General features: G+C 71.0%; 50 protein-coding genes and 1 pseudogene (2 of these 51 cut by a window edge). 37 read left to right on the forward strand and 14 right to left on the reverse strand.

Going from position 1 to position 57,671, the window contains the following annotated elements:
* From mltG to nusB, 9 genes are all read left to right on the forward strand, one after another.
* Nucleotides 1–666 carry the end of an endolytic transglycosylase MltG gene (gene mltG, locus OG520_RS33070; RefSeq protein WP_406015546.1) on the forward strand. The gene continues 1,032 nt to the left of window position 1, outside the view, so the window shows 666 of its 1,698 coding nt (coding positions 1,033–1,698); its start codon lies beyond the left edge, outside the window; its stop codon occupies nucleotides 664–666.
* Nucleotides 653–1,489, forward strand: coding sequence for a shikimate dehydrogenase (locus tag OG520_RS33075; RefSeq protein ID WP_406015547.1), 837 nt, complete (start codon nucleotides 653–655; stop codon nucleotides 1,487–1,489). Before mltG ends, OG520_RS33075 begins: the two co-directional genes overlap by 14 nt.
* 148 nt (nucleotides 1,490–1,637) lie before the next feature.
* Nucleotides 1,638–2,822, forward strand: a complete 1,185-nt coding sequence (gene aroC, locus OG520_RS33080) for a chorismate synthase (protein ID WP_266421959.1) — start codon at nucleotides 1,638–1,640, stop codon at nucleotides 2,820–2,822.
* Complete coding sequence (gene aroB, locus OG520_RS33085) at nucleotides 2,819–4,465, forward strand: 3-dehydroquinate synthase (protein ID WP_406015548.1); 1,647 nt, start codon at nucleotides 2,819–2,821, stop codon at nucleotides 4,463–4,465. Before aroC ends, aroB begins: the two co-directional genes overlap by 4 nt.
* The gene (gene aroQ, locus OG520_RS33090) at nucleotides 4,462–4,902 is read left to right on the forward strand and encodes a type II 3-dehydroquinate dehydratase (RefSeq protein WP_266421965.1); all 441 of its coding nucleotides are present in this window, start codon (nucleotides 4,462–4,464) and stop codon (nucleotides 4,900–4,902) included. Before aroB ends, aroQ begins: the two co-directional genes overlap by 4 nt.
* Nucleotides 4,903–5,029: 127 nt before the next feature.
* On the forward strand, nucleotides 5,030–5,851 hold the full coding sequence (locus OG520_RS33095) for a Pro-rich N-terminal domain-containing protein (RefSeq protein WP_406015549.1): 822 nt from the start codon (nucleotides 5,030–5,032) through the stop codon (nucleotides 5,849–5,851).
* Nucleotides 5,852–5,955: 104 nt separating this feature from the next.
* Nucleotides 5,956–7,062, forward strand: a complete 1,107-nt coding sequence (locus tag OG520_RS33100) for an aminopeptidase P family protein (RefSeq protein ID WP_266421970.1) — start codon at nucleotides 5,956–5,958, stop codon at nucleotides 7,060–7,062.
* A 50-nt stretch (nucleotides 7,063–7,112) separates the two neighbouring features.
* Entirely contained in the window at nucleotides 7,113–7,679 is a 567-nt protein-coding gene (gene efp, locus OG520_RS33105) for an elongation factor P (protein WP_266363161.1), read from the forward strand.
* Nucleotides 7,680–7,681: 2 nt separating this feature from the next.
* Nucleotides 7,682–8,113: a transcription antitermination factor NusB gene (gene nusB, locus OG520_RS33110; RefSeq protein WP_072484538.1), complete on the forward strand. Its 432-nt coding sequence runs from the start codon at nucleotides 7,682–7,684 to the stop codon at nucleotides 8,111–8,113.
* A 74-nt stretch (nucleotides 8,114–8,187) separates the two neighbouring features.
* Here the strand turns inward: nusB and OG520_RS33115 are convergent.
* Both OG520_RS33115 and bldD read right to left on the reverse strand, forming a co-directional pair.
* Nucleotides 8,188–9,365 (reverse strand): annotated as a pseudogene (locus tag OG520_RS33115) (IS30 family transposase).
* Between the two features lie 378 nt (nucleotides 9,366–9,743).
* Nucleotides 9,744–10,244, reverse strand: coding sequence for a transcriptional regulator BldD (gene bldD, locus OG520_RS33120; RefSeq protein ID WP_014044812.1), 501 nt, complete (start codon nucleotides 10,242–10,244; stop codon nucleotides 9,744–9,746).
* A gap of 221 nt (nucleotides 10,245–10,465) precedes the next feature.
* Between bldD and pyrR the strand changes: the two genes are divergently transcribed.
* The 14 genes from pyrR (at nucleotide 10,466) to OG520_RS33190 (ending at nucleotide 27,106) form a co-directional block, all read left to right on the forward strand.
* A complete protein-coding gene (gene pyrR / locus OG520_RS33125; RefSeq protein WP_266421978.1) occupies nucleotides 10,466–11,050 on the forward strand; it encodes a bifunctional pyr operon transcriptional regulator/uracil phosphoribosyltransferase PyrR in 585 nt (194 codons plus the stop codon).
* Nucleotides 11,051–11,144: 94 nt separating this feature from the next.
* Complete coding sequence (locus tag OG520_RS33130) at nucleotides 11,145–12,131, forward strand: aspartate carbamoyltransferase catalytic subunit (RefSeq protein WP_399332485.1); 987 nt, start codon at nucleotides 11,145–11,147, stop codon at nucleotides 12,129–12,131.
* A gap of 2 nt (nucleotides 12,132–12,133) precedes the next feature.
* Nucleotides 12,134–13,420 (forward strand): dihydroorotase, encoded by a 1,287-nt coding sequence (locus tag OG520_RS33135; protein WP_266421981.1) that lies wholly within the window; start codon nucleotides 12,134–12,136, stop codon nucleotides 13,418–13,420.
* Nucleotides 13,417–13,995 carry a hypothetical protein gene (locus tag OG520_RS33140; protein WP_406015550.1) on the forward strand — a complete coding sequence of 193 codons (579 nt, stop codon included), beginning with the start codon at nucleotides 13,417–13,419 and terminating at the stop codon, nucleotides 13,993–13,995. The genes OG520_RS33135 and OG520_RS33140 overlap by 4 nt, the downstream gene beginning before the upstream one ends.
* Entirely contained in the window at nucleotides 13,992–15,158 is a 1,167-nt protein-coding gene (carA, locus tag OG520_RS33145; RefSeq protein WP_399332347.1) for a glutamine-hydrolyzing carbamoyl-phosphate synthase small subunit, read from the forward strand. The genes OG520_RS33140 and carA overlap by 4 nt, the downstream gene beginning before the upstream one ends.
* Nucleotides 15,151–18,459 (forward strand): carbamoyl-phosphate synthase large subunit, encoded by a 3,309-nt coding sequence (carB, locus tag OG520_RS33150; RefSeq protein ID WP_406015551.1) that lies wholly within the window; start codon nucleotides 15,151–15,153, stop codon nucleotides 18,457–18,459. The genes carA and carB overlap by 8 nt, the downstream gene beginning before the upstream one ends.
* 56 nt (nucleotides 18,460–18,515) lie before the next feature.
* The gene (locus tag OG520_RS33155; RefSeq protein WP_406015552.1) at nucleotides 18,516–19,625 is read left to right on the forward strand and encodes a quinone-dependent dihydroorotate dehydrogenase; all 1,110 of its coding nucleotides are present in this window, start codon (nucleotides 18,516–18,518) and stop codon (nucleotides 19,623–19,625) included.
* A complete protein-coding gene (gene pyrF / locus OG520_RS33160) occupies nucleotides 19,622–20,461 on the forward strand; it encodes an orotidine-5'-phosphate decarboxylase (protein WP_266421996.1) in 840 nt (279 codons plus the stop codon). The genes OG520_RS33155 and pyrF overlap by 4 nt, the downstream gene beginning before the upstream one ends.
* A gap of 244 nt (nucleotides 20,462–20,705) precedes the next feature.
* Complete coding sequence (locus OG520_RS33165; protein WP_014157387.1) at nucleotides 20,706–21,029, forward strand: integration host factor; 324 nt, start codon at nucleotides 20,706–20,708, stop codon at nucleotides 21,027–21,029.
* A gap of 38 nt (nucleotides 21,030–21,067) precedes the next feature.
* Nucleotides 21,068–21,685 (forward strand): guanylate kinase, encoded by a 618-nt coding sequence (gene gmk / locus OG520_RS33170; RefSeq protein WP_399332340.1) that lies wholly within the window; start codon nucleotides 21,068–21,070, stop codon nucleotides 21,683–21,685.
* A gap of 107 nt (nucleotides 21,686–21,792) precedes the next feature.
* Nucleotides 21,793–22,065, forward strand: coding sequence for a DNA-directed RNA polymerase subunit omega (gene rpoZ / locus OG520_RS33175; RefSeq protein WP_003970369.1), 273 nt, complete (start codon nucleotides 21,793–21,795; stop codon nucleotides 22,063–22,065).
* Between the two features lie 132 nt (nucleotides 22,066–22,197).
* Complete coding sequence (gene coaBC, locus OG520_RS33180) at nucleotides 22,198–23,400, forward strand: bifunctional phosphopantothenoylcysteine decarboxylase/phosphopantothenate--cysteine ligase CoaBC (RefSeq protein WP_406015553.1); 1,203 nt, start codon at nucleotides 22,198–22,200, stop codon at nucleotides 23,398–23,400.
* Between the two features lie 242 nt (nucleotides 23,401–23,642).
* Nucleotides 23,643–24,851 (forward strand): methionine adenosyltransferase, encoded by a 1,209-nt coding sequence (metK, locus tag OG520_RS33185; protein WP_266422003.1) that lies wholly within the window; start codon nucleotides 23,643–23,645, stop codon nucleotides 24,849–24,851.
* Nucleotides 24,852–24,961: 110 nt separating this feature from the next.
* Complete coding sequence (locus OG520_RS33190; protein WP_406015554.1) at nucleotides 24,962–27,106, forward strand: primosomal protein N'; 2,145 nt, start codon at nucleotides 24,962–24,964, stop codon at nucleotides 27,104–27,106.
* A gap of 63 nt (nucleotides 27,107–27,169) precedes the next feature.
* Here OG520_RS33190 and OG520_RS33195 read toward each other — a convergent pair whose 3' ends face one another.
* Nucleotides 27,170–27,718, reverse strand: coding sequence for a hypothetical protein (locus tag OG520_RS33195; RefSeq protein WP_266422009.1), 549 nt, complete (start codon nucleotides 27,716–27,718; stop codon nucleotides 27,170–27,172).
* Between the two features lie 229 nt (nucleotides 27,719–27,947).
* Here OG520_RS33195 and fmt point away from each other — a divergent pair, with 229 nt between their 5' ends.
* The 4 genes from fmt (at nucleotide 27,948) to OG520_RS33215 (ending at nucleotide 32,431) form a co-directional block, all read left to right on the forward strand.
* The gene (fmt, locus tag OG520_RS33200) at nucleotides 27,948–28,880 is read left to right on the forward strand and encodes a methionyl-tRNA formyltransferase (RefSeq protein WP_399332334.1); all 933 of its coding nucleotides are present in this window, start codon (nucleotides 27,948–27,950) and stop codon (nucleotides 28,878–28,880) included.
* A gap of 73 nt (nucleotides 28,881–28,953) precedes the next feature.
* Nucleotides 28,954–30,387, forward strand: a complete 1,434-nt coding sequence (locus tag OG520_RS33205; protein WP_399332332.1) for an RsmB/NOP family class I SAM-dependent RNA methyltransferase — start codon at nucleotides 28,954–28,956, stop codon at nucleotides 30,385–30,387.
* A gap of 191 nt (nucleotides 30,388–30,578) precedes the next feature.
* Nucleotides 30,579–31,262 (forward strand): ribulose-phosphate 3-epimerase, encoded by a 684-nt coding sequence (rpe, locus tag OG520_RS33210; RefSeq protein WP_266422017.1) that lies wholly within the window; start codon nucleotides 30,579–30,581, stop codon nucleotides 31,260–31,262.
* 152 nt (nucleotides 31,263–31,414) lie between these two features.
* A complete protein-coding gene (locus OG520_RS33215; protein ID WP_093541023.1) occupies nucleotides 31,415–32,431 on the forward strand; it encodes a sugar-binding transcriptional regulator in 1,017 nt (338 codons plus the stop codon).
* Nucleotides 32,432–32,527: 96 nt separating this feature from the next.
* On the opposite strand, the gene OG520_RS33220 is transcribed toward OG520_RS33215, so the two are convergent.
* A complete protein-coding gene (locus OG520_RS33220) occupies nucleotides 32,528–33,550 on the reverse strand; it encodes a terpene cyclase (RefSeq protein ID WP_406015555.1) in 1,023 nt (340 codons plus the stop codon).
* A gap of 307 nt (nucleotides 33,551–33,857) precedes the next feature.
* Between OG520_RS33220 and OG520_RS33225 the strand changes: the two genes are divergently transcribed.
* From OG520_RS33225 to OG520_RS33245, 5 genes are all read left to right on the forward strand, one after another.
* Entirely contained in the window at nucleotides 33,858–35,324 is a 1,467-nt protein-coding gene (locus OG520_RS33225; protein WP_266422022.1) for a GuaB1 family IMP dehydrogenase-related protein, read from the forward strand.
* Between the two features lie 198 nt (nucleotides 35,325–35,522).
* Nucleotides 35,523–36,980 (forward strand): aldehyde dehydrogenase family protein, encoded by a 1,458-nt coding sequence (locus tag OG520_RS33230; RefSeq protein ID WP_266422024.1) that lies wholly within the window; start codon nucleotides 35,523–35,525, stop codon nucleotides 36,978–36,980.
* Nucleotides 36,981–37,090: 110 nt separating this feature from the next.
* Entirely contained in the window at nucleotides 37,091–37,546 is a 456-nt protein-coding gene (locus OG520_RS33235) for an Lrp/AsnC family transcriptional regulator (RefSeq protein WP_189543760.1), read from the forward strand.
* A 208-nt stretch (nucleotides 37,547–37,754) separates the two neighbouring features.
* Nucleotides 37,755–38,552: a carbon-nitrogen hydrolase family protein gene (locus OG520_RS33240; protein ID WP_399332325.1), complete on the forward strand. Its 798-nt coding sequence runs from the start codon at nucleotides 37,755–37,757 to the stop codon at nucleotides 38,550–38,552.
* A gap of 49 nt (nucleotides 38,553–38,601) precedes the next feature.
* Nucleotides 38,602–40,293 carry a flavin monoamine oxidase family protein gene (locus OG520_RS33245; protein WP_406015556.1) on the forward strand — a complete coding sequence of 564 codons (1,692 nt, stop codon included), beginning with the start codon at nucleotides 38,602–38,604 and terminating at the stop codon, nucleotides 40,291–40,293.
* 18 nt (nucleotides 40,294–40,311) lie between these two features.
* Here the strand turns inward: OG520_RS33245 and OG520_RS33250 are convergent, their stop codons facing one another.
* The 10 genes from OG520_RS33250 to OG520_RS33295 all read right to left on the reverse strand — a co-directional run bounded on the left by OG520_RS33250 (nucleotide 40,312) and on the right by OG520_RS33295 (nucleotide 52,510).
* The gene (locus OG520_RS33250; RefSeq protein WP_406015557.1) at nucleotides 40,312–41,166 is read right to left on the reverse strand and encodes a fumarylacetoacetate hydrolase family protein; all 855 of its coding nucleotides are present in this window, start codon (nucleotides 41,164–41,166) and stop codon (nucleotides 40,312–40,314) included.
* A 291-nt stretch (nucleotides 41,167–41,457) separates the two neighbouring features.
* Complete coding sequence (locus tag OG520_RS33255) at nucleotides 41,458–42,480, reverse strand: hydroxyacid dehydrogenase (RefSeq protein ID WP_406015558.1); 1,023 nt, start codon at nucleotides 42,478–42,480, stop codon at nucleotides 41,458–41,460.
* Entirely contained in the window at nucleotides 42,464–43,519 is a 1,056-nt protein-coding gene (locus tag OG520_RS33260; protein ID WP_406015559.1) for a dihydrodipicolinate synthase family protein, read from the reverse strand. The genes OG520_RS33255 and OG520_RS33260 overlap by 17 nt, the downstream gene beginning before the upstream one ends.
* A gap of 8 nt (nucleotides 43,520–43,527) precedes the next feature.
* Nucleotides 43,528–44,556: an NAD-dependent epimerase/dehydratase family protein gene (locus tag OG520_RS33265; protein WP_406015560.1), complete on the reverse strand. Its 1,029-nt coding sequence runs from the start codon at nucleotides 44,554–44,556 to the stop codon at nucleotides 43,528–43,530.
* 6 nt (nucleotides 44,557–44,562) lie between these two features.
* Nucleotides 44,563–45,510 carry a carbohydrate ABC transporter permease gene (locus tag OG520_RS33270; protein WP_389974122.1) on the reverse strand — a complete coding sequence of 316 codons (948 nt, stop codon included), beginning with the start codon at nucleotides 45,508–45,510 and terminating at the stop codon, nucleotides 44,563–44,565.
* Between the two features lie 2 nt (nucleotides 45,511–45,512).
* Nucleotides 45,513–46,418, reverse strand: a complete 906-nt coding sequence (locus OG520_RS33275; RefSeq protein ID WP_329817652.1) for a sugar ABC transporter permease — start codon at nucleotides 46,416–46,418, stop codon at nucleotides 45,513–45,515.
* 169 nt (nucleotides 46,419–46,587) lie between these two features.
* Nucleotides 46,588–47,844, reverse strand: coding sequence for an extracellular solute-binding protein (locus OG520_RS33280; protein ID WP_406015561.1), 1,257 nt, complete (start codon nucleotides 47,842–47,844; stop codon nucleotides 46,588–46,590).
* Between the two features lie 83 nt (nucleotides 47,845–47,927).
* Nucleotides 47,928–49,184 carry a Gfo/Idh/MocA family protein gene (locus tag OG520_RS33285; RefSeq protein ID WP_406015562.1) on the reverse strand — a complete coding sequence of 419 codons (1,257 nt, stop codon included), beginning with the start codon at nucleotides 49,182–49,184 and terminating at the stop codon, nucleotides 47,928–47,930.
* 112 nt (nucleotides 49,185–49,296) lie between these two features.
* Complete coding sequence (locus OG520_RS33290) at nucleotides 49,297–51,444, reverse strand: peptidase C14 (RefSeq protein WP_406015563.1); 2,148 nt, start codon at nucleotides 51,442–51,444, stop codon at nucleotides 49,297–49,299.
* Between the two features lie 208 nt (nucleotides 51,445–51,652).
* Nucleotides 51,653–52,510: an IclR family transcriptional regulator gene (locus OG520_RS33295; RefSeq protein ID WP_399338085.1), complete on the reverse strand. Its 858-nt coding sequence runs from the start codon at nucleotides 52,508–52,510 to the stop codon at nucleotides 51,653–51,655.
* A 303-nt stretch (nucleotides 52,511–52,813) separates the two neighbouring features.
* Here OG520_RS33295 and OG520_RS33300 point away from each other — a divergent pair, with 303 nt between their 5' ends.
* The 5 genes from OG520_RS33300 to OG520_RS33320 form a co-directional block, all read left to right on the forward strand.
* Nucleotides 52,814–54,184 (forward strand): aspartate aminotransferase family protein, encoded by a 1,371-nt coding sequence (locus OG520_RS33300; protein WP_406015564.1) that lies wholly within the window; start codon nucleotides 52,814–52,816, stop codon nucleotides 54,182–54,184.
* A complete protein-coding gene (locus OG520_RS33305) occupies nucleotides 54,184–55,371 on the forward strand; it encodes a mandelate racemase/muconate lactonizing enzyme family protein (RefSeq protein WP_266422063.1) in 1,188 nt (395 codons plus the stop codon). Before OG520_RS33300 ends, OG520_RS33305 begins: the two co-directional genes overlap by 1 nt.
* A complete protein-coding gene (locus OG520_RS33310; protein WP_385326752.1) occupies nucleotides 55,368–56,213 on the forward strand; it encodes an amidohydrolase family protein in 846 nt (281 codons plus the stop codon). Before OG520_RS33305 ends, OG520_RS33310 begins: the two co-directional genes overlap by 4 nt.
* A gap of 197 nt (nucleotides 56,214–56,410) precedes the next feature.
* Nucleotides 56,411–57,250, forward strand: a complete 840-nt coding sequence (locus OG520_RS33315; RefSeq protein WP_399338090.1) for an SDR family NAD(P)-dependent oxidoreductase — start codon at nucleotides 56,411–56,413, stop codon at nucleotides 57,248–57,250.
* Nucleotides 57,251–57,314: 64 nt separating this feature from the next.
* A protein-coding gene (locus OG520_RS33320) for a peptidase C14 (protein WP_406015565.1) crosses the window boundary here: on the forward strand, nucleotides 57,315–57,671 show its beginning. 1,803 nt of this gene lie beyond the right edge of the window; only the first 357 of its 2,160 coding nucleotides appear in the window; its start codon is at nucleotides 57,315–57,317; its stop codon lies off the right edge, out of view.

The following is a 57,671-nucleotide window of genomic DNA, read 5'->3' on the forward strand; positions in this document are numbered from 1 at the left end:
CTGGGCCTCAAAAAGGGAACGACCAAGGAAATCGCCACGTCCAAGAGGTCCGAGCTCGGTCTGCCCGGCTGGGCGGTCAACGGCAAGGACGTCAAGGACCCGCTGGAGGGGTTCCTCTACCCGGCCGCCTATCCGGTCACCAAGGAAACCAAGCCGGAGACCCTTCTCAAGAAGATGGTCTCCCGTGCCAACGAGGAATACGACAAGCTCGACCTCGAGGGAACGGCCAAGAAGTACAAGCTGGACGGCCCGTGGCAGGTGCTCACCGTCGCCAGCCTGGTCCAGGCGGAAGGCCTCACGCACGACGACTTCCGCAAGATGGCCGAAGTCGCCTACAACCGCTTGAAGCCCGACAACATCGCCACGAACCGCAAGCTCGAATTCGACTCCGCGTTCAATTACCTCAAGAATCAGAGCAAGATCAAGATCGGGTCGAACGAGATCCGGACCAACCCGGACCCGTACAACACCTATTACCACCCGGGCCTTCCGCCGGGTCCGATCAGCAATCCGGGCGACGAAGCCCTGCGGGCCACGCTCAATCCCACCAGCGACGGGTGGATGTTCTTCATCTCGCTCGACGGCAAGAAGACCCAGTTCACCAAGACGGCCGCGGAGCACGAGAAGCTCAACGACAAGTTCAAGGAACAGCATGGCCTCCAATGACGGGCGCCACCGGGCGGCCGTTCTCGGTTCGCCCATCGCGCACTCGCTCTCCCCGGTGCTGCACCGGGCCGCGTACGCCGAACTCGGCCTCACCCACTGGACGTACGACCGGTTCGAGGTCGACGAGGCAGCGCTGCCCGGCTTCGTCGAGGGGCTCGACTCCACCTGGGCCGGGCTCTCGCTGACCATGCCGCTCAAGCGGGCGATCATTCCGCTGCTGGACTCCATCAGTGAGACCGCGTCGTCGGTGGAGGCCGTCAACACGGTCGTGCTCACCGAGGACGGCCGGCGGACCGGTGACAACACCGACATCCCCGGGATGATCGCCGCGCTGCGTGAACGCGGGGTGGAGAAGACCGAGTCCGCCGCCGTCCTCGGTGCCGGGGCGACCGCGTCATCGGCGCTCGCCGCGCTGTCCGGGATCTGCGCCGGGCCGGTCACGGCGTATGTCCGCAGCCGGGAACGGGGCCAGGAGATGCGTGGCTGGGGCGAACGCCTCGGCGTGGACGTCCGGATCGCCGACTGGGCGGAGGCCGAGCAGGCGCTGAGCGCCCCGCTGGTCGTCGCCACCACCCCGGCCGGTGCCACGGACGCCCTGGCCACTGCCGTACCGGAGCGACCCGGCACCCTCTTCGATGTGCTGTATGAGCCCTGGCCCACCCGGCTTGCCGCCGCGTGGACGGCCCGAAGCGGCGCAGTCGTCGGAGGTCTCGACCTTCTGGTGCACCAGGCCGTCCTCCAGGTCGAGCAGATGACGGGCCGTGCGCCCGCGCCGCTCGCAGCCATGCGGCGGGCCGGGGAAGCGGCGCTCGCCGCCCGCTGAAACCCTCGCGCCCGCCGGTGCGATCCGTCCGTCTGCTGGACCGGCGACCGGTTCGGGCTCCCGGTCGTGGGAGGATCGAAGGCGGCGGGCCAGGGCCGCGCACCCGGTCGCGCCGTTGCAGTTCCAGGCGCGAGCATGAGGAGCACCGTTGAGCAGGTTGCGCTGGCTGACCGCGGGGGAGTCGCACGGCCCCGCACTCGTGGCGACGCTGGAGGGTCTTCCCGCCGGCGTCCCGATCACCACGGAGATGGTGGCGGACGCACTCGCCCGGCGGCGGCTCGGATATGGCCGCGGTGCGCGGATGAAGTTCGAGAAGGACGAGGTCACCTTCCTCGGCGGGGTGCGCCATGGTCTCACCATGGGCTCCCCGGTCGCCGTGATGGTGGGCAACACCGAGTGGCCCAAGTGGGAGCAGGTCATGTCGGCCGACCCGGTCGACCCCGACGAGCTGGCCGCGCTGGCCCGCAACGCCCCGCTGACCCGCCCGAGGCCCGGCCACGCCGACCTCGCGGGCATGCAGAAGTACGGCTTCGACGAGGCCCGGCCGATCCTGGAGCGCGCCAGCGCCCGGGAGACGGCGGCCCGCGTCGCGCTCGGCGCCGTCGCGCGGTCGTACCTCAAGGAGACCGCCGGCATCGAGATCGTCAGCCATGTCGTCGAGCTGGCCGCGGCCAAGGCGCCCTACGGCGTCTACCCGACGCCCGCCGACGTCGAGCGCCTCGACGCCGACCCGGTGCGCTGCCTGGACGCCGACGCGAGCAAGGCGATGGTCGCGGAGATCGACCAGGCCCACAAGGACGGCGACACCCTCGGCGGCGTCGTCGAGGTACTGGCGTACGGGGTGCCCGTCGGCCTCGGCTCGCACGTCCACTGGGACCGCCGGCTCGACGCCCGGCTCGCCGCGGCCCTGATGGGCATCCAGGCCATCAAGGGGGTCGAGGTCGGCGACGGCTTCGACCTGGCCCGGGTCCCCGGCTCCAAGGCGCACGACGAGATCCTGGTCACCGAGGACGGCATCAAGCGCGCCTCCGGCCGTTCCGGCGGCACCGAGGGCGGTCTGACCACCGGCGAGCTGCTGCGGGTCCGTGCCGCGATGAAGCCCATCGCCACCGTGCCGCGCGCGCTCGCCACCGTGGACGTGGTCACCGGCGAACCCGCCAAGGCCCACCACCAGCGCTCCGATGTCTGTGCCGTTCCGGCCGCCGGCATCGTGGCCGAGGCGATGGTCGCCCTGGTCCTGGCCGACGCCGTCGCGGAGAAGTTCGGCGGCGACAGTGTCCCCGAGACCCACCGCAATGTGCAGTCGTACCTCGACCACCTCCAGATCCGATGAGCGGCCCGCTGATCGTCCTCGTCGGCCCGATGGGCGTCGGCAAGTCCACGGTCGGTGAGCTGCTCGCCGACCGGCTCGGCACCACCTACCGGGACACCGACGCGGACGTCGTGGCCACGGCCGGCAAGCCGATCCCGGAGATCTTCTACGACGAGGGCGAGGAGCACTTCCGCGAGCTGGAGCGGCGCGCGGTGCACACCGCTGTCGCCGAGCACACGGGCGTCCTCTCCCTCGGCGGCGGCGCCGTGCTCGACGACACGACCCGCGCCCTGCTCGCCGGACGCCCCGTCGTCTATCTCTCGATGGACGTCGAGGAGGCGGTCAGGCGGGTCGGCCTGAACGCCGCCCGCCCGCTCCTCGCGGTCAACCCGCGCCGGCAGTGGCGTGAGCTGATGGACGCCCGCCGCCACCTGTACACCGAGGTGGCCCGGGTGACCGTCGCCACCGACGAGCGCACCCCCGAAGAGGTCGCCCAGGCGATCCTCGACGCACTGGAATTGCCGGAGCGCACGGGCGAAACCGTCACCTCCGGCCGGGAGAACACACGTATGTCCGAGCAGGGCCCCACCCGTATCCCGATCGCCGGCAGCGCGGGCACCGACCCGTACGAGGTGCTGGTCGGCCGACAGCTGCTGGGCGAGCTGCCCGCGCTCATCGGCGACCGTGCCAAGCGCGTCGCGGTGCTGCACCCCGAGGCGCTCGCCGAGACCGGTGAGGCGGTCCGCCAGGACCTCGCCGGTCAGGGCTACGAGGTCATCGCGATCCAGCTGCCGAACGCCGAGGAGGCCAAGACCGTCGAGGTCGCGGCGTACTGCTGGAAGGCGCTCGGCCAGACCGGCTTCACCCGCACCGACGTGATCGTCGGCGTCGGCGGCGGAGCCACCACCGACGTGGCCGGATTCGTCGCGGCGAGCTGGCTGCGCGGGGTGCGCTGGATCGCCGTGCCGACGACCGTGCTCGGCATGGTCGACGCGGCCGTCGGCGGCAAGACCGGCATCAACACCGCCGAGGGCAAGAACCTCGTCGGCGCCTTCCACCCGCCGGCCGGGGTCCTCTGCGACCTCGCCGCACTGGACTCGCTGCCCGTGCACGACTACGTCAGCGGCATGGCCGAGGTCATCAAGGCCGGTTTCATCGCCGACCCGGCGATCCTCGACCTCGTCGAGGCGGACCCGGAAGGCGCCCGTACGCCCACCGGACCGCACACCGCCGAGCTGATCGAACGCGCCATCAGGGTCAAGGCCGAGGTCGTCTCCAGCGACCTGAAGGAATCCGGACTGCGCGAGATCCTCAACTACGGCCACACCCTGGCCCACGCCATCGAGAAGAACGAGCGCTACAAGTGGCGGCACGGCGCGGCCGTCTCGGTGGGCATGGTCTTCGCCGCCGAGCTGGGCCGGCTGGCCGGACGCCTCGACGACGCCACCGCCGACCGGCACCGCGCCGTCCTGGAGTCCGTCGGACTGCCGCTCACCTACCGCGGCGACCAGTGGCCCAAGCTGCTGGAGAACATGAAGGTCGACAAGAAGTCCCGCGGCGACCTGCTGCGCTTCATCGTCCTCGACGGCCTCGGCAAGCCCACCGTCCTGGAGGGCCCCGACCCGGCCGTGCTGCTCGCCGCCTATGGGGAGGTGTCGGCGTGACCCGCCGGGTGCTCGTCCTCAACGGCCCGAACCTCGGCCGGCTCGGCTCCCGCGAGCCGGACGTGTACGGTGCCACGTCCTACGCCGGACTCGTCGACGCCTGCCGGGCACTCGGCAAGGAACTCGGCTTCGACGTCGACGTCCGCGAGACCAACGACGAGGGCGAACTGATCCGCTGGCTCCACGAGGCTGCGGACGGTTCAATTCCGGTCGTTCTCAACCCGGGCGCCTTCACCCACTACTCGTACGGGATGCGGGACGCGGCGGCCCAGCGCACCGCCCCGCTGATCGAGGTGCACATCTCGAACCCGTACGCGCGGGAGGAATTCCGCCACAATTCCGTGGTCGCACCGGTCGCCACGGGGACCGTGGCCGGATTCGGCATCGGCTCCTACCGCCTCGCCCTGCGCGCCCTCGCGGACGAGCTGACCGACTGACGGACCGGATTCCCCGGCCGGCCGGGCACCGTGGCGCGTCCCCGACCGTTGTCCCAGCGGCGGCCGGGGACGGTACGGTTGCCGTTCCACCAGCGCCAGTTGCCTGCACGAGACGGAGTGGCACCGGATGCAGCACGCAGTGGGGGCCCCGCTGCCGCCGCCCCAGGGCCCCGGAAACGGACCTGTCGGCTGGACGCACCAGGCCCAGCACCCCGGCCACCCCGGTCCGCCGGGGCCGCCGCCCAGTGCCCCTCCCTCGCCCGGCGGGTGGAGCGGGCCGGCCCCGCACCATGCTCCGGGGCCTCCTCTCAGGGAGACCACGGGACACGTCCAGCTGCCGCCCGGCGGCCCCGTCCCGCTGCCCGCGCCGGCCGCCGAGCCCGGGACCGGCAGCGCGACCCTCGCCGTCCTCCTGATCGGCCCCGCGGGCGCCGGCAAGACCACCGTGGCCAAGCTCTGGGCCAGCCGCCGCCGGGTGCCCACCGCCCATGTCAGCCTCGACGACGTCCGCGAATGGGTCTGCTCCGGTTTCGCCGACCCGCAGGCCGGGTGGAACGACCACTCCGAGGCCCAGTACCGCCTCGCCCGCCGCACCTGCGGCTTCGCCGCCCGCAATTTCCTCGCCAACGGCATCTCCTGCATCCTCGACGACGCCGTCTTCCCCGACCGGCCGGTCGTCGGCCTCGGCGGCTGGAAGCGTCATGTCGGCCCCGGGCTCCTGCCCGTCGTCCTGCTGCCCGGCCTGGAGATCGTGCTGGAGCGCAACGCCGCCCGCAGCGGGAACCGCCGCCTCTCGGACGAGGAGGTCGCCCGGATCCACGGCAGGATGGCCGGCTGGTACGGCTCCGGACTGCCGATCATCGACAATTCGACGTACGACGTGGAGACCACCGCCCGCGTCCTGGACGACATACTCGCCCGCTCCATAGCCAGCCCCCCGGCCTGGTGAACCACCACCAGGCGGTGCTCCGGCCCGGCGACGGGACCGGCGGCCGCCCCCCGGTCGGATGCGCTGACCGAGCAGGCCCGCGCCACCGCTCGTAGGCTCGTGACATGTCAGAGGTGTACGCCGTCCGCCGCGGGCTGCTCCGCGACCGGTGCGCCGCCGTCGGATCCGCGGCAGCCCTGGTCTCCCGCCCCGCCAATGTCCGCTATCTCGCGGGCGGGGCGCCCCCGGGGGCCGTGCTGCTGCTCGGACCCGGTGGGGACGTCCTGCTCTCCCCCCGTGCCCCGAGCGGCGATCCCGCCGACGGGCGCACCGACGATCAGCTGCGGGTGTCCCTGCTGCCGGCCTCCGACGGCGATCCGGTGGTCGCCGCCGCCGATCTGGCCACTTCCTCGGGCGCGGAGTCCCTCGCCGTCGAGGAGCATCATCTGACGGTCTCCCGTCACCGGGCCATGGGCTCGGTGGCCCCGCGGCTCCGGCTGGCCGATCTCGGCGCCACCGTCGAACAGCTGCGGGTGGTCAAGGACGAGGAGGAGATCGCCTGTCTCCGGATCGCCGCCGAGATCACCGACCAGGCCCTGGGCGAACTCCTCGAATCCATCCTGGTGGGCCGCACCGAACGGCATCTCGCCCTGGAGCTGGAGCGCCGCCTGGTGGACCACGGCGCCGACGGCCCCGCCTTCGCCACCTCCGTCGCCACCGGCCCGAACTCCGGCCAGGGCCGCCACCGCCCCTCGGACCGCAGGGTCGAGGAAGGAGATTTTCTCTCCGTCTGCCTGGGCGCGAACTATCGCGGCTACCGCTGCGAGATCGGCCGTACATTCGTCATCGGGACGACGCCCGCCGACTGGCAGATCGAGCTCTACGACCTGGTTTTCGCCGCTCAGCGGGCCGGGCGCGAGGCCCTGGTGCCGGGCGCCGCCTACCGCGACGTGGACCGCGCGGCCCGGTATCTCCTGGACTCCGCGGGGCACGGCGGGGGCCTGGCACCCTGGACCGGGCACGGGGTGGGACTGGAAATCGACGAGGACCCGCAGTTGGCACCTGCGGCCATGGGTAAACTGGACGCTTGTGTGCCGGTCACCGTCGAACCGGGGGTCCACCTCCCGGGCCGGGGCGGGGTCCGGATCGATGACACGCTCGTCGTGCGCCCCGAGGCGGACGGCGGACCCGAGCTACTCACCATTACGACCAAGGAGCTGCTCGCGCTCTAGCGCGCATCCTCGGTCGTTCCACCAGCTTCAGTCCAGGAGATTCCGCAACCGTGGCTTCCACGAACGACCTCAAGAACGGCCTGGTGCTCAAGCTCGACGGAGGCCAGCTCTGGTCCGTCGTCGAGTTCCAGCACGTCAAGCCCGGCAAGGGCCCGGCCTTCGTGCGCACCAAGCTCAAGAACGTGCTCTCCGGCAAGGTCGTCGACAAGACGTTCAACGCCGGCGTGAAGGTCGAAACGGCCACCATCGACCGTCGCGACATGCAGTTCTCGTACATGGACGGCGAGTACTTCGTCTTCATGGACATGGACACCTACGACCAGCTCATGGTCGACCGCAAGGCCGTCGGCAACGCTGCCAACTTCCTGATCGAGGGCTTCACCGCCTCCGTCGCCCAGCACGAGGGCGAGGTGCTCTACGTCGAGCTGCCCGCCGCCGTCGAGCTGACCGTCAAGCACACCGACCCGGGCGTCCAGGGCGACCGCTCCACCGGTGGCACCAAGCCCGCCACGCTGGAGACCGACTACGAGATCGGCGTCCCGCTCTTCATCACCACGGGTGAGAAGATCAAGGTCGACACCCGCACGGGCGACTACCTCGGCCGGGTGAACAGCTAACCGTGGCTGCCCGGAACAAGGCCCGCAAGCGCGCCTTCCAGATCCTCTTCGAGGCCGACCAGCGCGGCGAGTCCGTGCAGACGGTCCTCGCGGACTGGGTGCGGCACTCGCGGGCCGACAACCGTCAGCCGCCGGTCACCGAGTACACGATGGAACTCGTCGAGGGGTACGCGCAGTACGCGGACCGGATCGACGACCTCATCGTGACCTACGCGGTGGACTGGGAGATCGACCGCATGCCGGTCGTCGACCGGAACATCCTGCGGCTCGGTGCGTACGAGCTGATCTGGGTGGACGGCACCCCGGACGCGGTGGTGATCGACGAGGCGGTCCAGCTCGCCAAGGAGTTCTCCACCGACGACTCCCCGTCCTTCGTGAACGGGCTGCTGGCCCGCTTCAAGGACCTCAAGCCGAACCTCCGCCGGGAGCAGTAGCCTCCGGCGGCGTTCAGCCAACGAAGGGCCCACGGTCGGGGCGGATTCTCGGGGTCCTCGCAACACCTGATGGCCTATGCGGTCGTCAGTAGATCACGCAGGCGCTCGGCTGGGGTTCTCCAGCCGAGCGTTTTGCGTGGTCGGCCGTTGAGTTGCTGAGCGACGTGTTCGAGGTCTGCGGCGCTGTGCACGGACAGGTCGGTGCTCTTGGGGAAGTACTGCCGCAGCAGACCGTTGGTGTTCTCGTTCGATCCGCGCTGCCAGGGGAGTGCGGATCGCAGAAGTAGACCGGTACTCCCGTGGCGACGGTGAACTGCTTGTGCGCGGCCATCTCGCAGCCCTGGTCCCAGGTCAGCGAGCCGCGCAGGTGCGCGGGCAGGGTCTGGATCAAGGGCACCAGCACGTCACGGACCTCCTCGGCGGTGTGTCCGCCGGGCAGATGCCCGAGCATGACGTAGCGGGTGGAACGCTCGACCAACGTCACGATCGCGCTCTCGCTGCGGGGGCCGACGATCAGATCGCCCTCCCAGTGGCCGGGCACCGCCCGGTCCTCGACCTCGGCAGGCCGCTCGGAGATCATCACCATCTCGTCGACGAACCGGCGAGTGCGCTGCTCCGGGCCACGGTGTGGCTTGCGGCGGGTGCGCCCGGTGCGCAGCGCGAGTGCGATCTCGCGCCGCAGCCCGCCACGGGCCTGGACATAGATCGCCTGGTAGACCGTCTCCGGACTCACCCGCATACCCTCGTCGTCGGGGAACTCCATGACCAGAGCGTGACAGATCTGCTCGGGTGACCACTGCTGCTGCAGTCTGCCCGCGACGTACTCGCGCAGCGGACCGTCGTGGGCGAGCTTGGACTGCTTGGGGCGTGCCCGGCTCTTCGCCCAGGCCCGCTGTGCCCGGTGGGGCTGATAGACGCCCTCGACGCAACGGGCATCGATCTCACGTTTGACGGTGGATGCCGGCCGGCCCGGTGCCCGTCCGATCGCCCGCAGTGAGCGGCCCTCACGACGCATGTCGGCGATCAACTCCCGCTCGGCCACCGTCAGGAACCGTGGGTGCAGCTCGGCTTCGACTGCCGCAAGAGAGGGCGCCGACGTGACGGCGACGGTGCTGGTCATGCCCGTTGTGTAGTCGATCCCTCGCCCATCGGGGTGCAGGCGCGCGTTGCCGATCTTCCGGATCCCGCGGTCCCAGTCCTTGGCTGTGCGCTCGTGGACCCCGACCTGCGCCGCGGCATCCCGTCGTCGCACCCCCGACGCGCGAAGCCGGTCGCACTCCGCCCGCCCCGGATGCCCACTGGTGCCCGTCTTCCCACGACCACGGACGCCGGCCTTCCGCGCCCAGCCCGCCGCCGTGTGTCGGCTCACCCCAACCGCCCGAGCAGCACCCGAGACACTCCCGTTCTCCCGGTCCAGCGCCTCGAAGAACCGCGCCTTCAACTCCTCAAAATCCACGATCCCCGCAACTCCCTGAAATCCAGGGTGTTGCGGGGATCGCTAGAACCCGCCCGGCCGACCGTGGGCCCTTCGGCGTGCGGCGGACTGTCGCGCACGAAAAAGCCGTGCCGACGCGGGCACCCGAAGGAGTGAACCCGCGCCGACACGGCGGTACGTTTCTTCAGTGGGGCGTCAGCCCTCTTCGTGGGCCACGGCGCGACGCGCGTCCGCGTCCAGCACACCCCAGCTGATCAGCTGCTCCGTGAGCACGGAAGGCGACTGGTCGTAGATCACGGCCAGTGTGCGCAGGTCGTCCTGGCGGATCGAGAGCACCTTGCCGTTGTAGTCACCGCGCTGGCTCTGGATCGTCGCCGCGTAGCGCTGCAGCGGACCGGCCTTCTCCGGCGGGACGTGGGCGAGACGCTCCAGGTCCAGGACCAGCTTCGGCGGCGGCTCGGCAGCCCCTCCGGGCGTCGTACCGGGCAGCAGCTCCTGCACCGGGACTCCGTAGAAGTCCGCGAGCTCAGCGAGGCGCTGCACGGTCACGGCACGGTCGCCGCGCTCGTACGAACCGACGACAACGGCCTTCCAGCGGCCCTGGGACTTCTCCTCCACGCCATGGAGGGAGAGGCCCTGCTGGGTGCGGATGGCACGGAGTTTGGCCCCGAGCTGTTTTGCGTATTCGCTGGACATAAGGCTCCCCGGACGCTGGGACATTTCGCGGCTCCGCCGCGTTGCTGGTAACTCACTGTGAGGTTACGCAGCGTTACTTGGATGCGTCAAGCCGAATGGTCCGGACCGGCACCACCCGGGGGTGCGATCAGGGGCCGACGCAAGCCCTGGTAACGTGGATGACGCAATTTCGACGTCCTTTAAGGTCCGTCCCGTGAGGCGGAGAAGGAGGTCCGTTTCTTATGGACGCACAGCACGAAGCCCCCGGCAATGCGGCACGCCCCGTTCTGGAGGCTCCCGACATCGCCCGGGTACTGACCCGGATCGCCCACGAGATCGTCGAACGCGCCAAGGGCGCCGACGACGTGGTGCTTCTCGGCATTCCGACGCGAGGCGTGTTCCTCGCCCGTCGGCTCGCCGAGAAACTCGAAGAGATCACCGGCGGGAAGATGCCGGTCGGCTCCCTCGACATCACCATGTACCGCGACGACCTGCGGCTGCGCCCGGCGCGCGCCCTGGCCCGCACCGAGATCCCCGGCGAGGGCATCGAGGGCCGCCTGGTCGTCCTCGTCGACGACGTCCTCTTCTCGGGACGCACCATCCGTGCCGCGCTCGACGCCCTGGGCGACATCGGCCGGCCCCGCGCGGTGCAGCTCGCGGTCCTCGTCGACCGCGGTCACCGCGAACTCCCGATCCGTGCCGACTACGTCGGCAAGAACCTCCCCACGTCGCTGCGGGAGACGGTCAAGGTCCAGCTCGCCGAGGAGGACGGCCGGGACGCCGTGCTGCTCGGTGTCGAGCGGACCGCCCCGGCGGGCGAGCAGTAGCCGTACCACACCCGTACGGCCCCGACGCGAGCCCGTACGGCCGCTTCCGCACGCCCGCATGCCTGAACCCTCCAGCCACCCGGAGAACACCCAGATGAAGCGCCACCTCATCTCGGCCGCCGATCTCACCCGCGACGACGCCGTCCTGATCCTCGACACCGCCGAGGAGATGGCCAGGGTCGCGGACCGGCCGATCAAGAAGCTCCCCACCCTGCGCGGCCGTACCGTCGTCAACCTCTTCTTCGAGGACTCGACGCGTACCCGCATCTCCTTCGAGGCCGCCGCCAAGCGCCTGTCCGCCGACGTCATCAACTTCTCCGCGAAGGGCTCGTCCGTCTCCAAGGGCGAGTCGCTCAAGGACACCGCGCTGACCCTGGAGGCGATGGGCGCCGACGCCGTCGTCATCCGGCACGGCGCCTCCGGCGCCCCGTACCGCCTCGCCACCTCCGGCTGGATCGACGGCGCCGTGGTCAACGCCGGTGACGGCACCCACGAGCACCCCACCCAGGCCCTCCTGGACGCCTTCACCATGCGCCGCAGGCTGGTCGGGGCCGATGCCGGGCTCGGCCGGGACCTGGAAGGACGACGGATCACGATCGTCGGCGACATCCTGCACAGCCGGGTCGCCCGCTCCAACGTCCACCTGCTGAAGACGCTCGGCGCCCACGTCACCCTCGTGGCCCCGCCGACCCTCGTCCCGGTCGGCGTCGAGCAGTGGCCCTGCGAGATCAGCTACGGCCTCGACGAGGTGCTGCCGAAGTCCGACGCGGTGATGATGCTGCGTGTGCAGCGTGAACGGATGAACGCCGCGTACTTCCCGACCGAGCGCGAGTACTCCCGCCGCTACGGCCTGGACGGCGACCGGATGGCGAAGATGCCCGGCCACGCCATCGTCATGCACCCCGGCCCGATGGTGCGCGGCATGGAGATCACCGCCGAGGTCGCCGACTCCGACCGGTGCACGGCCGTCGAGCAGGTCGCCAACGGCGTCTCGATCCGCATGGCCGTCCTGTACCTGTTGCTGGGCGGGTACGAATCCGCCGCCCCCGCCGCCCCGTCCCGTACCGAGGAGAACAAGTAACCATGAGCAAGATCCTTATCCGCGGCGCGAAGATCCTCGGCGGCGAACCCCAGGACGTCCTCATCGACGGCGAGACCATCGCCGCGGTCGGCACCGGCCTCGACGCCGGTGACGCGACCGTCGTCGAGGCCGAGGGCCGGATCCTGCTGCCCGGCCTGGTCGACCTCCACACCCACCTGCGCGAGCCCGGCCGCGAGGACTCCGAGACCGTCCTCACCGGGACGAAGGCGGCGGCCGTCGGCGGCTTCACCGCCGTCCACGCCATGGCCAACACCTTCCCGGTCGCCGACACCGCCGGTGTCGTGGAGCAGGTCTGGCGGCTCGGCAAGGAGTCCGGCTACTGCGACGTGCAGCCGATCGGCGCCGTCACGGTCGGCCTGGAAGGCAAGAAGCTCGCCGAGCTCGGCGCCATGCACGATTCGGCCGCCGGAGTGAAGGTCTTCTCCGACGACGGCAAGTGCGTCGACGACGCGGTGATCATGCGCCGCGCGCTGGAGTACGTGAAGGCCTTCGACGGCGTCGTCGCCCAGCACGCCCAGGAGCCCCGCCTCACCGAGGGCGCCCAGATGAACGAGGGCGTCGTCTCCGCCGAACTCGGTCTCGGCGGCTGGCCCGCCGTCGCCGAGGAGTCGATCATCGCCCGCGACGTCCTGCTCGCCGCCCACGTCGGCTCCCGGGTGCACATCTGCCACCTGTCGACCGCCGGTTCCGTCGAGATCGTCCGCTGGGCCAAGTCCAAGGGCTGGAGCGTCACCGCCGAGGTCACCCCGCACCACCTGCTCCTCACCGACGAGCTCGTACGGTCCTACGACCCGGTCTACAAGGTGAACCCGCCGCTGCGCACCGAGGCCGACGTCATGGCCCTGCGCGAGGCGCTGGCCGACGGCACCATCGACTGCGTCGCCACCGACCACGCCCCGCACCCGCACGAGGACAAGGACTGCGAGTGGGCCGCCGCCGCCATGGGCATGGTGGGCCTGGAGACCGCTCTGTCCGTGGTCCAGCAGACGATGGTCGACACCGGACTGATCGACTGGGCGGGGGTCGCCGACCGGATGTCGTTCCGCCCGGCCGCCATCGGCCGCCTCGACGGACACGGCCGGCCGGTCTCGGCGGGCGAACCCGCCAACCTCACCCTGGTCGATCCGGCTTACCGTGGTGTCGTGGACCCCGCGGGCTTCGCCTCCCGCAGCCGCAACACTCCGTACGAGGGGCGCGAGCTGCCGGGCCGAGTCACCCACACCTTCCTGCGGGGCCGTGCAACGGTCGTCGACGGGAAGCTCGCGTGACATCACTCATCCCCCTGTACCAGCTCGCTGCCGAGCAGAAGTCGGCCGAGGTGACCGACTGGTCCGCCCGGATCAGCTGGGTCGTCGGACTGCTCGTCCTGATCGCCTTCGTCTACTGGCTGATGCGCCAGGGATGGAAGTGGCGGGGCAGCCTCCAGTCCGACCTGCCGGAACTCGACTCCACCCCCGAAGGGTTCGCGGACGGCGAGAAGCTGCTCACGCTGACCGGCCGGTACCACGCCTCGACCACCGCCGGTCAGTGGCTCGACCGGATCGTCGCCCACGGCCTCGGCACCCGCAGCCGCGTCGAGCTCACCCTGACCGGTGAGGGCCTCGACGTCGTACGCCCCGGGGCGGCCGACTTCTTCGTGCCGGCCGCCGCACTGCGCGAGGCCCGGCTGGACAAGGGCATCGCCGGCAAGGTCCTCCCCGAGGGCGGCCTGCTGATCATCACCTGGGCGCACGGCGACAAGCTGATCGACTCCGGCTTCCGCTCCGACCGCTCGGCCGAGCACCCGGCCTGGGTCGAGGCCATCAACCAACTCACCAGCACTACGGAAGGCACCGCACGATGACGATCTCCACCCGGGGAGCCGCCAAGGCTCCCGCCGTACTCGTCCTGGAGGACGGCCGCGCCTTCCGCGGCCGCGCCTACGGGGCCGTGGGGGAGACCTTCGGCGAGGCGGTTTTCTCCACCGGCATGACCGGCTACCAGGAGACGCTGACCGACCCCTCGTACCACCGCCAGGTCGTCGTGATGACCGCCCCGCACGTCGGGAACACCGGGGTGAACGACGAGGACCCCGAGTCCGGACGGATCTGGGTCTCCGGTTACGTCGTCCGCGACCCCGCCCGGGTGCCCTCCAACTGGCGCTCCCGGCGCTCGCTGGACGAGGAGCTGGAACGCCAGGGCGTCGTCGGCATCAGCGGCATCGACACCCGCGCGCTCACCCGCCACCTGCGCGAGCGCGGCGCCATGCGCGTCGGCATCTTCTCCGGTCCTGCGCTGGACAGCGTCTCCGCCGCGGGAGTCGCCGACGAGGCCACGCTGCTGGCCCGCGTCCAGCAGGCCCCCGAGATGGTGGGCGCCGACCTCTCCGCCGAGGTCGCCACCAAGGAGACGTACGTCGTCCCCGCGATCGGCACCAAGAAGTTCACCGTCGCCGCGATCGACCTCGGCATCAAGGGCATGACCCCGCACCGGATGGCCGAGCGCGGCATCGAGGTGCACGTGCTGCCCGCCTCCGCCACCCTGGAGGAGGTGTACGCGGTCGAGCCCGACGGCGTGTTCTTCTCCAACGGCCCCGGCGACCCGGCCACCGCCGACCACCCGGTCTCCGTCATGCAGGGCGTCCTGGAGCGGAAGACCCCGCTCTTCGGCATCTGCTTCGGCAACCAGATCCTGGGCCGCGCCCTCGGCTTCGGTACCTACAAGCTGAAGTACGGCCACCGCGGCATCAACCAGCCCGTGCAGGACCGAACGACCGGCAAGGTCGAGGTCACCGCGCACAACCACGGCTTCGCCGTCGACGCCCCGCTCGACAAGGTGTCCGAGACGAAGTTCGGCCGCGCCGAGGTCTCCCACGTCTGCCTGAACGACCAGGTCGTCGAGGGGCTCCAGCTCCTCGACCAGCCGGCCTTCAGCGTCCAGTACCACCCCGAAGCAGCCGCGGGCCCGCACGACGCCGCGTACCTCTTCGACCGTTTCGTCTCCCTGATGGAGGGCCAGCGTGCCTAAGCGCTCCGATATCCAGTCCGTCCTGGTCATCGGCTCCGGCCCGATCGTCATCGGCCAGGCCGCCGAGTTCGACTACTCCGGAACCCAGGCCTGCCGCGTACTCAAGGCCGAGGGCCTGCGCGTCATCCTGGTGAACTCCAACCCGGCGACGATCATGACCGACCCGGAGATCGCCGACGCCACGTACGTCGAGCCGATCACCCCCGAGTTCGTCGAGAAGATCATCGCCAAGGAGCGCCCCGACGCGCTGCTCCCGACCCTGGGCGGCCAGACCGCGCTCAACACCGCGATCTCCATGCACGAGAACGGTGTCCTGGAGAAGTACGGTGTCGAGCTCATCGGCGCCAACGTCGAGGCCATCAACAAGGGCGAGGACCGCGACCTCTTCAAGGGCGTCGTCGAGGCCGTCAAGGCGAAGATCGGCTACGGCGAGTCCGCCCGCTCGGTCATCTGCCACTCCATGGACGACGTCATCAAGGGCGTCGACACCCTCGGCGGCTACCCCGTCGTCGTCCGCCCGTCCTTCACCATGGGCGGCGCCGGCTCCGGCTTCGCGCACGACGAGGACGAGCTGCGCCGGATCGCCGGACAGGGCCTCACGCTCTCGCCCACCACCGAGGTGCTCCTTGAGGAGTCCATCCTCGGCTGGAAGGAGTACGAGCTGGAGCTGATGCGCGACAAGAACGACAACGTCGTGGTCGTCTGCTCCATCGAGAACTTCGACCCGATGGGCGTCCACACGGGCGACTCGATCACCGTCGCCCCGGCGATGACGCTCACCGACCGCGAGTACCAGCGGCTGCGCGACATCGGCATCGCGATCATCCGCGAGGTCGGCGTCGACACCGGCGGCTGCAACATCCAGTTCGCCATCGACCCGGCCGACGGCAGGGTCATCGTGATCGAGATGAACCCGCGCGTCTCCCGCTCCTCGGCGCTCGCCTCGAAGGCCACCGGCTTCCCGATCGCCAAGATCGCCGCCAAGCTGGCCGTCGGCTACACGCTCGACGAGATCCCCAACGACATCACCGAGAAGACCCCGGCCTCCTTCGAGCCGACCCTCGACTACGTCGTCGTCAAGGCCCCTCGGTTCGCCTTCGAGAAGTTCCCCTCCGCCGACTCCACCCTCACCACCACCATGAAGTCGGTGGGCGAGGCCATGGCGATCGGCCGGAACTTCACCGAGGCGCTCCAGAAGGCGCTGCGCTCGCTGGAGAAGAAGGGCTCGCAGTTCTCCTTCACCGGTGAGCCCGGCGACAAGGCCGAGCTGCTGGCCGAGGCGGTCCGCCCGACCGACGGCCGGATCAACACCGTCATGCAGGCGATCCGGGCCGGTGCCACCCAGGAAGAGGTCTTCGACGCCACGAAGATCGACCCCTGGTTCGTCGACCAGCTCTTCCTGATCAAGGAGATCGCCGACGAGCTCGCCGCCGCCGACAAGCTCGGCCCCGAGCTGCTCGCCGAGGCCAAGCGGCACGGCTTCTCCGACGCGCAGATCGCCGACATCCGCAGCCTGCGCGAGGACGTCGTGCGCGAGGTGCGGCACGCGCTCGGTATCCGCCCGGTCTACAAGACGGTCGACACCTGCGCCGCCGAGTTCGCCGCGAAGACGCCGTACTTCTACTCCAGTTACGACGAGGAGAGCGAGGTCGCGACCCGCACCAGGCCCGCGGTGATCATCCTCGGCTCCGGCCCCAACCGCATCGGCCAGGGCATCGAGTTCGACTACTCCTGCGTCCACGCCTCCTTCGCGCTGAGCGACGCGGGCTACGAGACCGTGATGGTCAACTGCAACCCGGAGACCGTCTCCACCGACTACGACACCTCCGACCGCCTGTACTTCGAGCCGCTGACGCTCGAGGACGTGCTGGAGATCGTGCACGCGGAGACCCTGGCCGGTCCGGTCGCCGGCGTCATCGTCCAGCTCGGCGGCCAGACCCCGCTGGGCCTGTCGCAGGCGCTCAAGGACAACGGCGTGCCGGTCGTCGGCACGTCCCCGGAGGCCATCCACGCCGCCGAGGACCGCGGCGCCTTCGGCCGCGTCCTGGCCGAGGCCGGGCTCCCGGCCCCGAAGCACGGCACGGCCACCACCTTCGACGAGGCCAAGGCCATCGCCGACGAGATCGGCTACCCCGTCCTCGTACGCCCCAGCTACGTGCTCGGCGGCCGCGGCATGGAGATCGTGTACGACGAGACGCGGCTCTCCTCGTACATCGCCGAGTCCACCGAGATCAGCCCCACCCGGCCGGTCCTGGTCGACCGCTTCCTCGACGACGCGATCGAGATCGACGTCGACGCGCTCTACGACGGCACCGAGCTCTACCTCGGCGGCGTGATGGAGCACATCGAGGAAGCCGGCATCCACTCCGGCGACTCCGCCTGCGCGCTGCCCCCGATCACGCTCGGCGGCCACGACATCAAGCGGCTGCGGGCCTCCACCGAGGGCATCGCCAAGGGCGTCGGCGTACGCGGGCTGATCAACATCCAGTTCGCGCTCTCCGGCGACATCCTCTACGTCCTGGAGGCCAACCCGCGCGCCTCGCGCACCGTCCCCTTCACCTCGAAGGCGACCGCGGTCCCGCTCGCCAAGGCCGCCGCCCGCATCTCGCTGGGCGCGACCGTCGCCGAGCTGCGCGCGGAGGGCCTGCTCCCGGCGAACGGCGACGGCGGCACCCTCCCGATGGACGCGCCGATCTCCGTCAAGGAGGCCGTCATGCCGTGGTCGCGCTTCCGCGACATCCACGGCCGCGGCGTCGACACCGTCCTCGGCCCGGAGATGCGCTCCACCGGCGAGGTCATGGGCATCGACTCGGTCTTCGGCACGGCGTACGCCAAGTCGCAGGCCGGCGCCTACGGGCCGCTGCCCACCAAGGGCCGCGCCTTCATCTCGGTCGCCAACCGCGACAAGCGCTCGATGATCTTCCCGGCGCGCGAACTCGTCGCCCATGGCTTCGAGCTGCTCGCCACCTCCGGCACCGCCGAGGTCCTCAAGCGCAACGGCATCAACGCTCGCGTCGTGCGCAAGCAGTCCGAGGGCGTGGGCCCGCAGGGCGAGAGGACCATCGTCCAGCTGATCCACGACGGCGAGGTCGACCTCATCGTCAACACGCCGTACGGAACGGGCGGCCGCCTCGACGGCTACGAGATCCGCACCGCGGCCGTGGCCCGGTCGGTGCCGTGCCTGACGACGGTCCAGGCGCTCGCCGCCGCCGTCCAGGGCATCGACGCGCTCACCCACGGAGGCGTCGGCGTCAGGTCCCTCCAGGAACACGCGGAACATCTGACCGCGGCCCGCGACTAGCAGACCGGCAGGGGGACACCGGAAACGGTGTCCCCCTCTCTGTGAGGACACTCCCGATGTACAAGTTCTTCTTCCGGCTGGTCTTCAAGCGGATGGACCCGGAGCAGGCCCACCATCTGGCCTTCCGGTGGATCCGCCTCGCCGCCCGCATCCCCGTACTGCGCACCTTCGTCGCCGCCGTGCTTGCGCCCCGGTACAAGGAGCTGCGCACCGAGGCCCTCGGCCTGCGGATGCACGGCCCCTTCGGCCTCGCCGCCGGTTTCGACAAGAACGCCGTCGCGATCGACGGCATGTCGATGCTCGGCTTCGACCACATCGAGATCGGTACGGTCACCGGCGAGCCGCAGCCCGGCAACCCCAGGAAGCGCCTCTTCCGCCTCGTCGCGGACCGCGCGCTGATCAACCGCATGGGCTTCAACAACGAGGGCTCCGCGGCCGTTGCCGCGCGGCTGGCCGCCCGCAGGCCGGTCTTCCGGACCACGGTCGGCGTCAACATCGGCAAGACGAAGGTCGTGCCGGAGGCCGAAGCGGCCGGCGACTACGTGAAGTCCACCGAGCGCCTCGCCGCCCACGCCGACTACCTGGTCGTCAACGTCTCCTCGCCCAACACCCCGGGGCTGCGCAACCTCCAGGCCACCGAGGCGCTGCGGCCCCTGCTCGGCGCCGTGCGCGAGGCGGCCGACCGGACCGTCACCGGGCGGCGGGTCCCGCTGCTCGTCAAGATCGCGCCGGACCTCGCGGACGAGGACGTCGACGCAGTCGCCGATCTCGCGGTCGAGCTGGGTCTGGACGGCATCATCGCGACCAACACCACCATCGCCCGCGACAGCCTCGGCCTGAAGTCCGCGCCGTCCCTGACCGGGGAGACCGGCGGGCTCTCCGGAGCGCCCCTCAAGGCACGCTCCCTGGAGGTCCTGAGTCGCCTCTACGCGCGGGTGGGCGACCGGATCACCCTGGTCGGCGTCGGCGGCATCGAGAACGCCGAGGACGCCTGGCAGCGCATCCTCGCGGGCGCCACGCTCGTCCAGGGCTACAGCGCCTTCATCTACGAGGGGCCGTTCTACGCCCGCGCGATCCACAAGGGCCTGGCCGCACGCCTGGCCGCCTCCCCGTACCTCACCCTCGCCGAAGCCGTCGGCGCAGAAACCAGGAAGGCCACCGCATGAGCCCCGAACCGTTCGGCGCGCGCCTGCGCCGCGCCATGGACACCCGAGGGCCGCTGTGCGTCGGCATCGACCCGCACGCCTCGCTGCTCACCGCCTGGGGCCTGAACGACGACGTCGCCGGGCTCGAACGCTTCACGCGTACGGTCGTCGAGGCACTGGCCGACCGGGTCGCCGTGCTCAAGCCGCAGTCCGCGTTCTTCGAGCGCTTCGGCTCCCGCGGCATCGCCGTCCTGGAGAAGGCGGTCGAGGAGGCGCGGGCGGCCGGCACGCTGGTGCTGATGGACGCCAAGCGCGGGGACATCGGCTCCACCATGGGCGCCTACGCGGCGACCTACCTGGAGAAGGACTCGCCGCTGTTCTCGGACGCGGTCACCGTCTCGCCGTACCTCGGCTTCGGCTCGCTGCGCCCGGCGCTCGACGCGGCGGTCCTCTCCGGCGCGGGCGTCTTCGTGCTCGCCCTCACCTCCAACCCGGAGGGCGCCGAGGTGCAGCGAGCCACCGCCGCCGACGGCCGATCGCTGGCCCAGCTCATGCTCGACCACATGGCCGCCGAGAACGAGGGCATGACCCCGCTCGGCTCCGTCGGCGCGGTGGTCGGAGCCACGCTCGGGGACGCGGGGGCGAACCTGGCGATCAACGGCCCGCTGCTCGCTCCCGGGATCGGGGCGCAGGGCGCGACACCCGCGGACCTGCCCGGTGTGTTCGGCGCCTCGGTGGGCAATGTGGTGCCCAGCGTGAGCCGCGGCGTCCTGAGCCAGGGGCCGGACATGGCAGGGCTGCGGGAGGCCGCCGAGCGGCTCACGGACGAGATCCGGGCAGCCGTGGCGGGTAGGTGACTATGCCACGTAACGGGGTGTTGACTCTTTCCTGACCAAAAAACTCGGTAGTTATGCCTGAAATGTCCTGGTCGGCCAAGGCTGACCAGGACTTTTCGTTGGTTCTCGCTGACTCGGGCGGCCTTGGCCGCTAGTCTCCGTCGAGAGCCGACGTACACAAGTTGTCCGTCGCTCACCTGGTGGGGAGCGTTCAGCTTCCTCACCGGTCCGTATCCGACAGATCGACATCCGAGGTGACGTAGGCGTGGCTCTTCCGCCCCTTACCCCTGAACAGCGCGCAGCCGCGCTCGAAAAGGCCGCCGCGGCTCGCCGGGAGCGGGCCGAGGTCAAGAATCGACTCAAGCACTCCGGCGCCTCCCTCCACGAGGTCATCAAGCAGGGCCAGGAGAACGACGTCATCGGCAAGATGAAGGTCTCCGCCCTCCTGGAGTCCCTGCCGGGCGTGGGCAAGGTCCGCGCCAAGCAGATCATGGAGCGGCTCGGCATCTCCGAGAGCCGCCGGGTCCGGGGTCTCGGCTCCAACCAGATCGCATCCCTGGAGCGTGAGTTCGGCGGCAGCGCCGCCTGACGTTCTCAGGCACTCCTGAGAACCTGGATAATCGCTCCATGGCTGCAACATCCCGGGGGACGTCCCCCGTACCCCCGGACGTACGTCCGCGGCTGACCGTGCTCTCCGGCCCTTCCGGGGTCGGCAAGAGCACGGTCGTCGCTCATATGCGCAAGGTCCACCCCGAGGTCTGGCTCTCGGTGTCGGCGACGACCCGCAAGCCGCGCCCCGGCGAGCGCAACGGTGTCCACTACTTCTTCGTGGACAACGAGGAGTTCGACAAGCTGATCGCCAACGGCGAGCTGCTGGAGTGGGCCGAATTCGCGGGCAACCGCTACGGCACGCCCCGCCGCGCCGTGCTCGACCGCCTGGAGGCGGGCGAGCCGGTGCTGCTGGAGATCGATCTCCAGGGCGCCCGGCTGGTCCGGCAGTCGATGTCGGACGCGCAGCTGGTCTTCCTGGCCCCGCCGAGCTGGGACGAGCTGGTCCGCCGGCTCACCGGCCGCGGGACCGAGGCGCCCGAGGTGATCGAGCGCCGGCTCGCCGCCGCCAGGATCGAACTGGCCGCCGAGTCCGAGTTCGACACGACGCTGGTCAACACCTCCGTCGAGGATGTGGCCCGTGAGCTGCTAGCCTTGATGCTGGAGGCTTGCGGCCACCGTGCCGACAGCGACTGACGCACAAGTTTGACGCACAACGGCTGACGAAGTCGGCACGCACATCACCGCGGAACTCCGCACCGTCAAGGATCTCCTTGATCTTTACCCCCTTCGGAAGGCAGAGAGTGTCCTCTTCCATCACCACGCCCGAGGGCATCATCAACCCGCCGATTGATGAGCTCCTCGAGGCCACCGACTCGAAGTACAGCCTCGTGATCTACGCCGCCAAGCGCGCCCGTCAGATCAACGCGTACTACTCGCAGCTCGGCGAGGGTCTCCTGGAGTACGTCGGTCCGCTCGTCGACACCCACGTGCACGAGAAGCCGCTCTCGATCGCGCTCCGCGAGATCAACGCGGGCCTGCTTACCTCCGAGGCCATCGAGGGCCCCGCGCAGTAAGCAGGAATTGCACCTTCACCTCAGGCCCGGCGGCCACGGCTGCCGGGCCTGAGGTGTGTCCGGGGCGACAGCATCGGACCGGGTGCGGTGAGGCAGCATGGGGGTGTTCGTATCCGAGTGCGGGGAGACGCAGTGGACAAGCCGAAGGTCGTTCTGGGGGTCAGCGGGGGTATCGCCGCGTACAAGGCGTGCGAACTGCTGCGCCGGCTGACCGAGTCCGGTCATGACGTGCGCGTCGTGCCGACCGAGTCCTCGCTGCACTTCGTGGGCGCGGCCACCTGGTCGGCGCTCTCCGGCCACCCGGTGTCCACCGAGGTCTGGGACGATGTCCACGAGGTGCCGCACGTCAGGATCGGGCAGGGCGCCGATCTGGTGGTCGTCGCCCCCGCCACCGCCGACATGCTCGCCAGGGCGGCCCACGGTCTCGCCGACGACCTGCTCACCAACACGCTCCTCACCGCCCGCTGTCCGGTCGTCTTCGCGCCCGCCATGCACACCGAGATGTGGGAGCACCCCGCCACCCAGGAGAACGTCGCCACCCTGCGCCGCCGGGGCGCCGTCGTCATCGAGCCCGCCGTCGGCCGGCTCACCGGCGTCGACACCGGCAAGGGCCGGCTGCCCGATCCCGGGGAGATCTTCGAGGTCTGCCGCCGGGTGCTGGCCCGCGGGCCCGTCGAGGCCGACCTGGCCGGCCGCCACGTGGTCATCAGCGCGGGCGGTACGCGCGAGCCGCTGGACCCGGTGCGCTACCTCGGCAACCGCTCCTCCGGCAAGCAGGGCTACGCCCTGGCCCGTACCGCGGTCGCCCGCGGCGCCCGGGTCACCCTCATCGAGGCCAACACCGGCCTGCCCGACCCGGCCGGCGCCGACGTCCTGCACGCGGGGACCGCGGTGCAGCTCCGCGAGGCCGTGCTGAAGGCCGCCGCGGACGCCGACGTGGTCGTGATGGCGGCGGCGGTCGCCGACTTCCGCCCCGCCGAGTACGCCACGGGGAAGATCAAGAAGAAGGACGGCCAGGAGCCCGCGCCCCTCACGCTCGTCCGCAACCCCGACATCCTCGCCGAGGTGGCCGGCGAACGCGCCCGGCCGGAGCAGATCGTCGTCGGATTCGCCGCCGAGACCGACGACGTCCTCGCCAACGGCCGGGAGAAGCTCCGCCGCAAGGGCTGCGACCTCCTCGTCGTCAACGAGGTGGGGGAGCGCCGGACCTTCGGCTCCGAGGAGAACGAGGCGGTCGTGCTCGCGGCCGACGGCGGTGAGACCCAGGTGCCCCACGGGCCCAAGGAGGCACTCGCCGACACGGTCTGGGATCTCGTGTCGTCGCGCCTCGGATGAAATTCTTGTGTCATGCCGATGACCGGGCCGAAACCCTTGAAATATGGGCGTAAATGGCATGCTCCGAGGGCGATCGGCCCGCGTCGGCGGGCCGTGCCTCAGGTCACAGAACTCCCAAAGGGCGAGACATGTTGTCCGCCGAACGAAAGCGACGGATAAACTGGGGCCGGACCATGCCGGGCGCAGCTCCCGGCCGTCCGCCAAATGATCAGCCAGCAGCCGCTGCAACCCCAGGGAGCGATGTGTCCCGCCGTCTCTTCACCTCGGAGTCCGTCACCGAGGGTCACCCCGACAAGATCGCTGACCAGATCAGCGACACCATTCTCGACGCGCTGCTCCGCGAGGACCCCCGGTCCCGCGTCGCCGTCGAGACCTTGATCACCACCGGTCTGGTGCATGTTGCGGGTGAGGTCACGACCAAGGCCTACGCCGACATTCCGACCCTCGTACGCAACAAGGTCCTCGAGATCGGCTACGACTCCTCCAAGAAGGGCTTCGACGGCGCCTCCTGCGGTGTCTCGGTGTCCATCGGGGCGCAGTCTCCCGACATCGCGCAGGGTGTCGACACCGCGTACGAGAAGCGGGTCGAGGGCGATGAGGACGAGCTCGACAAGCAGGGCGCCGGCGACCAGGGCCTGATGTTCGGCTACGCCTGCGACGAGACGCCCGAGCTCATGCCGCTCCCGATCTACCTCGCGCACCGGCTCTCCCGCCGGCTCTCCGAGGTCCGCAAGAACGGGACCATCCCGTACCTGCGCCCCGACGGCAAGACCCAGGTCACCATCGAGTACGACGGCGACAAGGCCGTCCGTCTCGACACGGTCGTCGTCTCCTCGCAGCACGCCAGCGACATCGACCTCGACTCGCTGCTCGCGCCCGACATCCGCGAGTTCGTCGTCGAGCACGTGCTCGCGCAGCTGATCGAGGACGGCATCAAGCTGGACACCGACGGCTACCGGCTGCTGGTCAACCCGACCGGGCGCTTCGAGATCGGTGGCCCGATGGGCGACGCCGGTCTGACCGGCCGCAAGATCATCATCGACACCTACGGCGGCATGGCCCGCCACGGCGGCGGTGCCTTCTCGGGCAAGGACCCGTCGAAGGTCGACCGCTCGGCCGCGTACGCCATGCGCTGGGTCGCCAAGAACGTCGTCGCCGCGGGCCTCGCCGCCCGTTGCGAGGTGCAGGTCGCGTACGCCATCGGCAAGGCCGAGCCGGTCGGGCTCTTCGTCGAGACGTTCGGTACCGCCGCCGTCGACACCGAGAAGATCGAGCACGCCATCGGCGAGGTCTTCGACCTCCGCCCGGCCGCGATCATCCGCGACCTCGACCTGCTCCGCCCGATCTACGCCCAGACCGCGGCCTACGGCCACTTCGGCCGTGAGCTTCCCGACTTCACCTGGGAGCGCACCGACCGCGTGGACGCGCTGCGCGCGGCGGCCGGTCTGTAGGACCGCCGCCTTCCGTCTGTACGCCGGGGCCCGGACATCGCACGCGGTGTCCGGGCCCCGGTGCCCCCTCACCGGGGCCGCTGTCAGTGGTGTCTGGTAGGTATGTGGCTGTGAGCAGCGACAACGAGCGGTCCGCGGACCCCGGGGACGGGGCCCCGGAGCAGCTTGCGCTGATTCGGGAGACGGTGCGCAAGGCCAAGGTGCCGCGGGCCAAGCCGCGGACCTGGCGCGGCGCCGCGCTCGCCGGGGAGCTGCCCGTCGCCCGGGTGCTGGTCAACAAGGGCGTGCTCCACCTCGACCAGTACTTCGACTACGCGGTGCCCGAGGAGCTCGACGCCGAGGCACAGCCCGGCGTCCGGGTGCGGGTGCGCTTCGGGGCCGGGGGGCGCAATGTGCGCGGCGGCCGGCGCGAGGGCGGCGGGCTGATCGACGGCTTCCTCGTCGAGCGGCGCGCCGAATCGGACTACCCGGGCGCCCTCGCGGCGCTCGCCTACGTGGTATCGCCCGAACCGGTGCTGGGCCCGGAGCTGCTCGCGCTCGCGCGCGCCGTCGCCGACCGTTACGCGGGCAGCCTCGCCGATGTGCTCCAGCTCGCCGTGCCGCCCCGGAACGGCAGGGCCGAGTCCAGGCCCTCGCCCGAGCCCCTGCCGCCGCCGCCCGTGCCGTCGGCGGGGAGCTGGCAGCGGTACGCACAGGGGCCGGCGTTCCTGCGGGCGCTGGCCGAGGGCGGTGCGCCCCGGGCCGTCTGGACCGCGCTGCCGGGACCCCACTGGCCCGAGGAGATCGCCAGGGCCATGGCCGCGACCCTCGCGTCCGGGCGCGGCGCCCTCGTCGTCGTCCCCGACGGCCGGGCCGCGGGGCGGGTGGACGCCGCGCTCACCGAGCTGCTCGGCCCCGGGCGCCACGCGCTGCTGACCGCCGACTCCGGACCGGAGAAGCGATACCGGGAGTGGCTCGCCGTGCGGCGCGGCTCGGTGCGGGCCGTCGTCGGGACCAGAGCGGCGATGTTCGCGCCGGTCGCCGATCTCGGCCTGGTCGCCGTCTGGGACGACGGGGACGCCAGCCACAGCGACGACAACGCCCCCTTCCCGCACGTCCGCGAGGTGCTCGAACTACGGGCCGCACACGGCCGCTGCGCGTTCCTGCTCGGCGGTACGAACTGCACGGTGGAGGCCGCCCAGCTGGTGGAGAGCGGCTGGGCGCTGCCGCTGCGCGCGGACCGGGAGCAGCTGCGGATCGCGGCGCCCCTGGTGCGTACGGTCGGCGACGGGGAGCTGGCGCGGGACGGCGCCGCGAGGGCCGCGCGGCTGCCCAGCCTGGCCTGGCAGACGGTACGGGACGGGTTGCGCAGCGGCCCCGTCCTGGTCCAGGTGCCACGCCGCGGATACGCGCCGCGGCTGGCCTGCGAGCGCTGCCGCGAGCCCGCCCGGTGCCGGCACTGCGCGGGACCGCTCCAGGCCCCGGACCAGCGGGATCTCGACTGCGCCTGGTGCGGGCGGGCCGAGACCGCCTGGCACTGCGTCGCCTGCGGCTCCAACCGGCTGCGGGCCCGGATCGTCGGCGCCCGCCGGACGGCCGAGGAACTGGGCCGGGCGTTTCCCGCCGTGCCGGTGCGGACGTCCGGCCGCGACCACATCCTCGATTCGGTGCCGGACGTGCCCGCGCTGGTCGTCAGCACCCCCGGCGCCGAGCCCGTCGCCGAGGGCGGCTACGCGGCCGCGCTGCTGCTGGACGGCTGGGCGATGGTCGGCCGCCCCGATCTGCGGGCGGGCGAGGAGGCGCTGCGCCGCTGGACGGCCGCGGCCTCGCTGGTGCGCGGGCAGCCGGAGGGCGGCACGGTGGTGGTCGTCGCCGAGCCGACGCTGCGGCCCGTACAGGCCCTGGTGCGCTGGGACCCGGTCGGACACGCCCGCCGTGAGCTGGCGGAACGGGCCGAGCTCGGCTTCCCCCCGGTGTCCCGGATGGCCGCGGTGACCGGCACGCCGGAGGCGCTGGCCGCCTTCCTCGCGGCGGCCGAGCTGCCGCCGGAGGCCGAGGTGCTGGGCCCGGTCCCGGTGCCGGTCACCGGACCGGGCAGGCCCCGCAGACCCGGGGAAGCGCCGCCGGGGGAGTCCTGGGAGCGGGCGCTGCTCAGGGTGCCTCCGGGCAGCGGGGCGGCGCTGGCGGCCGCGTTGAAGGCCGCGCAGGCGGCACGGATGTCCCGGGGGAGCGGCGAGCAGGTCCGGATCAGGGTGGATCCGCCGGACATCGGGTGACCGGGAGCGGAGATGAGGCTGCCCCGCCGTGCGTCGGGCGCGGCGGGGCAGAGGGCGGGGTGGTCAGCCGTTGCGTGGGCCGGGGAAGGCGCCGGGGCGCAGGTCCTCGCGCAGCGACGGGCGGTCCGCCGACGGCTGCGGCGGCATGGAGCGTGCGGCGGGTACGGCGGGCAGCGCGGGCGCGTTGCCGGAGCCGGGCACGACCGGCAGGGGGCGCGGCACCCCGGCCTCCGTGCCGGTTTCGCCCGGCCCCGGCTGGCGGGCGTTGCGGCGTGCGCCGTAGCGGCGGTGCACGGCCTGCTTGGTGACCCCGAGCGCGGAGCCCACCGCGTCCCAGGAGAAACCCAGCGAGCGGTCGAAGTCGACTGCGGCGGTGACCAGGGTCTCGACGCTGTCGCGCAGTTCCTGGGCCAGCCTGACGGTGGGGGCCGGGGCCCTGCCGTAGACGACGAAGCCCGTGGACGGGCCGGAGCGGCGCGGACGGTAGACGTTGCCCAGTTGGGCGGTGAGCGTGCGCAGCGCGTCCACCTGCCGCCGGACCCGCTCGATGTCCCGCACCAACAGATGCAGACTGGCCCTCGCTTGGGCGTCGTGGGTTGCGTGGTCGGCCATGAAGAAGCCTCTCGAACCGGCGTTGAAAGGGATCGGGCCGCACCGTGGCGGCTCGCTTCGGTCAATCTCTCTTGACCAACGCCTCAGCTGTGGATCTGGTCACGCTTCAGGGGCGCGTGCGCCCTTCAAAGGGGCGCACGGCCATGCGTACGCCCCCCGGCCGCCCGGACCATAGAATTGTGCGTTGCTCGTCACCGCACGTTTCGGCCCGAGAGGCAGTCAGCCACCCATGAAGCTCGTCTTCGCAGGCACCCCCGAGGTAGCCGTACCCGCCCTGGACGCCCTGATCGCCTCCGACCGGCACGAGGTGGCCGCCGTGGTGACCCGGCCCGACGCCCCCGCCGGGCGGGGCCGCCGCCTGGTCGCCAGCCCCGTCGCCGAGCGCGCCGCGGAGGCCGGTATCGAGGTGCTGAAGCCCGCCCGGCCGCGCGACGAGGACTTTCTCGCCCGGCTCCGCGAGATCGCCCCGGACTGCTGCCCGGTCGTCGCCTACGGGGCGCTCCTTCCCAAGGAGGCGCTCGGCGTCCCCGCCCGAGGCTGGGTCAACCTCCACTTCTCGCTGCTGCCCGCCTGGCGCGGCGCGGCCCCCGTGCAGCACGCGGTCATGGCCGGGGACGAGGTGACCGGCGCGTCGACCTTCCTGATCGAGGAGGGGCTTGACTCCGGACCGGTGTACGGCGTCCTCACCGAGGAGGTGCGCCCCACCGACACCAGCGGTGACCTGCTCACCCGGCTGGCGTTCGCCGGCGCGGGGCTGCTCGCCGCGACGATGGACGGCATCGAGGACGGCACCCTGCACGCCGTGCCGCAGCCGGCGGAGGGCATCACCCTCGCACCGAAGATCACCGTCGAGGACGCCCAGGTGCAGTGGTCGGCACCCGCCCTGCGGGTCGACCGCGTGGTGCGGGGCTGCACGCCCGCTCCCGGCGCGTGGACGCTGTTCCGGGGGGAGCGCCTCAAGCTGATCCAGGCCGTGCCCGTCCTGGACCGCGCCGATCTGGCTCCCGGCGAGCTGTCGGCCGCCAAGAACAACGTGTACGTGGGCACCGGATCGCACGCGGTCGAGCTGCTCTGGGTCCAGCCGCAGGGCAAGAAGCCGATGCGGGCCGCGGACTGGGCCCGCGGGGTGCGGATCGTCCACGGCGAGCTGCTGGGGAGCTGAGTCCCGCCGGGGCCGGGGCGGCGACGTAGGCTGGCAGGGTTCGTCCTCTCACCATCAGCGGAGCACCTTTCACGTGAACGACCAGCAGCGTCGCCGTCCCGCCAAGCCGCATCGCCGCCCCAAGAAGGACCCGGTCCGGTTCCTCGCCTTCGAAGCCCTCAGGGCCGTCGACGAACGGGACGCGTACGCCAACCTCGTCCTGCCCCCGCTGCTGAAGAAGGCGCGCGCCAAGGGCGACTTCGACAACCGGGACGCGGCGCTGGCGACCGAGCTGGTCTACGGCACGCTGCGCCGCCAGGGGACGTACGACGCGATCGTCGCGGCCTGCATCGACCGGCCGCTGCGCGAGGTCGACCCGCCGGTCCTGGACGTGCTCAACATGGGCGTGCACCAGCTCCTCGGCACCCGTATCCCCACCCACGCGGCGGTCTCCGCCAGCGTGGAGCTGGCCCGGGTGGTGCTCGGCGAGGGGCGGGCCAAGTTCGTCAACGCCGTGCTGCGCAAGGTCACCGCGGACGACCTCGACGGCTGGGTGGCCCGGGTGGCCCCGTCGTACGAGGAGGACGCCGAGGACCACCTCGCGGTCGTGCACTCGCATCCGCGCTGGGTCGTCTCGGCCCTGTGGGACGCGCTGGGCGGCGGCCGGGCCGGGATCGAGGACCTCCTCGAAGCGGACAACGAGCGGCCCGAGGTCACCCTGGTCGCCCGCCCCGGCCGCTCCACCACCGACGAGCTGTTCACCGCCCTCGGCGAGGGGAACGGCCTGCCGGGCCGCTGGTCGCCGTACGCCGTGCGGATGGCGGAGGGCGGCGAGCCCGGCGCCCTGACCGCCGTCCAGGAGGGCCGCGCCGGGGTCCAGGACGAGGGCAGCCAGCTGGTGGCCGCCGCCCTCGCCAACGCGCCGGTGGAGGGCGGCGACACCCGCTGGCTCGACGGCTGCGCGGGACCCGGCGGCAAGGCCGCCCTGCTCGCCGCACTCGCCGCCGAACGGGGCGCCGCCCTGCTCGCCGCCGAGAAGCAGCCGCACCGGGCCCGTCTCGTCGAGCGCGCGCTGGCCGGCAACCCCGGCCCGTACCAGGTGATCACCGCCGACGGCACCCGCCCGCCGTGGCGGCACGGCAGCTTCGACCGGGTCCTGATGGACGTGCCGTGCTCGGGCCTCGGCGCCCTGCGCCGCCGCCCGGAGGCGCGCTGGCGGCGCCGCAAGGAGGACCTGGAGAACTTCGCGCCGCTCCAGCGCGGCCTGCTGCGCGAGGCGTTGAAGGCCGTACGGGTCGGCGGCATCGTCGGCTACGCGACCTGCTCGCCGCACCTCGCGGAGACCCGGGTCGTCGTCGACGACGTGCTCAAGGGACGGGGCGGTCAGCCCGTCGATGCCGAGTGGGTGGACGCCCGCCCGCTGATGCCGGGCGTGCCCGCGCTGGGCGACGGCCCCGACGTCCAGCTGTGGCCGCATCTGCACGGCACGGACGCGATGTACCTGGCCCTGCTGCGGCGTACCGCCTGAACCGGGCCGACGTGCCTCGGGGGCCCCGGCGGGTTCCGTGCACCGCCGACGCCGCCCGAAGCGCCCGCCACGGGCCGAAACGCCCGTATCGTGCGGCCGGAGCGCCCGGATCGAGCGAACTGTAATGATCCCGTGAGGCTTTGGCCCTCGCCGGGGCGGGGAAGTGGCGCGGAACATGGCAGGCTTGGGACATGGCCCAGATCAACCCCAGCATCCTGTCCGCCGACTTCGCCCGTCTCGCCGAGGAGGCGAAGGCGGTCGAAGGCGCCGACTGGCTCCACGTCGATGTGATGGACAACCACTTCGTGCCCAATCTGACCCTCGGCGTGCCGATCGTCGAATCGCTCAGCCGGGCCACGGACACCCCGCTGGACTGCCATCTGATGATCGCGGACCCGGACCGCTGGGCTCCCCAGTACGTCGAGGCCGGCGCCGGTTCCGTCACCTTCCACGCGGAGGCCGCGGCAGCCCCCGTACGGCTGGCGCGGGAGATCCGGGCCAAGGGCGCCCGCGCCTCCATGGCGCTCAAGCCCGCGACGCCCATCGAGCCGTACGAGGACCTGCTCCCCGAGCTCGACATGCTGCTGATCATGACGGTGGAGCCGGGCTTCGGCGGCCAGGCCTTCCTGGACATCATGCTGCCGAAGATCCGCCGCACCCGTGAGCTGATCTCCAAGCACGGCCTCGAACTGTGGCTCCAGGTCGACGGCGGCGTCTCCGCGTCCACCATCGAGCGGTGCGCCGAGGCCGGTGCGGATGTCTTCGTCGCGGGTTCGGCGGTGTACGGGGCGACGGACCCGGCCGAAGCGGTGCGGGCCCTGCGCGCCCAGGCCGACGGGGCCACCGCCTCGGCCGCCTGGGCGTGCGGCCACTGACACCGGCACCGACTCCCGCCGCCGATCGCGGGTCGGCCGGGCCAAGGGCAGATGAACTCGGTCCGACGGGACCGATCAGGGAACGCCGTATCTGACAGGATGAACGGCGTATCGAGAGTGTGAACAGCAGTGAGGAGATCGCGGTGTCTGCAATGTCGGCGGGCCGGTCCGCCCTGCGGATGGGGCCCGCGGAGCTGGTGCAGGCGGCGGCCATGGCCCGCCGCTTCTACCTCGAGGGAAAGTCGAAGATCCAGATCGCCGAGGAGTTCGGCGTCAGCCGCTTCAAGGTGGCCCGGGTCCTGGAGACGGCTCTTGAGCGCGACCTCGTACGGATCGAGATCCGCGTCCCCGCCGAGCTGGACGCCGAGCGCTCCGACGCGCTCCGGGCCCGCTACGGGCTGCGCCACGCGGTCGTCGTCGAATCCCCGGCCGAGGAGCAGGACGACGCACCGGACCCGGAGAACCTGGGCGAGGTCGCGGCCGATCTCCTCGGCGAACTGGTGAACGAGGGCGATGTGCTCGGTCTGGCCTGGGGCCGGTCCACCATCCACATGGCCGCGGCGCTCGACCGGCTGCCGCCGTGCACGGTCGTGCAGCTCACCGGGGTGTACGACGCGGGGACGGCCGAGCGCGGCTCCGTCGAGGCGGTCCGGCGGGCCGCCCAGGTGTCCGGCGGCGAGGCCCACCCCATCTACGCGCCGATGCTGCTGCCCGACCCGGCCACGGCCGCCGCGCTGCGCCACCAGACCGGTATCGCCCGCGCCTTCGACTACTTCGACAAGGTGACGGTCGCGGCGGTCTCCATCGGCTCCTGGGAGCCGGGCATCTCGACCGTCCACGACATGCTCAGCGACGAGGAGCGGGCGCACTACGCGTCGCTCGGCGTCGCGGCGGAGATGTCGGCGCACCTCTTCGACACCGAGGGGCGGCGGGTCGGCCGGGACCTGGGGGAGCGGTGCATCACGGTCGAGGCCGACCGGCTGCGCCGGATCCCCGAAGTGGTGGCGATCGCGGGCGGTCAGCGCAAGGCCGCGGCGATCGGGGCGGTGCTGAGGTCCGGGCTCGTCACCAGCCTGGTGACGGACACGGCGGCGGCCGACTATCTGCTGACCGAGTCGGCGGCGCCGCAGCGGCCGGCTCTGGAGCGGGCCGACCCGGACGGGGACTGAGCGGTCCGGGGGCGGCCGTCGCCGCCCCCGCGGACGGCGGCCACCGAACCGCCCGGACAGCGCGTGCGCCGTCCGGGCGGTTCGGCGGCCGCCGGTTCAGTCCCGTACCACGCCCAGGACCGTCGCCTCCAGGTACTCCTCCGGCTCCTCGTACTGACTCACGTCGGCCGGGTTGTAGCGCGGGGTCTGCCGCGACCAGTCGAGGTTGCCGCGCATCCAGCTCTGCATGCCCTCCAGATACGGCGTGAGCATCCAGGACAGCTGCGGGTACGCGGCCAGCAGCTCGGCCTCGGCGGTGAGGAAGCGCTCCGTCTCCGCCGCGATCTCCGCGCAGACGTGTTCGAGCGCCCGCCGCTCCCCGTAGCCGCGATGGTGCCGGACCAGATGGACGAGATTGTGGATCTCGCCGAGCACCTGTTCCTTCTCGTACGAGTACACGTCGTTGGCCCAGCACACGACATTGCACGAGGCTTCCAGCGCGGTGATGAACCGGGAGTCGTTGTGGATCGACTCGGGAGCCTCGATCCCGGCGACGATCTCTATCAGGTCCATGCAGACATGTATCGCACCGGTGTGGCGGCGCTTGGCGATGTACGTCTCCTCGGACGGCACCACACCGGCGGCCCGGTTCCCCGCCTCCCACGTGGTGGCCGTCGTGAGATACGTGGTGAGGTGCCAGCCGAACCGGGTGCGCCAGTGCGCGGCGGCGGTCGGCGTCGTCCGCTCCCACAGATCCGCCAGGGCGATCACGGCGGCAGGCAGCTGTCCCTCCGGCAGGGTGCCCGGGGTGTCGCCCTCGATCACGGCCCGCATCAGATCGACCACGTCCCGCACCCGCTCCGGGCTGCGGCCGAGATGGCCGTCGTCGAGCTGGTCGTCGACGAGAAACAGCCATACGAACCAGTCGGCGACGAGGTCGAGGTTCTTGCTGTCCGCGGTCGGGTACACCATGCCGACGAATGAGCCGAAGTCTGCCTGCGCGAAGCGGTCCCTGGCCGAATCACGATGCACCAGACCGGTGTTGCGCGTCCATTCGTCGAGGTGGACCCTGGTGTGCCCGACGTGCGGGTTGGTTCGCTGGGGGAACGGGCAGTAGATGTCCGGCAGTTCGCTCTCCACGGGTGGGTCGTGATCCTCTCCGGTCGTACGTGTGACGGAAGTTGTGACCCTTCCGGCTGTTCCTCCGGGGCGTAGACGAGACCCACGGGACCTGCGGCTTTGAAGCTACCCGACCCCTTGTCACCAGGTCCAGGGAAGATGATCGGGAATGATTCGAACGTCCTTCGGGTAGGGTCCGCGGGCAAGGCAGGTTCCACTTGCCCGGGACTCCCGCCCGGTTCCTTCGGAGGAACATACGAACGCGGGTGTCCTTTGCTGTGCCTTCGTGGAAGCGACCTGCTCCGTTACGTATGAAAAAATGAGCGTTATGCGTTTTCTTGAGCCCGGTACTGGTCGTTACACAGAGTCCCCCTCGGTCCCGTACGACCTCACGTACGACGACGTCTTCATGGTCCCGGGCCGTTCGGCAGTCGGTTCCCGCCAGGGTGTCGATCTCTCCTCGCCCGACGGCACCGGCACCACCATCCCGCTCGTCGTCGCGAACATGACGGCCATCGCGGGCCGCCGGATGGCCGAAACGATCGCCCGCCGCGGTGGGCTCGTCGTCATCCCGCAGGACATCCCGATCGAGGTCGTCACCGACGTCATCTCCTGGGTGAAGACGCGGCACCTGGTGCTCGACACGCCGATCGTGCTGGCCCCGGGCCAGACGGTCGCCGACGCCCTGTCGCTGCTGCCGAAGCGCGCGCACGGCGCGGGCGTCGTCGTCGACGAGGAGCAGCGGCCCCTCGGTGTCGTCACCGAGCACGACCTGACCGGCGTCGACCGCTTCACCCAGCTCTCCGAGGTCATGTCCAAGGACCTGGTGCTGCTCGACGCGGACATCGACCCGCGCGACGCGTTCAACAAGCTGGACGGTGCCAACCGCAAGCTCGCCCCCGCCGTCGACGCGGAGGGCCGGCTCGTCGGCATCCTCACCCGTAAGGCAGCCCTGCGCGCCACCCTGTACACCCCCGCCACCGACGCCGACGGCAGGCTGCGGATCGCCGCCGCCGTCGGGATCAACGGCGATGTCGCGGGCAAGGCCAAGCAGCTTCTCGACGCGGGCGTCGACACGCTCGTCGTGGACACCGCCCACGGCCACCAGGAGTCCATGATCAGCGCGGTCCGGGCCGTCCGCGCGCTCGACCCGCACGTCCCGATCGTCGCGGGCAACATCGTCGCCGCCGAGGGCGTGCGCGACCTCATCGAGGCCGGTGCGGACATCATCAAGGTCGGTGTCGGCCCCGGCGCCATGTGCACCACCCGGATGATGACCGGTGTGGGCCGGCCGCAGTTCTCCGCCGTTCTGGAGTGCGCCGCCGAGGCGAAGAAGTACGGCAAGCACGTCTGGGCGGACGGCGGCGTCCGGCACCCGCGCGATGTCGCCATGGCGCTCGCCGCGGGCGCGTCCAACGTGATGATCGGCTCCTGGTTCGCCGGAACGTACGAGTCGCCCGGCGACCTCCAGCAGTCCGCCGACGGCCGCTTCTACAAGGAGTCCTTCGGCATGGCGTCCGCGCGCGCCGTGAAGAACCGCACCTCGGACGAGTCCTCGTACGACCGGGCCCGCAAGGCGCTCTTCGAGGAGGGCATCTCCACCTCGCGGATGTTCCTCGACCCGGCCAGGCCCGGCGTCGAGGACCTGATCGACTCGATCATCGCGGGCGTCCGCTCCTCCTGCACCTACGCCGGCGCGGCCTCCCTGGCGGAGTTCGCCGAGAAGGCGGTCGTCGGGGTGCAGAGCGCCGCCGGTTACGCCGAGGGCAAGCCGCTGCACGCCAGCTGGAGTTGATCCCGAAGCACCGTAACGCCGGTGCCCCTCCGGGCCGTTCGGGCCCGGAGGGGCACCGGCGTTTTCGGGTGCTTTCACCGGATGGCGCGGATGTCCGGTTCCGGCCCCCGGTCGGCGCAGTGAGCCGCTTCAACCCCGGTGGAATGTAAGTAACATGAAACCCAATCAGCTGCCCGTTCCTCCGTGGTAAGGGATCTCATGTCCTTCTTCACCGACCTGGCTCATCAGTACATCGACGGAGAGTGGAGGCCGGGCAAGGGCTCCTGGGACATCATCGACTTCAATCCGTACAACGGCGAGAAGCTCGCCTCGATCACGGTCGCCACGGCCGACGAGGTGGACCAGGCCTACCGGTCCGCGCAGGACGCCCAGCGGGCCTGGGGCGACACCAACCCGTACGCCAGGCGGATGGTGCTGGAGCGGGCGCTGCGCATCGTCGAGGAGCGCGAGTCCGAGATCGGCGACGCGATCGTCGCGGAACTGGGCGGCACCCGGCTGAAGGCGGCCTTCGAGCTGCACCTTGCCAAGGAGTTCCTGCGGGAGTCGGTCCAGCTCGCACTGCGGCCCGCCGGGCAGATACTGCCTTCGCCGACCGAGGGCAAGGAGAACCGTGTCTACCGGGTGCCCGTCGGCGTCGTGGGCGTCATCAGCCCCTTCAACTTCCCGTTCCTGCTGTCGCTGAAGTCGGTCGCCCCCGCCCTGGCCCTCGGCAACGCGGTGGTGCTCAAGCCGCACCAGAACACCCCGGTCTGCGGCGGCACGCTGGTGGCGAAGGTGTTCGAGGAGGCCGGGCTGCCGGCCGGCCTGCTGAACGTCGTGGTCACCGACATCGCCGAGATCGGTGACGCGCTGCTGGAGCACCCCGTTCCGCAGGTCATCTCCTTCACCGGCTCGGACAAGGTGGGGCGGCACGTCGCCACGGTCTGCGCGGCGAACCTCAAGCGCGCCGTGCTCGAACTCGGCGGCAACAGCGCGCTGATCGTCCTAGACGACGCCGATCTGGACTACGCCGTGGACGCGGCCGTGTTCAGCCGGTACGTGCACCAGGGCCAGGTCTGCATGGCCGCCAACCGGATCCTGGTCGACCGGGCGGTGGAGAAGGAGTTCACCGAGAAGTTCGTCGCCAAGGTCGCCTCGCTGCCGGTCGGCGACCCGGCCGACCCGGAGACCGTGATCGGCCCGCTGATCAACTCCTCGCAGGCCGAGGCCATTTCCTCGCTCGTCGAGCAGACCGTGGCGGCCGGTGCGACGGCCCTGCTGCACGGCAGGGCCGACGGCAATCTGGTGAGCCCGTCCGTGCTGACCGGGCTGGCCGCCGATTCCCCCGTCCTGTCCCAGGAGATCTTCGGGCCGGTCGCGCTCCTCGTGCCGTTCGACGGCGAGGACGAGGCGGTGCGGATCGCCAACGACACCCCGTACGGCCTGAGCGGCGCGGTGCACACCGGTGACATCGAGCGCGGCGTACGGGTCGGGCAGCGCATCCACACCGGCATGATCCACATCAACGACGGCACGGTCCACGACGAGCCGATCGTCCCCTTCGGCGGCGAGAAGAGCTCCGGCCTCGGCCGGCTGAACGGCGACGCGATGGTCGAGGCCTTCACCAGCCAGAAGTGGATCTCGGTGCAGCACGGCCGCTCGCGGTTCCCGTTCTGACCGGTCACGCCCTGCGGTGAGCGCGCCCGACCGGGCGCGCCATGGTCTACTTCGGAGGCGGCCCGCGCCGCCCCCGACACCGGCCATCGCAGAGAAGTGACCCGCCCGAAGTGCGCCTGAACGACCTCGACGAACGCATCGTCCACGCCCTCGCCGAAGACGCCCGGCGCTCCTACGCCGACATCGGCGCGATGATCGGCCTGTCCGCGCCCGCCGTGAAACGCCGCGTGGACCGGCTGCGCGCCGAGGGCGCCATCACCGGCTTCACGGTCCGGGTGGACCCGGCGGCGCTGGGCTGGGAGACCGAGGGGTTCATCGAGATCTACTGCAGCCGCAACACCTCGCCGGAGGCGATCAAGCAGGGGCTCGCGCGCTATCCGGAGATCGCTTCGGCGTCCACGGTGACCGGGGAGGCCGACGCGATCGTGCAGGTCTTCGCCGCGGACATGCGCCACTTCGAGCAGGTCCTGGAGCGGATCGCGGGCGAGCCGTACGTGGAGCGGACGAAGTCCGTCCTGGTGCTGTCGCCGTTGCTGCGCCGGTACTCCTCGGGCGCGCCGGAGTAGGTGCCGGGCGGGCCTGCCGGCTGTCCCGCGTGAGACCTGGGTCACCCTTTTGACCTGCGACGACGCCCCACGCAATGAATCGCCGCCGGTGGCCGTCGGCGCGCAATGGATCGACGGTGTACGCGCAACGGTCGCGCCTTGTCGGGCGCGAGCGGCGGACCGTACCGTCGATACGTCCCCGCCCCGCCCGCACCGTCCGAGGTCAGCCATGCCGCCGTTGCGCACCGCCCTGCTCCAGAGCTCCGGACGACCCGGGCACGTGGACGAGAACATCGAGACGCTCGGCGAAGCCGCACGGCGGGCGGCCGACGCCGGGGCGCGACTGCTGGTCTGCCCCGAACTGTTCCTGACCGGATACGCCATCGGGGCCGATGTGCCCCGGCTGGCCGAGCCGGCCGACGGGCCGTCCGCCCTGGCCGTCGGCGAGATCGCCGCACGGCACGGGCTCGCCGTCCTCTACGGCTACCCGGAGCGCGCCGGCGAGCGGATCTTCAACGCCGCGCAGCTCATCGGGGAGGACGGGGCGGCGCTCGCGAACTACCGCAAGACCCACCTCTTCGGCGGCTTCGAGCAGGAGTGGTTCACCCCGGGCGAGCAGACCGTGGTCCAGGCCGAACTGGACGGCGTACGCGTCGGGATCATGATCTGCTACGACGTCGAGTTCCCCGAGAACGTCCGCGCGCACGCACTCGCGGGCACCGATCTGCTCCTGGTGCCCACCGCGCAGATGCACCCCTTCCAGTTCGTCGCCGAGTCCGTCGTGCCGGTCCGTGCCTTCGAGAACCAGATGTACGTGGCGTACGTCAACAGGACCGGCCCGGAAGGCGAGTTCGAGTTCGTCGGGCTGAGCTGCCTGGCCGGCCCCGACGGCACCGTCCGCACCCGCGCCGGACGCGGCGAGGAACTGGTCGTCGGCGAGGTCGACCCCGATTTCCTGAGCGCCTCGCGCGCCGCCAACCCGTATCTGCACGACCGCCGCCCCGGTCTGTACGGCTCCCTCGTCTGAGCCCGCACCCCTCCGTTCCACCTTCATTCGCGCAAGGAGTCCCTGCCCCATGACGTCCACGGTGCCCAACGCCGTCCAGCACACCGACGCCACCGAGCCGATCACCATGTTCGGACCGGACTTCCCCTACGCGTACGACGACTTCCTGGCGCACCCGGCCGGCATCGGCCAGATACCCGCGACCGAGCACGGCACCGAGGTCGCCGTCATCGGCGGCGGACTCTCCGGCATCGTCGCCGCGTACGAGCTGATGAAGATGGGGCTCAAGCCCGTCGTCTACGAGGCGGACGAGATCGGCGGCCGACTGCGCACCGTCGGGTTCGACGGATGCGACCCGGAACTCACCGCCGAGATGGGCGCGATGCGGTTCCCGCCGTCCTCCACCGCGCTCCAGCACTACATCGACCTGGTCGGCCTGGAGACCAGGCCGTTTCCCAACCCGCTCTCCGCGGCCACCCCGTCGACCGTCGTCGACCTCAAGGGCGAGTCGCACTACGCGCGGACCATCGACGACCTGCCGCAGGTCTACCGCGATGTGATGGACGCCTGGAACCGGTGCCTGGAGGAGGGCGCGGACTTCTCCGACATGAACCGCGCGATGCGCGAGCGCGACGTGCCGCGCATCCGGGAGATCTGGGCCGAGCTCGTCCAGAAGCTCGACAACCAGACCTTCTACGGATTCCTCTGCGACTCCGACGCCTTCAAGTCGTTCCGGCACCGGGAGATCTTCGGCCAGGTCGGCTTCGGCACCGGCGGCTGGGACACCGACTTCCCCAACTCCATCCTGGAGATCCTCCGCGTCGTCTACACCGAGGCGGACGACCACCACCGCGGCATCGTCGGCGGCAGCCAGCAGCTCCCGCTGCGGCTCTGGGACCGCGAGCCGCAGAAGATCGTCCACTGGCCGCTCGGCACGTCGCTGTCCTCGCTGCACGAAGGCGAGCCGCGCCCCGCCGTGACCCGGCTGAACCGCACCGCCGGCAACCGGATCACCGTCACCGACGCCACCGGCGACATCCGCACCTACCCGGCCGCGATCTTCACCGGGCAGTCCTGGCTGCTGCTCTCGAAGATCGACTGCGACGACGCGCTCTTCCCGATCGACCACTGGACGGCGATGGAGCGCACCCACTACATGGAGTCGTCCAAGCTCTTCGTGCCCGTCGACCGGCCGTTCTGGCTGGACAAGGACGCGGCCACGGGGCGGGACACCATGTCGATGACGCTCACCGACCGGATGACCCGGGGGACGTACCTGCTGGACGACGGTCCCGACCGGCCCGCCGTCATCTGTCTCTCGTACACCTGGTGCGACGACAGTCTGAAGTGGCTGCCGCTCTCCCCGAACGAGCGCATGGACGTCATGCTCAAGTCGCTCGGCGAGATCTATCCGGACGTCGACATCAGGAAGCACATCATCGGCAACCCGGTGACCGTCTCCTGGGAGAACGAGCCGTGGTTCATGGGGGCGTTCAAGGCCAATCTGCCGGGCCACTACCGCTACCAGCGGCGGCTGTTCACCCACTTCATGCAGGACCGGCTGCCCGCCGACCGCCGGGGCCTGTTCCTCGCGGGCGACGACATCTCCTGGACGGCCGGATGGGCCGAGGGCGCCGTACAGACCGCGCTCAACGCCGTCTGGGGTGTGATGACCCAGTTCGGCGGCGCGACCGATGCGACGAACCCCGGCCCCGGCGACGTCTTCGACGAGATCGCCCCGGTCGAACTCCCGGAGGACTGAGCCGCCTTGCGGCTTCCGTTACGCGGGCCGGCAGACGCTGCGCTGCCGGCCGAGGCCCGAGATCTCGACCTCCATCACATCGTCCGGGCCCAGGTAGGGGAAGCGGCCGGACAGCGCCACGCCCTGCGGGGTACCGGTGTTGACGATGTCACCGGGCTCCAGCACCAGGTACTGCGACAGATGGTGCACCAGATGCGCCACGCTGAAGATCATGTCCGCGGTGCCGGAGTCCTGCCGCGGCTCGCCGTTGACGTAGCTGCGCAGCCGCAGCCGCAGCCGCTGCGGGTCGCCGACCTCGTCGGCGGTCACCAGCACCGGGCCCAGCGGGTTGAACGTGGCGCAGCTCTTGCCCTTGGACCACTGGCCGCCCGACTCCTCCAGCTGGAAGGCGCGTTCGGAGACGTCGTTGCTGACGGCGTAGCCCGCGATGTGCGCGGCGGCGTCGGCGGGGGAGTCCAGGTAGGAGGCGCGACGGCCGATGACGACGGCCAGCTCCACCTCCCAGTCCGTCTTCTTGGAGCCGCGCGGGATCAGGACGTCGTCATACGGGCCGACGACGGTGTTCGGCGACTTGTAGAAGAGGATCGGCTGCTCGGGCGGCTCGGCACCCGACTCCGCCGCGTGGGCGGCGTAGTTCTGGCCGATGCAGAGCAGCGCGGAGGGCCGGGCCACGGGCGCGCCGATCCGCTGACCGGTGATGTCGATCTCCGGGAGCACCGGCTCGGCGGGCACCAGGTGCGGATTGTCGGCGAGTGCGGCGAGGAACGGGCCGTCGATGTCGTCGGTGATGCCGGACAGGTCGTAGTGACGGCCCTCGGGGCAGACGAGGACCGGGCGCTCGTGGCCCGGCTCGCCGATGCGCATCAGTCGCATGAAGTGAAATCTCCTGAACGGTACGGGGGTTGGGGCTCTCTGGGGCCTTGTCGCAGCAGGGCCTGTCCGGCCATGATCCGCGGGACAGCCCTTAGACCGACCGGCAATTGGGGGGTGGGAGAAGGAGCGGGGCTGGGTGCGTGCGGCTGCAAGGTGGAGGATTGAGGCAGATGGGGTCTCCCCTGCTCGAACGCAGCTGAGAGCTCGGGGAAGGAGCCATGGTGATTGACGACAACGCCGCAGACGCGCGCACCCAGCCCCGCGACGCCGCCCCCCAATTGCCGGTCGGTCTTAGTGCAGGCGGGCGAGGGCGTCGGCGGAGACGGCGTGGACCGGCGGGCGTCCGGCGAGCAGCCGCAGCACCTCGTCGACCGCGCTGGCGCCGAGCCGCTGCCGGCACTCGACACTGCCCGCCGCCTGGTGCGGGGTGAGCAGCACGTTCGGCAGGGAACGGAAGGGGTGGCCGGTGGGCAGCGGCTCGTCGTCGAAGACATCGATCGCCGCGTCCAGCCGGCCCCGGGCCAGCTCGGCGAGGAGCGCGTCCTCGTCGACCAGCCACGATCTGGCGGTGTTCACCAGCCCCGCCCCGTCCGGCATCAGCGCCAGCTGCTCGACGCCGATCATCCGGTGGGTCTCCTCGGTGACCGGGGCGTGCACGGCCACGATCTTGCTGCGCGACAGCAGCGTCTCCAGGGGTACGGACTCCACGCCGAGCGCCTCGGCGTCCGCATCGGACAGGTACGGGTCGGTGACGCCCACCCGCGCCCCCATCGCCCGTACCAGGGCGATGTAGGCACGCCCGGTGCGGGAGGCACCGATCACGCCGATGTCGCTGCCGTGGATCTCGTGGCGCGGCGGCGCCTCGCTCGCCGCCGCCCACTCCTGCCCGCCCCGCAGCGCGTGGTCGAAACGGTGGACGCGGTGGAGCAGCGAGAGCGTGAACGCGAGGGCCACCTCGGCGACCGGGCGGGCCATCTCGTCACCGGCCTGGGTGACCAGGATGCCCCGCCGGAACACCTCCTCGGTGACATAGGGCGCGACCGCCGAACCGGTGTGCGCCACCAGCTCCAGTCGGTCGGCGTGGGACAGCAGTTCGCTGTCCACCCGGGGCGCCCGCCACGAGGTGATCAGCGCACGTGCCCCGGGCAGCGCGGCCGTGACCGCCGCCCGGTCGGAATGGTCGTCGACGACGGTGAGTTCGGCCGCCCGCTCCAGATCCCGCCACACCTCGGCGGTGAAGAACTGGGCCCGCAGGTCCGGTGGTACGGCGACGACCACCCGGGAGCGGTCGGCAGGATCAGGAGAGCCAGGCATCGAGGTGCTCCGCAACGAAGGCGTCGTCGGTCAGCCAAGGGTAGGCCGCGGCCACCCGGCTGATCTCCTCGGCCTGTCCGGGCGAGAGCGTCTCGGCCGGGTCCAGGCACCGGATGTTCGCCAACAGGCCCTGTCGGCGCAGGACTTCGTGCACCCCGGCGATGCAGCCGCGGAACGCGCCGCGCACATCGAAGACCGCGCTGTTGGCATCGGTCAGCTCGGGGCGCCGGGCCAGGCAGCGCACCATCGCCTCGTGGTCCCCGCCGCGCGCCCTGCGGACGTCGTCCAGCAGCGTCACCGCGGAGCCGGTCCACACGGCCCACTGGCCGAGGAGCCCGCCCGCGAACCAGCGCGGCGTGCCGCCCGCCGTCTCGTACGGGGTGAGCAGATCACCGATGATGTCGTCGTCGTTGCCGGTGTACAGCGCCACCTCGTCGGCCCGGTCCGCGGCGGCCACGGCGCGTACGACATCGGCGGTCCGGTAGCGGTCGAACGGGGCGATCTTCACCGCGGCGGTGTTCGGCAGATCGGTGAACGACGACCAGAAGTGCGGCGACAGATACCGTCCGCCGACGGCCTCCTGGAGGTAGAAGCCGATCACCGGCAGCACCTCGCCGACCGCCCGCGCCCGTTCCAGCAGCCCCTTCTCGTCCGCACCGGGCACGGCCGGGCTGAGCAGCACCGCGTCGTAGCCGAGCTCGGCGGCGGTCTCGGCCTCCGAGACGGCCTGCGCCGTGTAGCCGCAGGCACCGGCGACCTTGATGAACGGCCGGCCGGCCTCGGCGTCGATCGTTTCGGCGGCGAGCTCCAGGACCGGCCGGAACAGGCCGATCTCCGGTTCGCGGATCTCGAACTGGGTGGTGTGCACGGCGACGGCGACGCCGCCCGCGCCCGAGGCGAGGTAGTAGCGGGTCAGCGCACGCTGCCGGCGTTCGTCGAAGGAGCCGTCGTCGTGCAGGGCGAGCGGGTGCGCGGGGATCACGGCACCGTGGGCGAGCGCGTCCAGGGCGGGGGTCGACACGAGGGAGGGAGTGGACATGGAGTGGATCAGAACCTTCCGTCACGGACCTGGAACTTGGTGGGCTTGCCGGACAGCGGCAGCCCGCGGCGCAGCCAGTCGGCCTGCCACTCGACGAGGGTGCGCAGGGCGACGTCCGGGTAGCCGAACAGCGCGTGGCAGCGGCTCGCGTCGGAGAGCAGCGCGGTAGGCGCCTCCTCGCCGGCGAAGACCGGATCCTTGCCGAACTCCTCGCCGAACCACCGGGCGACGCGGCGCACCGAAGCGGTCTCGGGGCCGGTGAGATTGAGGGTGAACGCCTCGCCGTCGGTGGCGTGCAGCAGCGAGCGCAGGGCGACCTCGTTGGCGTACCCCTGCCACACCACATTGGCATGACCGGTCGTCACATCGACGGGCTCGCCCGCCTGTACCCGGTAGGCGATGTCGGCGAGGACGCCGTAGCGCAGGTCGACCGCGTAGTTGAGGCGGATGTTGGCGACCCTGGTGCCGCGGGTCAGCGCCGCGTGGCCGAAGATCCGCTCCCGGCCCAGGCACGACATGGCGTACTCGCCGACCGGGCCGACCGGGTCGCTCTCGGTGCAGCCGCCGGAGGAGACCGGCACCAGCGGGTACACATTGCCGGTGGAGAACGCGGCGATCCGCGCCCCCGACCAGCGGCGCGCCACCCGGTCCGGCATCGCGGCGTTCACCGCCCAGGCGTGCGAGGGGGCCCCGGCGGAGCCGAATTTGGCGCCGACCATGAAGACGACGTTCCCGGCGTCCGGCAGTTCGGCCAGATCGGCGGCCGGGTCCATCAGGTCGAAGGCCACGGTGGAGACCCCGGCGGCCTCCAGCTCGTCCGCGGCGGCCCTGTCGGACCAGCGGGAGACCGCGTACACGGTCACGTCCTGGCGGCCCGCGGCGTCCAGCGCCCGGCGGGCGAGCCGGCACAGGCTGGGGCCCATCTTGCCGCCGGCGCCGAGCACCAGCAGATCGCCTTCGAGGCGGCCGAGATCGGCGACGAGCGCGGGGGAGGGGGTGGCGAGCCGCTCTTCGAGTGCGGCCTCATCGGTGAACATTGGTGGCTATCCCTTGATTCCGGACGCGGTGACGCCCTCGGTGAAGTAGCGCTGGCCCACCATGTACGCGGCGAAGATGGGCACGAACGCGATGACGGAGCCGGAGAGCACCACATTGAGCGGCACGTTCTGCTGCTGGAGCGAGGCGATGCCGACGGTGAGGGTGCGCATGTCGGTGGACTGGCCGATGACCAGCGGCCACAGGAAGTCGTTCCAGTGCCACAGGAAGACGAAGACGCCGAGCGTGGCCAGGATCGGCTTCAGCAGCGGCAGCACGATCCGGTAGAAGATCTGCCACTCGTTGCAGCCGTCGAGCCGGGCCGCCTCGAAGAGTTCGTCCGGCAGCCCCTGGATGAACTGCCGCATCAGGAACACCGCCTGGGCGTTGGCGAGGGTCGGCACGATCAGACCCCAGTACGTGTCCACGCCGCCCAGCTTCGCGATCATCGCGAAGGTCGGGATCATCGTGACGTGGTACGGGACCATCACCATCGACAGGAACGACCAGAACATCGTCTCCCGGCCCGGGAAGCGCTTCTTGGCGAAGGCGTACCCGGCGAGCGAGGCGAGCAGCAGCACGCCGACAACCGAGACGACCGAGTAGATCAGCGTGTTGAACAGCCAGCGCGGCACGTCCTGGGAGTTCATGACGGTGTCGTAGGCCTCGCCGGTCAGTGGCCACGGCAGCAGACTGCCGGGGAACTCGACCGCCGCGGACGGCTTCAGGGAGAGCACGACCATCGCGTAGAACGGGAAGACCGTCACGAGCGCGGCCACCGTCAGCAGCACGGCGCGGCCGATCCGGCCGGCCCGGGTGGGCCGCATGCCGTACGGGACGGTGTCCTGCTCCGAGAGCTTGCGCAGTTTGCGTTCGGCGCGGCGCGCGGCCCGGTCGGGAGCCGCGGGGGCCTTCGGCGCGGGCGGGGTCTCGGTCTCTGCGGGTGCTGCGGTCATGGTCACTGGTCCTTCCCGATCACGAGCCGCTGGATCACCGCGACCACCACGGTCAGCGCGAAGAGCGCGACGCCGATGGCGGAGGCGTAACCCAGGTCGAAGTACTTGAAGCCCGCGTCGTAGAGCTGGAAGACGAGCGTGTAGCTGGCGTTGGCGGGGCCGCCGCCGGTCATCGTGTAGACCGCGTCGAAGACCTGGAACGACGCCGTCGTCTCGATCACGGCGAGGAAGAACAGGGCGGGCTTGAGCTGCGGCAGCACGATGTACCGGAACCGCTGCCAGGGGCCCGCGCCGTCGGTGAGGGCCGCCTCCTCCAGCTCACGCGGGATGTCCTGCATCCGGGCCAGCAGGATGAGCATCCCGTACCCGAAGCGGGACCAGACGCCGACGATCGCGAGCGCGGGCAGCACCAGCACGTCGTCGGAGAGCCAGGAGCCCTCGGACATCCCGAACCAGCTCATCAGGGTGGACCACGGCCCACCGGTCGAGAAGATCCAGACGAAGACGGTGGCGGCCAGCACCAGCGAGGTGACGACCGGCAGGAAGAACACCGACCGGAAGAACTTGGCGCCGCGGAACGCGCGGCGGGTGATCAGGGCCAGGGACACCGAGGCGATGAGCGTGCCCGGCACCGCGAGCACGGTGTAGAGGACCGTGACCTTCAGCGCCTGCCAGAACAGCGGGTCGTCCCAGAGGCGGGTGAAGTTGTCCAGCCCGATGAAGCTGCCGCCGCCCGTGAGGGTGTAGTCGGTGAAGCTCATCAGCACCCCGGCGATGCCCGGACCGAACCGGAACGCCAGGAAGAGCAGGAAGCACGGAAGGACGAAGAGCAGGCCGATCCGGGCCTCGCGGCGCGCCTGCGGCCCGCTGCGACGGCCCCGGCGGGTTGGTTCCGCGACGACTGCCACGGGGATCTCCTTGCGGTACGGGGGAATTGAGGGGGGTCGGGGGTCAGGGTCTTTCGTTTGGATCAGGCCGGGCTCGCGGGGTCCGGCCTGATCCGAACGAGAGGCCCTGGGCCCCCGGGGAGGGCGGTTCCGGGATCCGGGTGCGGCCGGATCCCGGAACCGCGCCCGATCAGCGGCCGAGCATCGCCTGAGCGGCCTTCTGCGCGGCGTTCAGTGCCTCCTGCGGGCTCTTCTTGCCCAGCAGCGCCGCCTGGATCTCCGGCGCGAGCACGCCCTGGACCTCACGGGCCTTGTCCTGGAGCGGGCCCACGGTCATGCTCGGCAGCGTGGCGCCGACCGCCGTCTGAAGGGCGTCGCCCGGGTACAGGTCGCCGCCGGACTTGCGGGCCGGGAAGTAGCCCGCGGCCTTCTGCAGGCCGGCCGCGTTCTTCGACTCGGCGACGAAGTTCAGCCAGTCACCGGTGTTCTTCTTGTCGGCGCCCTTCAGCATCGACAGCGCGCCGACCGTGCCGTAGCCGACCGACTTCGCGTCCTTCAGCGGCGGCTGGACGACGATGTTCTCCTTGCCCCAGAAGGGCTCGACGTCCGCCGGGGTGTTCTGCCAGGTGCAGGCGACCTTGCCCTTGGCGGTCGGGGTCTGCTCCAGCTTGGGCGTGGTCGTGACCAGGTCCTTGTCGGTGTAGCCGCCGGCGACGAGCTTCTTCAGGTACGTCAGGGCCTTGACACCGGCCGCGTCGTTGAAGGTGACGTTCTTGCCGTCCTCGGAGAAGACGTCGCCGCCGGCCTGCCACAGCAGCGGGTAGAAGGTCATGTTGAGTGTCTGCTGGGTGTCGCCGTAGTAGGTGGTGGCGTAGTAGCCCTTCTCCTTCAGCTTCGGGGCCAGCGCCTCCAGCTCCGCCCAGCTCGTCGGGTAGGTCTTCTCGCCGATCGCGGCGAACACCCGCTTGTCGCAGATCAGCGGGTTGGCGCTGGTCAGGATCGGGGTGGCGAGGGCCTTGCCGTCGACCGTGACGGACTTCAGGGCGAAGTCCGTGTAGTCCGACTTGGCGTCGGCCGGCATGTAGTCGTCGGCCGGGACGATGCTCTTGGCGTACTTCGGCAGCTGGTCGGGGATCAGGTAGACCGCGTCCGGGCCCTTGCCGGAGGCGATCGCGGTGGCCAGCGCGGTGTCGCGGTTGGCCCACGGGAAGGTCTCCACCTTCACCTTGACGCCCGAGTGCTCCTTCTCGAACGCCTTGATCAGGCCGTCCCAGTACGCCTTGTTCTTGGCCTCGTCGAAGATGACCGGGTAGGTCCACATGGTGACGGTGTTGCCGTCGCTGCCGCTGCCGGAACAGCCGGCCAGCACACCGGCGGCGAGCGCGGTGGCCACGACGAGGGCGGCCAGGGCGCGGACTCTGGAACGGCGGGTGAGGAGACGGGACATGAGGTGGTCCTCCGAGGACGTGAGGGTGGGGCGGGAAGAGGGGGAGCCCGGTCCGGTCCGAACGACAGGCCCTTCAGGGGGAGTCACTGCGCCGGGACCGTCTGGACGGTGCCGGTGTGCCGGGCACGTTCGGCGGCGAACGCCGCGAGATGACTGCCGAGCGAGGTGGCGGGACCGGAGCGGACCGCCCCGGCATCACCCGTGGCGACGGCGGTGACGAACGCCTCGACGAGCGCGGCGTCCCCGCCACCGTGCCCGTCGGCCGCGTTCGAACCGGACGTGCCGAGTTCATGGACGGTGGACTCGCCGGTCCGGAAGTCCTGCACCGTGACCCGCTCGCCGTCGCCGATCAGCCAGCCGTGCGAGCCGAAGATCCGGGTCTGGCGGTGCGTCTGCTCGGTGAACGCCACCATCTGGAAGGTCGCGGTCACCCCGTCCGTCAGCTGCATGGCGAGGACCTGGTGGTCGACCACGTCGTTGTCACCGCGGTACACGCAGACGCCGTACGGGCCCTCGCGCAGCGCCTGGACGAGACCGGCCTCGTCGGTCGCCTCGGTGACATGGGTGACCGGCCAGACCGCGCCCTTCTCGCGCAGCGTCGGCATGTACAGCTTCAGCGCGCTGTACGGGCAGTCGGCCTCGACCGCACAGTCGAGACAGCGCCCGGCGGACCCGGCCGGAGCGTTCTGTGGCCGGAAGTGCTTCAGTCCGCCGAAGCTCGACACCTGCTCGATCCGGCCGCCCATCACGTAGGTGATCCAGTCCAGGTCGTGGCAGGACTTGGCGAGCAGCATCGGGGAGGAGTCCTTCTCGCTGCGCCACGGCCCGCGCACATAGCTGTGGGCGTAGTGCCACCAGCCGACCGGCTCCAGATGGTCGAGGGAGACCAGCTGACCGAGCACGCCGGAGTCCACGACCTCCTTCACCAGGTCGGTGTACGGGGTGTACCGCATGACGTGGCACACCGCGAACAGGACCCCGGACCGCTCCACGCCCTCGACGATCCGCCGGGTCTCCTCCTCGGTCGGGGCGAGGGGCTTCTCGGCGAGGATCGCGTAACCGGCCTCGGCCAGCGCCAGCACCGGCTCCACATGGAAGCGGTCCTGGGTGGCGACGACGACGGCGTCGGCGATGCGGTTCTCGACCAGCGGCCGCCAGTCGTCGAACTCGACGGGTGCGCCGGCGGCGGCCCGAGCCGCGGGGCGCGGATCGGCGACGGCGACGAGCTCGGCGCGCTCGGGGTGCGCCTTGATCCACTCGGCGTACGTCAGACCGCGGTTGCCGGCGCCGACGAGCGCGACCCGTACGGGCCGGCCGGTGATCGGGGTATGCGTGGACACGGGAATCCCTGGTGCTCGATGGGTTGGGGTCTTTCGTTCGGATCAGGCCGGATCAGCGTGCGTGCCAGACCTCGCGAGCCCGGCCTGATCCGGACGAGAGGCCCCGAGGTGGTCAGAACCGCAGCGTGGCCGCGGTGTGGGCGACGCGGCCGCCCTCGTCCGGCAGCGCGGTGCGCTCGGTGCCGTCCTCGACGCAGCCGGTGTGCAGCAGGTGGCTGTCGCCGGTGAACGCCGCGGGCCGCAGTTCGAGCCGGCCGCCGGTGAAGGTGGAGCCGGTGGCCCGGTAGCGGTTGGGGCCCTCGGTGACCAGCACATGGGCGGTGCCCTTGGGCGCGGTCGAGTCGAGGCCGGTGAGCTGCCAGTCGACGGTCCGTCCGGAGCCGGTACGGGCTAGCAGGGCGGCGTCCTTGTTGGTGCCGCTCAGACGCGTTCCGTCGACGCGCAGCCGCTGGTCCTTCGCCGAGGTCAGCTTCAGTCCGGTGTCGCGGAGTTCGCCGCCGAGCACGGTGATGTCGGCGTGCGCGAGCGAGACCGGGGCGGTGTCCTTGGAACCGGTCAGCGTGCACTGGTCCAGGGTGAGCGGGCCGGTGCCGTTGAGGACCGCGCCGTCGACGCCCTTGAGGGTGCTGCGCTGGATGGTGAGCGGCGCGGCGACGTTGGCCTGGGTGATCTCCGCGCCCGCCGCGAACGCGAACGAGGAGTCGGCGATCACATTGGGGCGGGCGGAGAGGTCCGAGGCCCGGGAGACGATCAGCGGACCCGTGGCCGTACAGCCGCGCATCTGCACACCGTCGGCGTTGACCCAGAGCATTCCGGAGCCGGCCAGGGACTTCTTGCCGATGACCAGCACGTCCTCCAGGGTCAGATCGGTGATCTTGACCCGGGCCACGAACCAGGAGCAGGCGTGCCGGCGCACGGTGATCCGCTTGGCCCTGCCGCCCCAGGCGGCACCGGAGTTGGCGAAGGTCATCAGCCCGGAGTTGCCGGTGTAGACGAGGTCGTGCTCGAACTGGCCGTGCGTCACGAACGGGCCCTCGTCGTCACCGTCGCCGTGGCAGTTGGTGACGTAGCAGTAGGCGGAGGCCGTGAAGTCGTTGAGGTGACGGGCGTTGGAGGTGTGACAGTCCTCCACGTGCCCGTACAGGCAGTAGATCTGCTGGGTGAGGTAGCCCGCGCCGCCGTAGGTGACGGACTTCGGGTTGGTCAGCGAGCACTGCTCGGTGCGGTAGTACGTGCACCAGCGGCGCATCACCACCGGCCAGAAGGTGCCGATGGCCTCGATCCCGGAGACGTCGCAGCGCACCGCGTACTCGTAGGCGACCGGGTGCGAGCCGGTCATCTCGTCCTCGCCCCAGCCCTCGAAGACCATGTTGCGGACATGGGCGCGGTCGACGGGCTCGACCCGGGTCCAGGTCAGCGTGCGGCCCGCCGCCAGGTCCCAGCCGATCTGGTAGTTGACCCGGATGTGCGTCGGGTCGACGACATCGGTGACCTGGACGAGACGCTGGATCTCCTTCTCGTACTTCCCCGCCAGGGCGTCGATCTCCACGGCCCACCACTGGCCGACGGCGAACTTCGACGAGTCGCCGACCTCGAAGAGGTCCGAGAGGTCCGGCATCGCCGCGCCCAGGGTGTGCTCGACGGTGGTGTCGGTGACGGTGCCGCGGAAGGAGAGGACGGCGCCGAAGGGGTTGTCGTGGGTGTTCTTCTCGATGCCTTCGGTGCGTATGCGGTGGCCGCCGAAGTCGAGTTCGATGTCGGAGCGGTTGAAGAGGTGGCGTTTGGTGAGGAGGAGGTCGGTGTGGGCTTCGATGCGGTGGACGCTGTTGTCGGCGATCATGGCGTCGAGGGCGGCGTCGGCGGGGGTCTTCGCGTCGAAGTGGCCGAAGGTGCGGAAGTCGAGGGTTCCGGTGTGGAGCTGGTGCCAGCGGCCGGTGCCGTTCCTGGCGGGGGCGATGACGGTGCCGCCGTTGTGTGCGGCGTCGGACTTCCTGTGCCAGCGCACGGCCATGGAGCCGCCGTCGCCGGGGGTGCGGTAGCCGGCGATCAGGACCTGGGTGCCGTCGTCGAGCGGCTTGGTGTTCAGGGCGCGCAGTGCGTCGACCGTGTCGACGCGGAGCACGTCGCCGGTGTGCGAGGGTGCGGCCTGCGCGGAACCGGCGGCCACGGCCGAACCGGCCATGACCAGACCGGCCAGACCCGAAGCCCGAAGAAGATTCCGGCGGGACGAGGCGGAGGTGTGGTGGTGCGGAACGCTCATGCGGACTTCGCCTTCCGAGAAGTGCGATAAGTGAGGGAGCGTTCCTGCGGTGGACTGCCATGAGGCGGATGGCTGAAAAGGGTCCGGTCGTCGGATGTCCACGGCGCGATGGGCAGGCGCCGGAACCAGGCCGGAAGGGGTAAATCGCCGGTGACCATGGAATGTCACCGCAGTTGGCAGGGAACCTACGGCGGGTTACGCCGTTTGGTCAAGACCCGATTCCGTCGGAATGCGACGTGTCGCTGTCGGACGAGGCGCCGTCCGAGTCGTCGACCCAGCCGAGCGAGAGGCTGATCCGGCGGGCCGCGTCCCGCACCTGGCCGCCCAGTTCCTGGTAGCGCCAGGCCGGCAGGCCGAGTTTGAGGCCGGTGATGGAGACCGCCCCGGCACACACCGAACGGTCGTCGAAGACCGGCGCGCCGATGCAGATGATGCCCTCGGCGTCCTCCTCGTCGTCCAGGGCGTAGCCGACCCGGGCGATGTCGCGCAGATGCGACAGGAAGGTCGCCGGGTCGGTGATCGTGCGGGAGGTGCGCCGGGGCAGCCCGAACCGCTCGACGACCGCGGCCGCCTCGTCCGGCGGCACGGCGGAGAGCAGCGCCTTGCCCAGGCCCGTGCAGTGCGGCAGCTCGCGCTGCCCCATCCGCAGATCGAGCCGGACGCGCTGGTCGAGCTCGACCTGGTCCACGACGACCGCGTGGCCGTCCTCGGGCACGGCGAGCCTGGACGCCATACCGGTGGCCCGGGTCAGCTCGCGCAGGACCGGGTGGGCGACCCCGCGCAGGGACACCTGGGAGCGGGCCCGGTCACCGAGTCTGGCCAGGCTCATGCCGAGCCGGTAGCGGCGGTTCATGCCCTCGCCGTCGTCCGAGACGAGGCCATAGGCGCGCAGGGTCTGGAGCATGCCGAAGGCGGCGCTCTTGGAGATGGAGCAGGCCTGGCCGACCTCCGTGACGCTCAGGCCGTTCCCCTGTGCGGGGGCGGCGAGCGCCTCGAGGATGTCCGCTGCCCTGGCCACGCTCTTGACCCAGTACTTCGGTTCTTCTGGGGCAGCACTGTTCGTCATAGCAGAACAGCGTAGTGCCTCGGGGAGGCTCGAACGCGCTTTCTCTGTGAAGAAAGCGCGGAATCGGGCCTTCCTGGGTTTGAAAGGGTCTTGACCGGCCCCGGAGCCGGACGTAATATCCAGGCACTGTTCTGCTCTACAGAACAGTGTTCAGAAAAAGCGAAACGCACCACCTGAAGCACCACCTCAAGCACCACGGATCATTCTCTTCCTGCGGCGACTGCCGGGCGGATGGCGCCAGGGACTCACGGGCCGGGCAGGGCCTGCGAAGACCGACGACTCTCGACGCAAGGAGCAAGCGATATGAGTTCAGGCCCGGTAGGCAACGAATCCGGAGCCCGACTCGCCGAGCGCGCCCGCCAGGTCGTACCCGGCGGCGTGAACAGCGGTCAGCGCAGTGTTCCCGGACTGACCGACCTGGTCGTCACGGGGACGGACGGCGCACGGTTCCGTACCGCCGACGGACGCGAGTACACCGACTTCCACTCGGCGTTCGGCCCGCCCCTGCTCGGTCACAACGACCCCGACGTGGCCCGCGCCACCGCGGAGGCCGGTGCCACCCTCGGCCACATGGGCGTCGGCGTCACCGAGGGCGAGGTACTCCTCGCCGAACAGCTCACCGAGCTGATCCCCTCGATCGAGAAGGTGCTGCTCACCAGTACCGGCAGCGAGGCCACGTTCCACGCGCTGCGCGTCTCCCGCGCCGCCACCGGCCGCCGTCTGGTCGTCAAGTTCCAGGGCTGCTACCACGGCTGGCACGACGCCGTCAGCCTCAACGTCATCTCCGCGCCCGAGAAGGTCGGCGGCCACGACCCGATCTCGACCGGCATCCTGCCCGAGGTCCTCGAAGCCACCCTCGTCCTGCCGTTCAACGACAGCGAGGCCGTCCGCCGCGCCTTCGCCGAGCACGGCTCCGACATCGCCGCCGTGATCGTCGAGCCCGTCCCGCACAACGTCGGGGCGCTCCTGCCGTACCAGGAGTTCCTCACCACGCTGCGCGAGGAGACCACGAAGGCGGGCAGCGTCCTGATCTTCGACGAGGTCATCACCGGCTTCCGCCACGACATCGGCGGCTGGCAGAAGATCTCCGGCATCACCCCCGACCTCACCACCCTCGGCAAGGCCATCGCCAACGGCGCCCCCGTCGGCGCGATCGGCGGCCGCGCCGACCTGATGGACCTCTTCTCCACCCGCCCCGGCGCCCCCGCCTTCTTCGCCGGCACGTACAACGGCCACCCGTCCGTCGTCGCCGCCGCCCTCGCCACCCTGCGCAAGCTCCGCGAGGAGCCGGTCCACGAGCACGTCTTCCGGCTCGGCGAGCGCGTCCGCACCGAACTGACCGGACTGTACGAGCGCCTCGGCGTCCCCGCGGTCGTCACCGGCTACGGCTCCGTCTTCGTCAGCTACTTCATGCCCGGCGAGGCCCCCCGCACCTACGCGGACCTGCTGAACAACGACGCCTCGCTGTTCGTCGGCTACCGCCGCAAGCTCCTCGACCACGGCCTGTTCGAGCTGCCGCTCAACCTCAAGCGCAGCCACATCAGCTACGCCCACACCGACGCGGACGTGGACCGTCTCGTCGAGGGCACCGAGGCCGCGGTCAAGGCCGTGCTCGCCGACGGCGGCGCCCGCGACCTGGAGAACACCTCCACCATGGGCGGGGCGACCCGCTGATGCTGACCGTCAACCGCACCCGCCCGGCCGGCCCCGCCGGACGGATCACCCGGGTCGAGACCCTGATGCTCGGCACCTCCTGGCGCGACTTCGGCTACGTCCGGGTCCACACCGACGAGGGCCTGTCCGGCATCGGCGAGATCACCCACCCCTACCGCGTCCGCGAGGTCTGCGCGCTGACCGAGGCGCTGGCCCGGCGCCATCTCATCGGCGCCGACCCCTTCGACATCGAGGAGCTCTGGCTCCGCGTCTACCAGGGCGACTTCCTGCGCGGCGGCGACATGGGCGGCGTCGCCCTGTCCGGCCTCGACCAGGCGATGTACGACCTGATGGGCAAGGCGCTCGGCGTCCCCGCGTACCGGCTGACCGGCGGCGCCTGCCGGGACGACGTACGGGTGTACGCCAACGGCTGGTACACCGGCGAACGCGAGCCCGAGACGTTCGCGGCCAAGGCGAAGGAGACCGTGGCGAAGGGCTTCACCGCCCTCAAGTTCGACCCCTTCGGCCCCGGACTGCACGAGCTGGAACGCGCCGAGCTGCGCCGCTCCGTCGACCTCGTGGCCGCCGTCCGCGAGGCCATCGGACCGGACGTCGACCTCTTCATCGAGGGCCACGCCCGGTTCGCCATGCCGACCGCCGCCCGACTGGTGCGGGAGCTGGAACCCTTCGACATCGGCTGGTTCGAGGAGCCGATGCCGTGGACCCACATCGAGCGCTACGCGGAACTCCGGCAGCGCGCCGCGTTCCCGATCTCCGGCGGCGAGCACTTCCACAACCGCTACGAGTACAAGCAGCTCTTCGCCACCAACGCGGTCGACATCATCCAGCCCGACCTCTCCATGGCCGGCGGCTTCACCGAGGTCAGGAAGCTCGCCGCGACCGCCGATACCCACGGCATGCTGGTGGCCCCGCACAACTCCAACTCGCCGCTCTGCACCACCGTCTCGGTGCACGCGACGCTCGGAATCCCCAACTTCAAGATCCTCGAAACCTTCGACGGACTCCTCGAGGACTACGTCTTCGACGCGCTCAAGGGCACCCTGCCGATCGTCGACGGCCGCATCGGCCTGCCGACCGCACCGGGCCTCGGTGTCGAGCTCGTCGACGAGGTCTTCGAGGAACACCCGCCCAGCCACCGCTTCTGGAACATGTTCGCGGACGGCTGGGAGAAGCGGAACCGGACATGATCGTCGACGTCCACTCGCATCTCTTCCGGCACAGCCACGACTTCACCGACCCGTTCAAGTCCGACTCCGCCCGCGCCCACGCGGGCGAGGTCGACCTCACGGTGAAGTGGGAGGAGTACGCCGCCACCGCCCCCGAGGGCACCCGCACGATCGTCGTCGGCGGCAAGGCCCGGCGCAGCGGCCTCTGGGTCGACGACGCCGCCGTCGCCTCGTACACCGCACAGCACCCCGACCGGCTCATCGGCTACCTGTCCCTCGACCCCACCCAGCCCGGCTGGCAGGACGAACTCAGGTACGGTCACCAGGAACTGGGCCTGCGCGGCATCAAACTGATGCCGATGTACGCGGGCTTCGACCCGGCCGCCGAGGAGTACGACGAGCTGTACACGTACGCCGAACGGCACGGACTCCCGCTGCTCGTGCACACCGGCACCACCTTCGTGTCGAGCGCGCCGCTGGAGTGGGCGATGCCCCGCCACCTGGACGCGGTCGCCATCCGCCACCCGGAACTGCGGATGGTCCTCGCCCACCTCGGCCACCCCTTCGAGGGCGAGTGCATCGCGGTCATCCGCAAGCACCCGCACGTGTACGCGGACATCAGCGCCCTGCACTACCGGCCCTTCCAGCTCTGGCACAGCCTCCGGCTGGTCCAGGACTACGGGGTCTTCGACAAGCTGATGTTCGGCAGCGACTACCCGTTCACGACGGTCGACGACTCGGTGAAGGGGCTGCGGGAGATCGCCCGGATCCCCGGCATCCCCGGACTGCCGCCGCTCGACGCGGACGCGGTGGAGGAGATCATCCACCGGCCGTCGCTGGACCTGCTGGGCCTGAACGGCTGACCCGGCCGTTCTCCCGAACCTGCCGGTACGGTGCCGGGGTCATCCCCCTGTCGCCCGGTACCGACCGGCAGCCGGGCCGCCGCGCCATCACCCATGTGTCCCAGCGCGGCGGCCCGGACCCTTCCGGCGATCAGGACCGGACCCGACCCACCCCCTCCGTACCTCTCCGTACCTCTCCGCCTGGAGGAACCCCCGCCATGACCGCAGCCGTTCCGCCCCGCGGGACCGACCGCTTCGATCTGACCGGCCGCACCGCGGTCGTGACCGGGGCCGCCCGGGGCCTCGGCCGTTCCTTCGCCGTGGGCCTCGCGGAGGCGGGCGCCGATCTGGTCCTCGTCGACCTGCCCGGTGCCGAGGGCGTCGCCGAGACCGCGGCGGCGATCGAGGCACTCGGCCGCGGGTGCCGGACGTACGGACAGGATCTCGCGGACATCGACGCGCTGCCCGGCTTCGTCGACGCCGTACGCGCCGAGGCGGGACCGCTGCACATCCTGGTCAACAACGCCGGCACGGCGGCGCTGGAGCGCTTCAACGAGATCACCCCCGCGAGCTGGTCGCACATCATGCGGGTCAATGTCGACGCCGTCTTCTTCCTCAGCCAGCGCATCGCCGAACACATGACGGCGGACTCGGTCGCGGGCCGCATCATCACCATCACGTCGAAGAACGCCCTGGTGGCGGAGGCCGGCCTGGCCCACTACAACGCCTCCAAGGCCGCCGCCCAACTGCTCACCGAGACCCTGGCGGTCGAACTCGCCCCGCACGGCATCACCGCCAACACCCTCGCCCCCGGCATGGTCGAGACGCCCATCGACGGCGAATTCCCCTTCGACCGGGAGGCCTTCGAATCCGCCTACCGCGAGCGCATCCCGCTCGGCAGGTACGCGCAGCCCGACGAGTGCGTCGGTGCGCTGCTGCTGCTCGCCTCGGACGCCGGGGCGTATCTCACCGGGGCGCGCATCGTCGTCGACGGGGGAGTACTGGCCGACCAGATGCCGCGTATGCGTTTCATGCCGCCGTACCGCAACACGATCTGACCGCGACCGACCGGCAGTCGGTTCCCACCGAGCACGCATCGACAACGCGAGGAGCGCCTCCGTCATGTCCGTCAATGCTTCGTCCCCTGCTCCGTCCTCCGCCTCGTCCCGCCGGAATCTTCTTCGGGCTTCGGGTCTGGCCGGTCTGGTCATGGCCGGTTCGGCCGTGGCCGCCGGTTCCGCGCAGGCCGCACCCTCGCACACCGGCGACGTGCTCCGCGTCGACACGGTCGACGCACTGCGCGCCCTGAACACCAAGCCGCTCGACGACGGCACCCAGGTCCTGATCGCCGGCTACCGCACCCCCGGCGACGGCGGCTCCATGGCCGTGCGCTGGCACAGGAAGTCCGACGCCGCACACAACGGCGGCACCGTCATCGCCCCCGCCAGGAACGGCACCGGCCGCTGGCACCAGCTCCAC

The organism is Streptomyces sp. NBC_00984, assembly GCF_045162475.1.
Taxonomy (GTDB): domain Bacteria; phylum Actinomycetota; class Actinomycetes; order Streptomycetales; family Streptomycetaceae; genus Streptomyces.

What these genes read in the sequence shown, in the direction of transcription:
- OG520_RS33310 (WP_385326752.1), top strand. Translation starts at nt 55,368, where the DNA reads ATGATCGTCGACGTCCACTCGCATCTCTTCCGGCACAGCCACGACTTC.
- bldD (WP_014044812.1), bottom strand. Translation starts at nt 10,244, where the DNA reads ATGTCCAGCGAATACGCAAAACAGCTCGGGGCCAAACTCCGTGCCATC.
- OG520_RS33240 (WP_399332325.1), top strand. Translation starts at nt 37,755, where the DNA reads ATGCCGCCGTTGCGCACCGCCCTGCTCCAGAGCTCCGGACGACCCGGG.
- OG520_RS33295 (WP_399338085.1), bottom strand. Translation starts at nt 52,510, where the DNA reads ATGACGAACAGTGCTGCCCCAGAAGAACCGAAGTACTGGGTCAAGAGC.
- OG520_RS33255 (WP_406015558.1), bottom strand. Translation starts at nt 42,480, where the DNA reads ATGCCTGGCTCTCCTGATCCTGCCGACCGCTCCCGGGTGGTCGTCGCC.
- carA (WP_399332347.1), top strand. Translation starts at nt 13,992, where the DNA reads ATGACGATCTCCACCCGGGGAGCCGCCAAGGCTCCCGCCGTACTCGTC.
- OG520_RS33290 (WP_406015563.1), bottom strand. Translation starts at nt 51,444, where the DNA reads ATGAGCGTTCCGCACCACCACACCTCCGCCTCGTCCCGCCGGAATCTT.
- fmt (WP_399332334.1), top strand. Translation starts at nt 27,948, where the DNA reads ATGAAGCTCGTCTTCGCAGGCACCCCCGAGGTAGCCGTACCCGCCCTG.
- OG520_RS33095 (WP_406015549.1), top strand. Translation starts at nt 5,030, where the DNA reads ATGCAGCACGCAGTGGGGGCCCCGCTGCCGCCGCCCCAGGGCCCCGGA.
- pyrR (WP_266421978.1), top strand. Translation starts at nt 10,466, where the DNA reads ATGGACGCACAGCACGAAGCCCCCGGCAATGCGGCACGCCCCGTTCTG.
- OG520_RS33075 (WP_406015547.1), top strand. Translation starts at nt 653, where the DNA reads ATGGCCTCCAATGACGGGCGCCACCGGGCGGCCGTTCTCGGTTCGCCC.
- OG520_RS33155 (WP_406015552.1), top strand. Translation starts at nt 18,516, where the DNA reads ATGTACAAGTTCTTCTTCCGGCTGGTCTTCAAGCGGATGGACCCGGAG.
- OG520_RS33270 (WP_389974122.1), bottom strand. Translation starts at nt 45,510, where the DNA reads ATGACCGCAGCACCCGCAGAGACCGAGACCCCGCCCGCGCCGAAGGCC.
- OG520_RS33135 (WP_266421981.1), top strand. Translation starts at nt 12,134, where the DNA reads ATGAGCAAGATCCTTATCCGCGGCGCGAAGATCCTCGGCGGCGAACCC.
- OG520_RS33215 (WP_093541023.1), top strand. Translation starts at nt 31,415, where the DNA reads ATGTCGGCGGGCCGGTCCGCCCTGCGGATGGGGCCCGCGGAGCTGGTG.
- OG520_RS33315 (WP_399338090.1), top strand. Translation starts at nt 56,411, where the DNA reads ATGACCGCAGCCGTTCCGCCCCGCGGGACCGACCGCTTCGATCTGACC.
- OG520_RS33230 (WP_266422024.1), top strand. Translation starts at nt 35,523, where the DNA reads ATGTCCTTCTTCACCGACCTGGCTCATCAGTACATCGACGGAGAGTGG.
- pyrF (WP_266421996.1), top strand. Translation starts at nt 19,622, where the DNA reads ATGAGCCCCGAACCGTTCGGCGCGCGCCTGCGCCGCGCCATGGACACC.
- OG520_RS33300 (WP_406015564.1), top strand. Translation starts at nt 52,814, where the DNA reads ATGAGTTCAGGCCCGGTAGGCAACGAATCCGGAGCCCGACTCGCCGAG.
- rpe (WP_266422017.1), top strand. Translation starts at nt 30,579, where the DNA reads ATGGCCCAGATCAACCCCAGCATCCTGTCCGCCGACTTCGCCCGTCTC.
- gmk (WP_399332340.1), top strand. Translation starts at nt 21,068, where the DNA reads ATGGCTGCAACATCCCGGGGGACGTCCCCCGTACCCCCGGACGTACGT.
- OG520_RS33260 (WP_406015559.1), bottom strand. Translation starts at nt 43,519, where the DNA reads ATGTCCACTCCCTCCCTCGTGTCGACCCCCGCCCTGGACGCGCTCGCC.
- OG520_RS33195 (WP_266422009.1), bottom strand. Translation starts at nt 27,718, where the DNA reads ATGGCCGACCACGCAACCCACGACGCCCAAGCGAGGGCCAGTCTGCAT.
- aroB (WP_406015548.1), top strand. Translation starts at nt 2,819, where the DNA reads ATGAGCGGCCCGCTGATCGTCCTCGTCGGCCCGATGGGCGTCGGCAAG.
- OG520_RS33305 (WP_266422063.1), top strand. Translation starts at nt 54,184, where the DNA reads ATGCTGACCGTCAACCGCACCCGCCCGGCCGGCCCCGCCGGACGGATC.
- OG520_RS33280 (WP_406015561.1), bottom strand. Translation starts at nt 47,844, where the DNA reads ATGTCCCGTCTCCTCACCCGCCGTTCCAGAGTCCGCGCCCTGGCCGCC.
- OG520_RS33100 (WP_266421970.1), top strand. Translation starts at nt 5,956, where the DNA reads ATGTCAGAGGTGTACGCCGTCCGCCGCGGGCTGCTCCGCGACCGGTGC.
- OG520_RS33130 (WP_399332485.1), top strand. Translation starts at nt 11,145, where the DNA reads ATGAAGCGCCACCTCATCTCGGCCGCCGATCTCACCCGCGACGACGCC.
- OG520_RS33225 (WP_266422022.1), top strand. Translation starts at nt 33,858, where the DNA reads ATGCGTTTTCTTGAGCCCGGTACTGGTCGTTACACAGAGTCCCCCTCG.
- OG520_RS33250 (WP_406015557.1), bottom strand. Translation starts at nt 41,166, where the DNA reads ATGCGACTGATGCGCATCGGCGAGCCGGGCCACGAGCGCCCGGTCCTC.
- OG520_RS33265 (WP_406015560.1), bottom strand. Translation starts at nt 44,556, where the DNA reads ATGTTCACCGATGAGGCCGCACTCGAAGAGCGGCTCGCCACCCCCTCC.
- OG520_RS33245 (WP_406015556.1), top strand. Translation starts at nt 38,602, where the DNA reads ATGACGTCCACGGTGCCCAACGCCGTCCAGCACACCGACGCCACCGAG.